The following is a 56,392-nucleotide window of genomic DNA, read 5'->3' on the forward strand; positions in this document are numbered from 1 at the left end:
GGGATGGCGGCGAGCTCGTCGGCGGTCTTGGGCGCGTCGACGAGGTCCAGCCCGATGGCCTCGACCTTGGTGGACGCGAGCAGCGGCAGCGCCGGGCCGAAATCTCCGTAGGGGCCGGTGACCAGCAGCCGCGGGCGCAGCGGGGCCTCGGACAGCTCGCGGTAGGCGTGGCCGAAGGCCTCGAGCTCACGTTCGGAACGCTCCAGGGTGAACCACGGCTCGTCGAGCTGCACGCAGGTGATGCCGGCGCGGGCGAGCTGCTCGAACAGCTGCTCGTAGGCGGCCAGCAGCGGCTCCAGCAGGTCCAGCTGGTGGAAGCCGTCGGACGCGTCGGGGCTCACGCGGCTCAGCAGCAGCAGCGACAGCGGCCCGAGGACGACGGGACGCAGCTCCACGTCGTGCTGCTTGGCCCGCTGCACCTCGTCGAGCAGCGCCTCCGAATTCAGCTCGAAGACGGTGTCCTGGTCCAGTTCCGGGGCGCGATAGTAGTAGTTGCTGCTGATGAACTTGGCCAGCTCCAGCGGCGGGTGGCCTTCCGCTCCGCGCGCCATCGCGAAGTAGAAGTCCAGCGGGTGCATCGACTCCTGAAGGTCGCGGAAGCGGGCCGGCACGGCGCCGAACAGCAGCGCGTTGTCCAGCACGTGGTCGTAGAAGGAGAAGGTGTTGCCGGGTACCTGGCTCAGCCCTGTGGCGGCGAGCTCGAGCCACGTGGACTCCTGGAGCTCGCGGCCCACGGCCAGCAACTCGTCGCGGCTGGAGCGGCGGTGCCAGTACGACTCCAGGGCGCGCTTGAGCTCTCGACGCGGCCCGATCCTCGGGTAGCCGAGGACGCTGGAACCGATTCCTGCCGGAACTGCGGTACTCATTGCGATGTCGACCTTTCCTGTCTGCCCGCACAGTCGCTGCACTGGTGCAGGCGGGCCGGGCGGCGTGCGCCCCGCGCTGCGCGGTGGGTCCATCCCGGCGGCCTGCCGGCAATCCTCATCGTGCCGAATGTACCGACCAGCCGCACCGGGTACCCGCTGTTTACGGTCTCGAAGATTCCCGTCCGACAACGACGTCGACGACGGGATGCGCCGAGGGGCGCGACCTTGCTCGGTCACGCCCCTCGACGACGGCTCTCACGCTGTGTCCCGTGCCCGACGGGGCCCGGTGGCCGACGGGCAACACGCCCCGCCGCACCGCGCACCCGTCCGGCTACTGCGCCGACGCCCCGTTCTCGGAGTACTGGTAGAACCCGTGGCCGGACTTCTTGCCCATGCGGCCGGCCTCGACCATCCGCAGCAGCAGCGGCGGCGCCGAGTACAGCGGCTCCTTGAACTCCTCGTACATCGAGTCGGCGATCGCCTTGACCGTGTCCAGCCCGATGAGGTCGCTCAGCTTGAGCGGGCCCATCGGGTGGGCGAGCCCCAGGGAGATCGTCTTGTCGACGTCCTCGACGGTGGCGAAGCCGGACTCGACCATGCGGATGGCCGACAGCAGGTAGGGCACCAGCAGCGCGTTGGCGATGAAGCCGGACCGGTCCGCGGAGCGCACCACCTCCTTGCCCAGCACTTCGTGGGCGAAGTGCTCGGCACGCGCCCCCACCTCCGCGCTCGTGGTCAGCGTGGTCACCAGCTCGACCAGCGGAAGCACGGGCACCGGGTTGAAGAAGTGCATCCCGACGACGCGGGAGGCGTTCTCCGTGGCCATCGCGAGCTTCATGATCGGGATGGACGAGGTGTTGGAGGCGAGCACCGCGCGCGGGTCGGTGACCACCGAGTCGAGTTCGGCGAAGACCGCGGTCTTGACCTTCTCGTCCTCGGTGACCGCCTCGACCACCAGCTGGCGGTCCGCGAAGTCACCGAGGTCCGAGGTGAACCGCAGCCGCCAGGCGGCCTGCTCACGCTCGCGGTCGGTGATCTTCCCGCTGCTGACGCCGCGATCGAGCGACCGCAGGATCCGCGCACGGCCGGCGGCGGCCAGCTCGCGGGAAGGCTCGCATACGAGGACGTCGACATGTGCACGTGCGCACACCTCGGCGATGCCCGCACCCATCTGTCCGGCGCCGATGACGCCGACCCTCTGGATCTTCTCGCTTGTCACGTCAGCTCCTCAAGTGTGAGTAGGTGTTGCCCAGCGTGATTGATTCTTCTTCAGGTCCTACGGGGAACCTACCCGTGGAACTGGGCCTGTTCGGTCGAACCTTTCAGTGCGGTGGTGGAACTGGTGGGGTCGACGGTGGTGGCGATGCGATCGAAGTAGCCGGCGCCGACCTCCCGCTGGTGCTTGACCGCGGTGAAGCCGCGTTCCTCGGCCGCCTTGAACTCGCGGTTCTGCAGCTCCACGAACGAGGTCATCTGGTTGCGGGCGTAGCCGTAGGCCAGATCGAACATCGAGTAGTTGAGCGCGTGGAAGCCGGCCAGGGTGATGAACTGGAACTTGAAGCCCATCGCGCCCAGCTCACGCTGGAACTTGGCGATGGTGGCGTCGTCCAGGTTGGCCGACCAGTTGAACGAGGGCGAGCAGTTGTAGGCCAGCAGCTGGTCCGGGTGCTCGGCCTTGACGCCCTCGGCGAACTTGCGGGCGTACTCGAGGTCCGGGGTGCCGGTCTCCATCCAGATGAGGTCGGCGTACGGGGCGTAGGCCTTGGCGCGCTCGATGCAGGGCTCGATGCCGTTCTTGACGTGGTAGAAGCCCTCGGCCGTGCGCTCGCCGGTGATGAACTGGCGGTCGCGCTCGTCCACGTCGGAGGTGATCAGCGTGGCGGCCTCGGCGTCCGTGCGGGCGACGATGACGCTGGGCACGTTCGCGACATCCGACGCCAGGCGGGCCGACGTCAGCGTGCGGATGTGCTGCTGGGTGGGGATGAGGACCTTGCCGCCCAGGTGGCCGCACTTCTTCTCGGAGGCCAGCTGGTCCTCCCAGTGCACGCCCGCCGCGCCGGCGCCGATCATGGCCTTCTGCAGCTCGTAGGCGTTGAGCGCGCCGCCGAAGCCGGCCTCCGCGTCGGCGACGATGGGCGCCAGCCAGTTCTCGATGGACGTGTCGCCCTCGACGCGGGCGACCTCGTCGGCGCGCAGCAGCGCGTTGTTGATGCGGCGCACCACGGTGGGGACCGAGTTCGCCGGGTAGAGGCTCTGGTCCGGGTAGGTGTGGCCCGACAGGTTCGCGTCACCGGCGACCTGCCAGCCGGACAGGTACACGGCCTTCAGGCCGGCGCGGATCTGCTGGACGGCCTGGTTGCCGGTCAGCGCGCCGAGCGCGTTGACGAAGTCCTCCTTGTGGATCAGATCCCACAGGATTTCGGAGCCGCGGCGGGCGAGCGTGTGCTCCTCGACGACGGTGCCCTGAAGCTCGGCGACCTGCTCAGCCGTGAAGTTGCGCGCGACACCCTTCCAGCGGGGGTTCTCATCCCAGTCCTTCTGGATCTCCGCGGCGGTACGTGCTTTTCCGACGTTCGACATCGAGGCTCCTGCTCTTCGAATCTTCACTGTTGTGCGTTTCCGTGCTCGGCCGCGCCGACGGTTCCGTCCGTGACGTCCCCGCTGTGGGCGGGGTGTCGCGTGGCGGCGCCACCGGCTGTCCGGGCCGACTCGGCGATGCCACCCCGGGTGCCCCGGGGAAGCGCGGAGTTCGCATTGAAGCTTGCAAATCCGCACCGGCACTGACCTGTACAACAACGACAATGGCACACCTCAAACCTGCAGGTCCAGAGCTCACAGTTGCCAATTTTCGCCAGCTTTCCCTCCGGCTTTGCAAATTTGGCGAAGTTCTTGCTTCCGCTCGGACGCGAAGACGTCAATAGTCATCTTCACCAAAAGTTACCGTCGGGTAAGCAGATTGAGGCCCTGGCCTGGGGCGAGCCCGCAGCGGTGACGAAACGCGCCGGACCGGCCGGCCGGTCCCGCTGAGCGGGCACCCGTGCGCGTCCGCTCGCCGGAGTGCTAGCGGAGCAGGGCTGCGATTGTGAGGGTCTTCACAAGGCTCGGCGGGATTTCCGGCGCCCGAGCGAGGGCCTGGCGGGGCCTGGCGGGGTTTGGCGGGGGTCCGGCGGGGGTCCGGCGGGGGTCCGGCGGGGGTCCGGCGGGTCGCCGGGTTCTGGCGGGTCGGCGCGCGCCGGTTGTCCGGGGTCCGGCCGCCGCCGCGCGCCGGTTCCCACGACACGCCGAGACAGCACGCGCGCGCCGAGGCGACACCCGCGCGGCGGGAGAACCGGCGCGCGCCACCGCGGCACCCCACACCACCGCGGCACCCCACACCACCGCAGCACCCCACACGCCACATCCGCCCCACCGCCACCGGTTCCGCCTCCCGGGGCGGGCACCGTCCACCGACTAGCCTGTCGCCATGACAGCGTCGTCCCGCACCTCGCCCGCCGGAGCAGGCTCCACCGCCGAAGGCCCGTCCGCCACACGCCGCTCCCTCGCCACACGCCGCTCCCTCGCCACACGCCGCTCCCTCGCCACACGCCGCAGCCGCCCCACCCCGCGCCGCACCCGGATCGCCGCGACGGCCGGCCTGTCCGTCGTCGCGGCCGCGGCGCTGTTGGCGGGGTGCTCGAGCGCCTCGGAGATGTCGTGCGGCGAGTACCTCGGCCAGAGCTCGAACGATCAGAAGTCGACCACGAAGGACCTGCTCGAGGACAACGGCAACGAGAACGCCCCGGGAATGCTGCTCGCGGCCGCCCAGGGGTCGCTGGCCGGCTACTGCTCCGTCGAGGGCGACGACGCGACCCTCGAGGACGCCATGGCCGCGTTCACCGACACCCTCGACTCGATCGGCGCGACGACGGTCGCCCCCACGACCGACGCCCCCACGACGGACGCCCCGGACACCGGCACCCCGACAACGGCCCCCGGGCAACCGCACGACTGAGCAACCCGGACCATAAACCCCGCCCCACCACCCGAAACACCGCCCCACCACGGCTTGCGAACTCTGCGAACCCGCTGTTGCGAGCCTTCACATGCGTCCGTAACCTGGGATGATGACCAAGACGTTCGTGGGTTCGCGGCTGCGGCAGCTCCGCACGGAGCGGGGTCTGTCCCAGGTGGCGCTGGCCAAGACCCTGGAGATCTCCCCCAGTTATCTGAACCAGATCGAGCACGACGTCCGTCCACTCACGGTCCCCGTCCTGCTCCGGATCACCGAGGTGTTCGGGGTCGACGCCACCTTCTTCTCGCCGCAGGATTCGACGCGCCTGATCGCGGAGATGCGCGAGGTGCTGCTGGACGAGCACACGGGCTCCGACGCCGGCCCCGCGCCCGACGCGTCGGAGCTGGCGCAGCTGGCCACCGCGCACCCGCAGGTGGCGCGCGCCCTGGTGTCCCTGCACCAGCGGTACCGGAACGCCACCGACCAGCTGGGCGCACTCACCGAGGGCCGCAGCGGTGACGCCAACGCCCCCGGGATCATCTCGATGCCGCACGAGGAGGTGCGCGACTACTTCTACCAGCGGCAGAACTACCTGGACGAGCTCGATGCCGCCGCCGAGGACATGACGCAGCGGCTGCGCCTGCACCGCGGCGACATCCTCCGCGAGATCGCCCAGCGGCTGGAGCACCAGCATGACGTGCACATCGTCAAGCGCATCGACCTGGGCGACAATCTGCTGCACCGGTACGACCCCGAGACCCGCACGATGGAGTTCGCCGCGCAGCTGCTTCCGGGCCAGCGCGCCTTCCGGATGGCCACCGAGCTGGCGTTCCTGGAGTTCGGCGACCTGCTGGAGCGGCTGGCGGACGAGGGCAACTTCTCCACCGCCGAGGCCCGTTCCCTGGGCGTCAAGGGCCTGGCCAACTATTTCGCCGCCGCCACCGTGCTGCCGTACCGCCAGTTCCACGATGCCGCCGAGGAATTCCGCTACGACATCGAGCGGCTGTCCACCTTCTTCTCCGCGGGGTTCGAGACGGTCTGCCACCGGCTTTCCACCATGCAGCGCCCCAACCTGCGCGGAGTCCCGTACTCGTTCGTGCGCGTGGATCGTGCGGGCAACATGTCCAAGCGGCAGTCGGCCACGGGCTTCCACTTCAACGCGTCGGGCGGCACCTGCCCGCTGTGGAGCGTGTACGAGACGTTCGCGGAGCCGGGCAAGATCGTCCGCCAGGTGGCGCAGATGCCCGACGGGCGCAACTACCTGTGGGTGGCGCGCACCGTCACCCGCAGGTCGTCGCGTTACGGGCAGCCGGGCAAGACGTTCGCCATCGGCCTGGGCTGCGAGCTGCGGCATGCGCATCGCACCGTCTACGGCGACGGGCTGGATCTGACCGGGGCGGCGGCCACGCCCATCGGCTCGGGCTGCCGGGTGTGCGAGCGCGACGAGTGCCCGCAGCGCGCGTTCCCGCAGATCGGCAAGCCGCTGGAGGTCGACGAGCACCGCAGCACCGTCTCGCCGTACAGGGCCCGGTGACGCCCCGCCTGCCGCAGGGTCGCCGCGCCGGAGGGGGCCGGACGCTGTGACGCTCGCCACGATGCCCCACTGCGCACGGCCGGGCCGGTACCTTACCCGAGAGTTCAATTCGTGCCGATGAGCACGCCGGAACGTATCGTGTAATTGGACACCGCCACGTCAGGAGCATTGCGCATGGCCTCACGACTCGTCCCGCCGCCGCCATCGCTTGCGGGGCGCAGGATCCTCATCACCGGCGCGGCGCGCGGCATCGGCGCCGCGCTGGCCGAGCGGTTCGCCTCGCGCGGGGCGCACGTCGCACTGGCGGGCCTCGAGCCGGACCTGCTGGCGGCCACCGCGGCCAAGGCCGGCGACGCGCCGTGGCGCGAGTGCAATGTGGCGCACCGCGAGCAGGTGGACGACGCGGTGGCCGGCCTGGCGGGTGAGCTGGGCGGCCTGGACGTCGTGATCGCGAACGCCGGCATCGCGGCGCAGCTGCCCATCATCGGCGGCGACCCGTCGGTGATGGAGCGCACCGTCGCGGTGAACCTGCTGGGCTCGTACTACACGCTGCGCGCCGCCGGCCCGCACATCGCACACCCGTCGGGCTACGCCCTGGCCGTCTCGTCGGCGGCCGCCGCCGCGCACCTGCCGCTGATGGGCGCGTACTCCGCGTCGAAGGCCGGCGTCGAGGCCCTGGGCAACACGCTGCGCTCCGAGCTGCTCGGCACCGGCGCCCGGGTGGGTGTCGCCTACTTCGCGGAGCTGGACACCGACATGACCTCCCGCGGCTTCAGCACCAAGGCCGCCGCCTCCATGAACGCCGCCGGCTCGTTCACCGGCGCCACGGCCCTGGGCCCCGCCATCGACCGGATCGAGCGTGGCGTGGCCCGGCGGTCGCGCCGTATCGTCGCCCCCTGGTGGGTGGCGGGCCTGCTGCCGGTGCGCATGGCCGTGCAGCCGGTGCTGGACCGGCGGTCGCAGAAGGGCCTGGCCCAGGCGTTGGAGATCGCCCGCGACGAGCGCCCAGACCTGACCACACCGCAACCGGAGTGACCGTGATGCCTGCACAATCCACCCGCAAGGACCTGTCGACCGCCGATGCCCCGCACCGGCCGCACGTCGTACCGGAGCCGCCGCGCATCGACCCGGGCGGCTTCCGCGAGCTCGGCATCGTCAATTGGGCGTTCTGCCGCACCGCGTCGCTGGTGACGGGGGTCCCGGACGCGCACATCTTCTCCACGCTGGGCCGTGCCCGCGGGCTGTTCCGCGGGTGGCTGCACTTCTCGGCGATGATGATGCCGTTCGGCAGGATCCGCCGGCGGGAGACCGAGCTGGTGATCCTGCGGGTGGCCCACCTGCGCGGCTGCGACTACGAGGTGGACCACCACCGCCGGCTGGGCGCGCGTGCGGGGATCGACGACGCCATGCTGCAGCGGATCTTCGAGGGCCCCGACGCCGAGGGCTGGCATCCCAACGAGCGCGCGCTGCTCCTCGCCGTCGACCAGCTGGTGCAGCAGCGCGACATCGACGACGACACCTGGGCCACCGTCTCGTCCTACTTCGACAAGCGCCAGCTGATCGAGCTGGTCATGCTGGTGGGCCAGTACGATTCGCTGGCCACGACCCTGGGCGTGCTGCGCGTGCAGCGCGACTTCGCGGGCTGACTGTGAGGCCGGCATGACCGCTCAGGTTGCGCCACGCACGACCCGGCGGCAGACGCCGCGCCCGACGCCATCCGCATGCCGCCCGTGACCGCGCCCGGCCCAGGCCTCTCCGACGCGGCGGGTGGACCGGTGGGCCCGTACGCGGGCGGCCCGCCCCCGGAGGCGCTCGTCGTCGACGTTCCGCCACTGGCGCGGGTGGGCGCCGCCGAGCTGGGCCGCGCGCTGGTCGTCGCGTTCGTGCTGGTGGTTTCCGTGGCGTGGGCGGTGGCGCAGTGGCCGTGGCGCCGGCTGCGGGGCGGCAACGCGACGCTGGCCGACGCCGCCTCGCTGGGCGTGGTGGGGGCGTTCATCACGCTGGGGCCCACCTTCGTCAAGCTCGGCCAGCTGATGGCCTCGTCGTCGGGGGTGTTCCCCGCCCCGCTGGCCGACGCGTGCCTGCGCTGCCTCGACGACGTGCCCCCGGTGCCCGCGTCGGCGGCGCGCCGCGTCATCGAAGAGGACCTGGGGCATCCGGTCGAGGACATGTTCGCCGAGTTCGACGACGTGCCGCTGTCGGCCGCGTCCGTGGCCCAGGTGCACGCGTGCACGCTGCGCGACGGCCGCAGGGCGGTGCTCAAGGTGCAGCGTCCGGGGATCCGCCACCGCATGCTGGTGGACCTGCACACCGCGTACGCCGGCGCGCACATGCTGGAGCGGCTGATCGAGTTCTTCCGGGTCGCCAACGCCACCGCCATCATCCGCGACCTGCACCAGGCGACGGTGAGCGAGCTCAACAGCGCGCTAGAGGCCACGCGTCAGGAACGGGTGCGCGCCAATCTGTGGGCGTTCGGCGACAACGCGGAGGTGACCGCGCCGGAGGTCTACTGGGAGCATTGCGGGCCGCGCGTGATCTGCATGGAACGGCTCTCCGGCGTGCCGCTGGACCAGTTCGAGCAGCTGCAGCGGACCGGCCGTGACACCACGCTGCTGATCCGCCGCGGCGTCAAGGCCTGGCTCGAGTCGATCGTGGTGCACGGCCCGTTCCACGGCGACGTGCACGCCGGCAATCTGTGGATGCTCGACGACGGGCGCATCGCCCTGCTGGACTTCGGCATCGTCGGCGAGCTGCCGGAGACGTGGCGGGCCATCCTGCGGGACATGTTCTACGCGACGGCCATCGACGGGGATTTCGCGCGGGTGGCCGTCGGCATCCGGGCGCTGGGCTACGCCTCCGACGCCTCCGCCTCCGACGGCGAGGTGGGGGTGCAGTTGCAGGCCGTGCTGGCGCCGGTGCTGGCCGGCGACCTGGCCGCGCTGCGGCTGTCCGACCTCATCATGGCGCTGATCGAGGTGGGAAGGCAGTGGGGCGCCGCCAGCCCGGAGGAGCTGGTGCTGTTCGGCAAGCAGCTCGGCTACTTCGAGCGGTACGCCGCGGTGCTCGCGCCCGGATGGGCCCTGGGCAGCGATCTCTACCTGTTCCGCAACATCTTTCCGGAGGCCGTGGCGCAGAAGGCGGCGGCCACCGGGGTGGCACTCCCGGAGTGACCCGCCCGAAACCCGGCGCGAACTCGCCATTGCAGATTTCCGGGCGGGTTCTGCGTTATTCTCTGACGAGCGGTCGTCCTGGCCGCGTGGGCCTTTCGCGTGGCCGTCGGCGCTCCGACCGCCGTCCGACGAGGAGCCGGGGTATCCAGTGCAGATGATGCGAAATGACGACGGCAGCGGCACGCGGCAGGAGATTCTGGGCGCCGCTGCCGAGATCATCGGCACCTACGGCTATTTCGCCGCCAGCGTGGACAGGATCATCACGTTGGCGCAGGTGGCGCCCGGGGAACTGTATTCCCAGTTCGATTCCAAGGACGCCCTGGCGCAGGAGATCATCGCCGTCCGGGACCAGCGCGCGGCGGAAGTCCGGCGGGCCGCCGCGTCCTCGGGCGCCCCCGCGCTGGAGACTCTCATCGACGAGTCGATGGCGTTGGCGGCCCTGCGCGATTCGGACGTGTTCTGCCTTGCGGGAGACCGCCTGCTGCGGGAGGTGGACGACACCTGGGACGTCGTCGCCGCATCCCGCACGCGGGACCGCGCCGAATTCGCCCTGCTCCTACGCGACGCCCGACGCGAGGGGCACCTGGCGGGCGGGTCCGAGGGACAACCGGACGCGGTGGACGCGGAGACGGGCGGGACGGGTACCGGTGGACGCGAGGGTCGCGCGCAGGCGCAGGAGGATGCGCTCGCGCAGGTGGTCCTCGCCGCCGTGATCGGCGCCGGGGTCAGCGCGCGGGCCGTGCGCGACGCCCGGGACGCGGTCACCGTCCTGGAAAGGCTGTGGCTGCTGCTGCTTCCGGGGCTCGTCCCGGAGCACCTGCGCCCCCGCTACATCGACGCCGTCGGCCGGTCGGCCCGGCTGCACCGCCGCCAGCAGCTCCCCTGACGTCCGCGGCGCGGTCAGGCCCGGAACCGCTCCATCGGCAGTTCCGGCTCGTCGCCCTGCCGGTCCCCGCCGCCGACGAGCAGCGCCCGCATCTCGTCCTCCGGCACCGGAGGATAGAGCAGGAATCCCTGCGCTCGATGGCATCCGAGCTCCAGCAGCATCGTCGCGGCGATGGAGGTCTCCACCCCCTCCGCCACGATCTCATGGCCGAACCCCGCCGCCAGCGAGATGATGGCCCGCACGATGGCCAGGTCGGCGGCGTTGCGTCCCAGGTTGCGCACGAACCCCTGGTCGATCTTGAGCACGTCCACGGGCAGGTGCTTGAGGTGCGAGAGCACGCTGGCGCCGGTGCCGAAGTCGTCGATGGCCAGGTGCACGCCCAGGGCCTGCAGCGACCGGAGCGTGTAGCGGATGGAGTCCAGGTCGCGCACCACCACGTGTTCGGTGATCTCCAGGCACAGCGCCGCCCCGGGCAGGCTGTATTCAGTGAGCACCGCCTCCACCGTGCCGACGATGCGGGTGGACACCAGCTGGGCCGGCGAGACGTTGACGCGCAGGACCACGTCGGCCGGCGCGCCGGCCGCGCGCCAACCGCTGAAGTCGCGGCATGCGCGGTGCAGCACCCAGTCCCCCAGCGCGCCCGCGAGATTCATCGACTCGGCGATGCCCACGAACTCGCCGGGCGGCAGCAGCCCGCGGCCGGGATGCTGCCAGCGCACCAGAGCCTCCACCGCCAGGATCCGGCCGGTGCGCAGGTCCGCCTCGGGCTGGTAGTGCAGCAGCAGCTCGTCGTGCGCGATGGCGGCCGGCAGGTGCATCTCAACGTCGGAGCGGAAGTCCGCCTCCGCGGACATCTCCGCGCTCAGGACCGTCACGGAGTCGCCGCCGGCCTGTTTTGCGGTGCGGGCCGCCGTGTCGGCCCTGCGCATCAGGCTCGTCGTGGTGGCCGTCCCCGGCGCGGCCAGCGCCACGCCCATGCTCACTGTGCGGATCACCTGCTCGCCGCCCACCGACACGTACTCGCGCACCGCCCGGCGGATGCGGGTGGCCTCCGCATAGGCGCCGGACGTGGTCATCGGCCTGCCGGGGAGGATCACGAACTCGTCGCCGCCCAGCCGTGCCACCAGGTCGCCGGCGGTGGCCTGCTCGCGCAGCCGCTCGGCGAAGACCCGGAGGAACTCGTCGCCCACCGCATGCCCCAGGTAGTCATTGATCGACTTGAACCGGTCGAGGTCCAGGAAGAGGATCGGGATGCACTCGTCCCGGTCCGACGACAGCCTCCTGTCGATCTCACGGAACAGCGCGCGCCGGTTGTACAGGCCGGTCAGCTCGTCGTGATCGGCGACGTGCCGCAGCCGCTCCTCGGCCTCGATGCGGGCGTGCAGCTGGGCGAACAGCGAGGCGATGGCCTGCAGCGCGCTGACCTCGAGCTCCCCCCACGACCGGTCGCCGAACTTGACGAAGCCCAGGGCCCCCGTCGTCACGTCGCCGGAGCGCAGGGGCACGGCCGCCACCGACGTCGCCGTGACGCTGCGGCTGACGCGGATGTGGCGCTGGTACTCGGAGGTTTCCGGCCCGGGGCGAATGAACGTCGGCTCGCTGAAGTCCTCCATGGCGGCGAAGACGGGGTCGGCGTCGGCGAAGTGGACGAGCTTGAGCGGGTCGGGCGCCTCGTCCGCGCTGCGCACGGGCCACTCGGCCACCAGTCTCGTGGCGCGGATGGCGTGGTCGTTGCGGCGCAGGAAGCTCGCGTCGACGGCGAAGTAGCCGGCGACGTCGCCGAGCACCTGCTCGCTGATCTCCCGGGCGGACGCGGCGTCGGCCCCCATCAGGGCGGTCGCCACGTGGGTGACCAGTGCGTCGAGACTGCGCCTCATCGGCCCGCTCCCGCCCGGCCGGCCCCCGCAGGAGCCGCCGCCGCGCACGGCGCGCGGCGGCGGCTGCGCACCCGCACCGGGGCCGCGTCGTGGGACAGCCGCAGCACCAGTGCCGGCGGGCGGTCGCCGGCCAGGCCGGCGATCCCGGCGAACTCCCGGTGCAGGCGGCGCAGCTCGTCGGCGTGGCGGCGGGACAGCAGCGCGTGGTCGTCCGGAGTTCGGTCGCCGGACGCCTGGGCGTAGAGGAACACCGGCGACATCGGGTGCACCGACAGGCCGCGCCGCTGGGCGCACACCCACACCGCCTCGGTGGCCGCTCCGCCGCGCACGTGGTCGCGCAGGGACCGTCCGGGGCAGGTGACCACGGCCAGCGCGGAGCCGGAAAGGACCCGGGTGCGGGTGTCCTCGCCCAGCGCCGCGCCGGCCGTCGCCGCTTCGCGTTCGTCCCGGTCCGCCAGTGCGGCCATCACGTCGGCGCGGCGGACCACCCCCAGCACGGCGAGGTCGGCGTCGGAGAGGCCCAGGGACCGCACGTCGATTCCGGTGGGCGGCGGGCCGTCGGGGCCCGGTTCGCACAGCTCGGAGATCATCTCGGCGTGCAATCGCGGGTCGAGGTACCGCACCCGGTCGGCGGCGGCGAGCACGCGCGCCGCGTCTTCGATCGCGCCGCGCCCGGTCAGCAGGCGCAGGCCGCCGCCCTCCCGGCGCGCGGCGGCGCGCAGGTCCGCCTCCACCCGCGGGTCCAGCGCGCGCGGCCGGCCGGTGTTGCGGTTGGTCTCGCGCCGCAGCACGCCCGGATAACTCGCGGCCAAATCGGGGTCGGCCTCGCCGCCGAAGCGCAGGCGCACGGCCGGCAGCGCCAGGTCCTCTCCCCCTGCGGAGGTGCCCCCGGTGGCCGCGCTCTCGGTGTATTCAGCCGGGCCCAGGATCCCGTGCGCCGCCGCCGCCGCGCGCGCGTTGTGCAGCGCGGCGCCCAGGGCCACCGCGCTGCCGCGCCGGTGCAGGTCCATGGTCACCGAGGCGGCCGGGTCCAGGCGCAGCGTCAGCCCGTCGCCGTGCAGCTCGATGGTCCACGGCTGGGCGTTGCCGCCGGAGGGCGCCCGCGCCGCCGCGAACGCCACCGCCGCCGCCGGATCCGCCTGCACCTCCGCGTCCGCCTCGGCCCCGCCGCCGGAGGGCGCCTCCCGCACGCCCGGCGGCTCCGGACCGTCGAGCCGCGGCCCCGGCAGGGCGATCCCGTCCAGGGCTTCGTCGATGTCGATGCGCACCCGGCCCGACGGCAGCGGCCGGCCGATTCCGATTCGGCGCACCGCCGCGGCCACCGCGGCCCCGCCCGCAGCGACGTCCCCCGCCAGCTGCGGCCAGGTGCCGATGGTGTGCCCCACCTCCAGCAGCGATGCCGCCCCCCGCGTGGACAGCAGCGCCGCGTCGAGGATGCGCAGCACGTGCGGCACCTTGTCGGCGTTGGACAGCCCGGCCAGCCGGGCGCCGTCGACCCCGCCGAGCACCCCGTGCAGCACGGGACGCCGCGGTTCGAGGTCGAAGCGCTCCACGTCCAGCAGGCCGCGGTCGCTCGTCGCCATCAGCACCGGGATGCGGCGGCTACGGGCGTGCTCGCGCAGCTGCACCTTCATCTCCAGCGCGTCGCATTCCTCCACCAGGAGGCCGACGCCGTCGAGCAATGCGTCGATACCGGCGGGCGTCGCCCCCTGCGGGTGCACGTGCACCGGCAGGTAGGGGTCGAGCTCGGCGATGCGGCGCGCGGCCACGACCGCCTTGTTGAGCCCCAGTTCCAGCACGCCGGCCGCCACCCTGTTGAGGTTGGAGACCTCCAGGTGGTCGAAGTCCGCCAGCACCAGCCGCCCGCACAGCCCCTCCAGCGCCAGCTGCTGCGCCACGGCGTACCCGGCGCTGGACCCGATCACCGCGATGGTCAGAGCGTTCAGCCGCTCCTGTTCCCCGGCGGTGATCTTGTGGCGGTTGCGGTCCAGGCGCAGGCGCCGGTAGCCGCGCGGGCCCAGCAGCGCCACCAGCGAGCGGCGCCACGGGTAGTGGACCCACCGCGGCGGCTCGGTCATCAGCCCGGCGTCCGGGGCGGGCAGGAGCGCCGCCAGCCCGGCGCGCTGCTGCGCCAGGGTGTCGAGCACCTCGACTGCCGGATCGGCACGCAGCGCGTCGATCCGCTCGTGGTCCGCGGGGTCGGCGGGATCGAGCACGTGCGCGCGTGCGTCGCCGGGCCCCGTCACGGCTGCACCGCCGGGGCGAGGGCCGCGGCGACCACGGCCGATTCTTCGGTGATCTTGAGCGCCTGCCCGCGCTCGGCGTTGCACAGCACGTCAGCCCGGTCCCACCACATGATCCGCGTCCGGTAGCGGGCGTCCGGGTAGGGCGTGGCCGGTACCGCGTCGGCGACGACCCCGCCCGACGAACTCCATCGGTCCAGCACGTATGCGGCGGAGGTGGCCATGACGAAGCGCACGTCCAGCAGCGCCATCGTGTGCACGGCCACGCGGGCCAGGGTGGTCGCCACGCGGCCGGATCCGCGCGCGGCCCACGCCGCCTTCATCTCCGCGACGCCGCCGGGAAGGCGCGCTGCGATCATCGCCCGCACCTCGTCCAGCCCGGGCTCGCCGGCCCATTCCTCCAGCGCGTGCGAGTCCTCGACGCGCCGGAACGGCCCCACCGCGCGCACTCCGCCGACCACCGCGCCGTCCGCGTCGACGGCGACGAAGAAGACGGCGGTGCTGCGGCCGTCGCGCATGCCGTCGAGCCCCAGCGCCTGCTCGACGCCGAAACGCCGGTACCCGTCCCGGGCCCCGCGCAGGTACTCGTGCCACAGCCCGGGCTCTGCGGACGGGGTGGCCGCGACGACGGTGCAGCCGCCGTCTGCGTCGCGATAGGACACCCGCGGCGGTCGTTCATCGCACGCGTAGCCCGGTCCGGCGGAGATCGCGTCGGCAGATGCGAGGAACTCCATGCGCCCATCCCTTCAGGACGTGTCGCGCACCGCGGCACTGCGGGAGATTCGCGGACGTCCGGCCACGGCCGGACGCCACGCCATCCATTGAATAACATTCCGCGCCGAATATCACCACCTGCGCAGAGTTCCCGCGTTTGCGATATTGTGATGTCCACAGTCTGCAGTGGTCGGGAGATGGGGGTCCGTGCACGATGACGGCTTCTGAGCAGGACCCTGTACCGGCCTCCGAACGGCCTCTGGAACCACCTTCCGAGCCGCCTTCTGAACGACCTTCGGAACGGCGCGGCCCACGGCCCACCTCCCCGCTCGGCTTCCTCGAATCGCTGCCCAGCGTGACGCTGCTGGACCGGCTGCACATCCCCATCGTCTCGGTGCACGACCACGGCGACATCGTCTACGCCAATCCTGCGGCGGAGGACATGCTGGGGTACGGGCGCAACTGGCTGACCAGCTGCAAATCCGGTTCCATCTTCCGCGACGTGGCGGCTACGGACACTCCCCCGCTGATGACCGAATACCTCCGCGAGCGTGCCGACACCATCATCGAGCTGGTCCACTGGGACGGCTCCACGGTGCGCGCCATCGTCAGCGGGCCCACCTTTCTGCGCAGCAGCGACCCGGTGGCGCTGGTGTCGCTGCAGAACGTCACCGAGCGCCTGTGGAATGGCGATCCCACCGTCTGACGGGGTACTGACGGCACACGCCGGTGGGCCGGCGCGCGCCGGTTAGGACGACACGCCGCGCGAGAAGGCGCGCCGAGTGACAGCCCGCGCGCGGCGACGGGCCCTGATCACAGGAGAAGCCGGCCCACGCCCCACCGCCGTGTTTTGCGGCAGCCCATATCGGCTACCCGTAATCCGTAGCATCGGAATTACGGCAGCTCGCCCGACTGCGACGAGCGACGTCCCGGACCGGCGCGCGCGACCGGCCAGGGTCGGCGGGCGAGGACTTCACGACCTTTGGGAGGACCGCCCGATGAGGAATGCGATGATCACCCGCCGCCAACGCACACAGCATGCGCACGGCCGCTACAGGCCGGCCGCAGTGGCCGCCGCCGTCCCGGTTGTGATGGGCCTTTCGGCGTGCAGCGCCGGGCAGATCACCCAGACCCAGCCGGAGTTCGGCGACGAGGTGGGCATCGGCCAGGACTCGGCCGCGCAGGGAATCACCAAGAGGATGGGCAACGACGCCATCACTCTAAGCAACGTGCAGCTGCTGCTCGCCACCGATGCCGCGCTGGACCGGCTGAACCCTTACCACCTGGTGTTCGATGCCGCCAACGCGAACCCCGCGACCGACTTCCGGTTGGAGCGGATCGAGATCGACGGCAAGCCGGTGGCCATCGGCGGCGGTTCCGCGTTGCTCTGCTCGGGAAGTTCGATTGCCACCCCCACCGCGCGCCAGATCGCGGACGCCGACACCGCCGGGGTGCCCGCGGCCGGCGTCACCGTGCAGCCGGTGAACGACACCTGCAGCGCTCCGGCGGGCACCGCGCTGGAATCCCTGTCTCGGATCCACATCGATCCGATCACCCTCCCGGGCAAGCCCCGCCCCGGCACCAGCGTCGACGCGACCTTCCAGTTCCAGGGGATGGCGCCGATGACGTTCCCCGTGCCGGTGACCGTGCCGGTGTACTGGGACCGGTCCGACGCGCGCTGATCGAAGACATCGACCGGGCGCGCCGACCGGCGGCCGTGCCGGGCCGTCGCACGCCGGGTGCCGAGGCGCCTGGCGCCGATCCCACCGCCAGAGGCACGCCGGCGATGTACATCTGATGCATGGCCAATCTCCGCGCGATCGCGTCGTCCACCGTCCCGGCACGCTTGCGCCGGAGCGTGGTCACCTCGGCGGTCAACAACAGCTCCGCATTCGGCTATTCGATCCTCATCACCGCGACGTTCGGGCTGCTCCAGAGCTCCGAGGGCAGCCCGCCGGCGGGCACGATCATGCTGTTCGCGGTCGGCGCCGTGCTGCCGTTCTCGATTCTCGAGGCGATCGCGTCGCGCGGGTTCCGCCGTTCCTCGAGGACCCAGAACGAGAAAGTCATCCTGCTCGGCACCGCGACCAACCTGATCTCCGTCGCCGCCGCGCTGGGAGCCGGCTATGGCACGGGCGTGCTGCTGCACGGGAACGTCGCGTGGCTGGTGGCGCCGTTCGTCGCCGGCCTGGTGTACATGCTGGTCGAGTCGGTGGAACTGGCGGTGGCAGAGGCGATCGAGAGCGCCGCGTTCGGCGAGGCCGACGCGGAGGGCGAGGCCGAACAGGACGGTCCGTAGCGGGGAGGACGGCGCGGCGAAGCGCCCGCCACCCGCCGACCAAGCAGCTTCTGCACGTTCGGCCGCATGGATGAGCAGTAATCGCTTGCTCGCCGGTGCGCGCCGCCGCGATGAGTCCCGCTTCCCGGCCGGGTCTGTCCAACGGGAGGCACGACCCGGTGACACGACGGAGTGGAGGCGGACATGGCCAGGTTCATATTGGTTCCCGGCGCCGGCGGGGCGGCCGAGGTGTTCTGGCGCGAGGTCGCGGCGGAGCTCGCCGCGCACGGTCACACCGCGATCCCCGTCGAGATCCCAGGGGACGATCCCGCGTTGGGGCTGCCGGAGTACGCGGCCATCGTCGACGAGGCGATCGGCGCGCAGCGGGACGTGGTGCTGGTGGCTCAGTCGCTGGGCGGCTTCACCGCTCCCATGGCCGGCGGGAACGGTTCTGTGGGCCGGATCGTGCTGCTCAACGCGATGATCCCGTTGCCGGGCGAGACCCCCGCGCAGTGGTCGGAGGCCACCGGATCGGGAGAGGCGCGCACGGCCGCGAACGCCGCCGCCGGCCGGTCCGACGATTTCGACCTGGTCGAGACCTTTCTGCACGACGTGCCGGAGCGGCTGCGCGCGGACCTGATCGCCGGGGACCGCGAGCCGGCCGCCACGCCGTTCGGGCAGCCGTGCACGTTCGACGCCTGGCCCCCGGTTCCGATCCACGTCATGGTGGGCGCCGACGACCGCCTGTTCCCCGCCGGGTTCCAGGTGCGTGTCGCCCGCGAACGCCTCAACGTCGAGGCCGACCTGGTCCCGGGCGGACACCTGGCCGCCAAGAGCCACCCGGAGGAGGTCGCCGGCCGGCTGATGGCGTACCTGCCGGTTCCGGAAGCGTGATCGGCGCTGATTCTTGCAGAGTGGCGTCGGGTCCCGCCCGCCGGAACGCACCGCGCGGCGTGTCTCGCGGCATCGCTGCCGGGTGACACGCCGCGCGGGCGCAGTGCTTGTTCCAGCTCCTCAGAGGTTGATCATCTGCCCGGAGATGCCGTGCGCGGCCTCCTTGATGACCTCGGAGAGGGTGGGGTGCGTGTGCACGTTGCGCGCGATCTCTTCCGCGGTGAGGTCCCACTTCTGCGCCAGTGTCAGCTCGGGCAGCAGCTCGGAGACGTCGGGCCCGATGAGGTGCCCGCCCAGCAGCTCGCCGTGCGTGGCGTCGGCGACGAGCTTGATGAAGCCGGTCGCGTCGCCCAGGCCGTGCGCCTTGCCGTTGGCCATGAACGGGAAGTTGACGACCTTGACGTCGTAGCCCTCGTCCTTGGCCTGCTGCTCGGTGAGCCCGAAGCTGGCCACCTGCGGCTGGCAGAACGTGGCGCGCGGCATCATGCGGTAGTCGCCCAGCGGCAGCGTCTCGTGACCGCCGATGACCTCGGCCGCCACCACGCCCATCGCCTCGGCCACGTGGGCGAGCATGAGCTTGGCGGTGACGTCGCCGATGGCGTAGACGCCCGGCACGTTGGTGCGCATGTACTCGTCGATCTCGATGGCGCCGCGGTCTGTGAGCGCCACGCCCGTGTTCTCCAGGCCGAAGCCCTCCACGTTGGGCCCGAAGCCGACGGACTGGAGGACCTTGTCGGTCACCAGCGTCTCGGTGTTGCCGGTCTTGTTGTCCTTGACCTCGACGGTGACCTGGTGCCCGCGGTCGCTGATGCTCTGCACGGCGGCGCCGGTCATGAGCTTGACGCCGAGCTTCTTGTAGGCCTTGGTGATCTCCTTGGAGACGGCCGGGTCCTCGTTGGGCAGGGCGCGGTCGAGGAACTCGACGATGGTGACGTTGACGCCGTAGTTGGCGTAGACGTAGCCGAACTCCATGCCGATGGCGCCGGCACCGACGATCACCAGCGACTCCGGCAGCTCACGCGTCATGATCTGCTTCTCGTAGGTGACGACGTTGTCGCTGAGCCGGGTGCCGGGCAGCAGCTTGGTGGCGGAGCCGGTGGCGAGGATGACGTTGTCCGCCGTGACGGTCTCGCTGCCGCCGTCCGTGAGCGCCACCTGGATGGTCTTGGCGTCGGTGAACGTGCCGCGCCCCTCGAACTCGGTGATCTTGTTCTTCTTCATCAGGAAGTGGACGCCCTTGGTGCGCCCGTCCGCCACCGTCCGGCTGCGGTCGAAGGCGGCCCCGAAGTCGAAGCTCACCTCGCCGCTGATGCCGAAGGTCTTGGCCTCCTTGTTGAACAGGTGCGCCAGCTCCGCGTTGCGGAGGAGCGCCTTGGAGGGGATGCAGCCGACGTTCAGGCACACACCACCCCAGTACTTCTCTTCGATGATGGCGGTGCTCAGCCCGAGCTGTGCCGCGCGGATCGCGGCGACATAGCCTCCGGGGCCTGCTCCGAGGACGACGACGTCAAAATGTGCAGCCACGTGAAACACCCTAGACGCTGGCAGTACGCGTGTCCTCGTGGTGTCGCGGTTACCGAAAGGTAGCCGTACCTGACAACGTGAGATGTCACTCACAACTCAATACCAATGAGTGGGACTTGTGTTGTGATTGCGCTCGCGCCGCTCTGTACTAGTGACGCCAATCACGTACGTGGTCAGTCGGGGCTGACCGCACACACGCACTCATCAAGGAGATAGACATGCCTGACGGACCTTTCTACGGCTCGATCACCGACGAGGCACTGCTCGGCAGCATCGGCGGCAAGAACGGCGGCTCCATCGCGACCCTCGGCGCACTTGCAGGGATCGCAGGCGGCGTCGCAGGCGCCATCGGACTGGCGCTCGCAATCGACGGTGCAATGAAGGCCTTCGCGCCGCATTAATCCCCGCGCGCAAGCGCGTATCGCCGCACTACCTCGCGGCGATATCACGAACCACGCTCAGCCTCACGTCTACTAGGAGTTCCCATGGATCCCATGCTCGCCGGCCAGCTCAAGGCCGTCTCCGGCATCGTCTCGGCAGCTGCCGGCATCCTCGGCGGCGCCGCCGCATCGCTCGGCCTGTTCATGCTCCTCAACAATGGAGTCGCGTCCAGCGACCCGACGGTCACGGTGCCAGGCGCGTAAATCCCCTCAACCCAGCCCCCCGGGGAAACCCCACTCCGGGCTGGCAGTCAGCGGACTTCGAGCCGCACAAGACCCCGCACCACCCCCGGTGCGGGGTCTTCGCATGTTCCCGGGCCTGAAAGTCCGGCATCCGCTCAGCCAACTGAGTGATCTCCACCACCCACACTCGCCAAAGTGAGTTAGGATTGGCTAACCTTCGCGGTGTTCGAAGTTCAGACAACGAGGAGGATCCGTGAGCACCACCCTGTCTACTGCATTCGAGACCATCAAGCAGCTCGTCAGCGTCATCGACACCGCGTCGACCCTGAGCGCAGACCTCGGCGTCACCACCCCGGACACGCAGGCACAGTAGACGGCCCCGCCTGTCGGCCGCGCACGCTCTGAAGCCCACTGCGCCTGGCACACGGCTGTGCCGTTGACCACAAATTGCGCATCTCCACAGCACCTGACCTGCATGTTCATAGTGGCATCCCAGGTTTAACCGCCCGGTAACCGGGCGTTCAGCATGCTGCACTTACCCTGACATTGCCACCGCGCCGGCACCGACGCTTCGCCGCCGGCGCACACGGCCGCGCCGCCATGATGCGGTCGGCAGTGGTGCCACCGGTGCAGCCCCCAGGGGCGGCTGCACACCACGACCAGGAGGAACCATGTTTCCCGATTTCATCGTCGACCAGATCAAGGCCGTCCAGGACGTCGTCGACGGCGCCGTCTCCGCCGGCGGCGGCATCAAGGGCTCCGTCGACCTCGCCGCCGCACTGCCGAAGGCCGTCCTGGGCTCCGCGACGCTGGCCGGCAGCCTCGGCTCCTGACCTGCCCGGCAGTCGCTTCACACTCCGCACGACCCACCCACTGATCTAGGAGACACAATGGGCAGCTTCGACACCTCCGTCGAACTCACCGGCAGCATCATGGTCGACCCGCTCGAGGACATCAGCAAGGCTCTCGGCGCCGCGCTGAACGTCGGCAAGGGCGTCTCGGGCTCGATGGACCTGGCCCTGGCGATCAACGCACTCCCCAAGGCCTTCCAGTAAGACTTCCCGCCCCGGCCACTACCGGGCTGCGGGACACGAAAAGGCGCGGCCCCGGCATCTCCAGAATGCCGGGGCCGCGCCGTCGTCCGTGGTGGACGCCCTTACTGGACCCCCATGCCCGCGGCCAGCATCGGCCAGGACTGGTGCAGGTCGTCCTGCCAGTAGCCCCACGAGTGGGTGCCGCCGACGGGGAAGTCGTAGTGGATGTTGTTCATGCCCAGCGAGTCGGTGCGCAGCTGCAGCATGTGGGTGCACGCGCTGGTGGCGGCCTCGATGGCGCCGCCGGTGATCATCTGCCCGGCCAGCTTGCCCATGTTGCCCGCGATGCGCGGGTCGTTCAGCTGGTCGTGCACGCCCGGCAGGCCGCTGCCCGAGGAGACGAAGATCGGGATGCGCGGCAGCTTGGCGGCGTTGACGTACGGGTCGTGCTTGACCCAGTCGGGGCCGCCGATGGGGCCCCACATGTTGGCCGAGTTGGCCCCGCCCGCCGCGGTCACGAGGTTGACGAAGCTGCTGCCCACCGGGTCGGACGTCATGGCGCAGCCGCTGTAGGCGCCGACGGCCGAGTACAGCTCCGGCGCCTGGATGGCCAGGTCCAGCACCGAGCTGCCCGCCATCGAAATGCCGGCCAGGCCGTTCTTGCCGCTGGCGTTGGGCAGGAAGGAGTCCATCACCGGGGGAAGCTCCTTGGTCAGGAACGTCTCCCACATGTTGATGCCGTTGTTGCCCAGGTTCTTGGCCAGCGCCGGATCAGGACGCTGCCAGTCGGTGTAGTAGCTGAACGCGCCTTCCTGCGGGATGACGACGTAGGTCTGCTTGTCCTTGAAGAACGAGTCGACGTCGCTCTGGTCGGTCCAGTTGGCCGAGTCCTCGCCGCCACCGGCGCCGTTGAGCAGGTACAGCACCGGGGTGGGGGCGTCCGTGTTCGCCGGCGAGAGCACCTTGAGCTCGATGTTGCGCTGCATCGAGGGCGAGTAGACCTCCAGCTGGTACTCCTGCGGGCCGACCTTGCTGCTGCGGTCCATGTCCACGTGGGCGGCGCCGTCGGCCGCGTTGGCGACAGCACCCCCCAGTGCGACGGGCATGACCCCCGCGATCAGCGCGGCCGCGGCCGAACCGACCACGAACCCCCTCAGACGGCTCGACTTGCTGCGACTCATGGAAAGACCTCGTTGATCGGAATTGCAATAGGCGGCTCGGGAGCCCCGTCCACGCGGCATCGACCGCGCGCGTCGCCGGTTACGAAGGAATTTCACCCTCTCCCCATGAGCACCATCGCAGGCTATCGCAGTCGTGTTACCGGGAGCACAAGTGTTGCCGAACAGTGACCACTCCAGCCTCAACCTCCGCTTCAACCACACGAGTTCCGCCCGTCGTCGGCATGCGCCCGAAGTCCGGGCGTCATGTGCACCGCGGGTCGCACAGGCCGCGGCCCGGTTCATGCCCCTGCTCGCCCGGAGAGGACTCCGCGAACAGCCCGCCGACGACGAGCGGGACGAACCGCACTACGCAGGCCTGCGGGGGTACCGGATTACCGGCGAATTGAGTTTCTCCGAGTTTGTTGGTTGTGTGTGTCCGCACAGCAATTTCAATCCGGCGCACCCGCAACCCCGGAGTCGCGTCGGCTTCACGAGAGGGAACCTTCATGGGATCCAGTGACTTCCTGCAGTCCGCCATCGGCCACGCCAGCTTCGGCAGCCTCGCCGATTGGCTCGCGGGGGCCAACGTCGGGTCGATCAACGGCGGCGGGATCAACGGGGGCTCGCTGAACATCGAGACCGTCAACTTGGGCAGCACCTTCGGGTCCTGATCGCGGCGCCGCCGCGCAGCGCAGTCTGCGCGCGGCGGACCACGAGCTTGCGACATGAATCGGCACCCCGGCTCTCGCCGGGGTGCCGATCTCCATTCCTCCGCCGCGGCGGCCCGGCGCCCGAGCGATGATTCTCGGCGCCCCGGACGGTCCACCACTTTGCGCACTATGCGCGATCCACGCGACCGTCTACACCGAGGCCACCATGACCCCCACGCTGACAAGCACGCTCCGCACCGGCAGCCCCCGGCCGCCGGGTCCCTTCGCCATCGAGGCGGTGGACCTGGTCAAGAGGTTCGGCGACTTCACCGCCGTCGACCACGTCGGCTTCACCGTGCCGCAGGGCACGGTACTGGGCTTGCTGGGGCCCAACGGCGCCGGCAAGACCACCACCGTCCGCATGATGACCACGCTGTCGCCGCCGACGAGCGGCACCGCCCGCGTCGCCGGCTACGACGTGCGCACCGAGCCGGAACTGGTGCGCCGCAACATGGGCCTGACCGGCCAGGCCGCCACCGTCGACGAGATCCTCACAGGCCGTGAGAATCTGCGCATGATCGGCGGGCTGTACGGGATCGGCCGCCGCGACCTGACGCGCCGCTCCCGGGAACTGCTCGCCCAGTTCTCCCTGGAGGAGGCCGGCGACAAGCAGGTCAAGTCGTACTCGGGCGGCATGCGACGCCGCCTGGACCTGGCGGTGTCGCTGCTGGCCGCTCCCCCGGTGCTGTTCCTCGACGAGCCCACCACCGGCCTGGACCCGCGCAGCCGTCAGGAACTGTGGGACATGCTGCGCGGCCTCGTCGACCAGGGCACCACGCTGCTGCTCACCACCCAGTACCTGGAGGAGGCGGACCAGCTGGCGGACAACATCGTCGTCATCGACAAGGGGCGGGTCATCGCCGAGGGCACCCCGGCGCAGCTCAAGGACCAGGCCGGCGCCGCCAGCCTGGTGCTCACCCTCACCGACGCCGACGACGTCCCGGCCGCCGAGGCGCTGCTCCGCGAGGCCGGCGGCGAGGTGTTCGTCGACCACACCGCGCGCAGGCTGACGAAGCCGGCAGACGGGCTCGACGACCTCACGCGCGTGGCCGAGCGGCTGGGTGCGCACAGCATCGCCGTCGACGACATCGGCCTGGCGCGGCCGAGCCTGGACGACGTATTCCTTTCCCTCACCGGCCATTCCGCCGAAGACGACACCCCACGGGAGACCTCATGACCACCGCAGCCCCGGACCGCACCACCGCCGGGCCGGTCGCCACCGCGCCGACCGGGCTGTGGCAGCAGTCGTGGATCATGGTCCGCCGCAACCTGATCCACACCAAACGCATGCCGGAGATGCTCTCCGACGTCACGATCCAGCCGGTCATGTTCGTGGTGCTGTTCGCGTTCGTGTTCGGCGCGTCGATCACCAACACCGGCGGCCCGTCCTACAAGGAGTTCCTGCTGCCCGGCATCATGGGGCAGACGATCGTGTTCACCGCGTTCATCGTCGCCACCGGCATCACGGCGGACCTGGACAAGGGCATCATCGACCGGTTCCGTTCGCTGCCGATCCGCCGCTCGTCGGTGCTCATCGGGCGCAGCATCGCGAGCCTGCTGCACTCGTCGATCGGCATCGTCGTCATGGCCCTGACCGGCCTGGCCATCGGCTGGCGCATCCGCAACTCGGCCGCCGAGGCGCTGCTGGCGTTCGCGCTGGTGCTGCTGTTCGGCTTCGGCATGATCTGGCTGGGCATCCTCATCGGCTCGTGGCTGCGCTCGGTCGAGGCCGTGAACGGGTTCATGTTCGCCACGCTGTTCCCCATCACGTTCCTGTCCAACGCGTTCGTGCCCACGGAGCCGATGCCCACCTGGCTGCGCACCATCGCCGAGTGGAACCCCGTCTCGTCGCTGGTGCAGTCGCTGCGGGTGCTGTGGGGCAACGGCCCGGCGGCGGGGCCCGACGACGCGCTGCCGCTGCAGTACCCGGTGATCACGACCCTGATCTGGACGGTGGTGCTCACGATGACGTTCGCGCCGTTCGCGCTGCGGGCCTACGCCAAGCGCACCGCGGACTGAGCGACGCGGGCCGGCCCGCACTGGCCGCGGTCAGGCCGTGACGGCCAGCTTCCGCGTCAAGAAGGCTGTCGCGTGCGCCACCGCGGCGCCGTGCCACTGCTTGCCCTCGAAGAGGTCGAAGTGGTCGCACGGGTAGTGGCGGACCTCGGCCCGCGCGGAGAAGGCCGCATTGCCGGCCGCGTGCGCCGGGGCGCTGCGGTCGAAGTCGGCGATCTGGACCAGCACCGGCGCCTTCACGTCCGCGGCGGCGGCGACGGCCTTGCGTGACCCCAGTTCCAGGCCGACGTCCGCGTGCACTTCGTTGCGCCACGTCGGCCCGGCGATGGCCAGATAGTCCTCATACGCCCCGGGCATGGTGAGCGCACCGGGCCTGCCCGGCGGGGCGACGACGGGCATCGTGACCTCGGCGCCGAATCGGCCGGCGAGCCGCCCGCGGATCCCCCGTCCCGTCGCGCGCAGCAGCTGAGCGGGGGTGTGACCGGTCATCGCGAGGCGGGCGGCGGCGAGCCCGTCCACCATGGGTACCACACCCACCACTGCGGCGATGTCCTCGCGCTCGGCGGCCACCCGCAGCACGTGACCGCCGGCCAGCGAGACGCCCCACAGCGCGATCCGGCCCGGGTCCACCCCGGGCAGCCGCGCCGCGGCATCGACGGCGGCGTGGAAGTCCGCCACCTGGTCGACCAGCCGTACCCGCTGGCGGGGCGTGCCGTCGCTCTCGCCGAACCCCCGGTAGTCGAACGCCAGGACGTCGAGCCCGGCCGCGGCGAACGCCCGGGCGAACGGCTCCAGCCCGGAGTCCTTCGTGCCGGCGAGCCCATGTCCCATCACGACGGCCGGACGCCCCGCCCCGGTGGCCAGCGCATCGCTGGTCGCCTCGAAGAACCAGGCCGAGCACCGGACGCCCGCCGAGGTGAACCGCACCGTCGCGGGCGCGGCCGGCGCCGCAGCGGGCGCGCTCGTCGCGGCTTCGTGTTCCAGGTCGAGTGTGTCCATCAGTTTCCTCCGTAGATGGAGCGCACCCACACCGAGGTGAGCGCGTCGATGTGCAGTTCCCGGGCGGGTCCGCCGCCGAGCGCGTACCTCTCGATCGCCCGGTCGTTGAGCTCGAGCAGGACCCCCGCGAGCGCGGCGGCGTCGGCCCCGCCTGGAGCCGCGCCACTGGCGCGTTCGGCGACGATCATCGCCGCCACCTCCTCGGCGAAGCCGACCCGGCCGCGGTCCCAGTCGTCGCGCACCGTGGCGCTGGTGGCCCGCGCCTCGAGGAGCGCCCGGTAGGTGTGCGGCAGCTGGTCGACCGAGTCGAAGAGCCGGCTGATCACCGTGCGGATCCGGCCGGGGGCGGGCTCGGACACGTCCAGCAGGTGGTCGGTGGCGACGGCGACCTCCTCGTACATCCCCCGCACCAGCGCGAACACGGCCATCGCCTTGTTCTCGAAGTAGAAGTAGAACGCGGACCGGGAGACGCCGGCACGCTCGGCCACCTGGCCGATCTTGATGTCCGCCAGCGACGTGCCGTCGCGGAGCATCTCGTCGAGCACCGTGAGCAGCGCGTCGCGGCTGGCGTCGCCGCGGTTGGGCCCGCGCCGGTCCAGTCGGGTCATGACGCGGTACCGGCCAGCGCGCGCCGCCTGCCCCGGGGGATCTCGCGGGTGCGCATGTCGTGTTCGTAGATGAAGTAGTCCAGCTGCTGGGTGTGCCGCGGACGCTGCACCATGTGCGCGGTGTACATCTGCTCGTCGGCGGTGATCACCCGCTCCATCTCCTCCGCATCCGGCAGCGCGTAATGGCCGGCCAGGTAGGCGGCCACCATCCGGGTCTGGCATTCGACGAACGGGAAGAGCGTCGGCGTGGACTGCGCGAACCCGACGAAGGCGAGGTCGTCGAACCCGGGCTTGAAGATGCGCTTGTAGAGCCGGATGTGGTTGTCCGGGGCGCTGATGACGTCGGGGGCGATGAACGGGAAGGTGATGTTGTAGCCGGTGGCGTAGATGATCACGTCGAAGTCCTGCGCGGTGCCGTCCTCGAAGTGCACGGTGTCGCCGTCGAGCAGCGTGACATCAGGCTTCGCGGTGAGGTCGCCCGACCCGAGCCGCAGGGGCAGCTCCACGGACTGCGTGGGGTGGGCCTCGCCGAACAGGTGGTTCGGCGTCGGCAGCCCGTAGCTCTCCGGGCGGCCCGCGATGAGCGGCTGCCCCAGCTGGGAGAGCTTGCGCTGCCACTTGAGCGGCAGGTAGGGCGTGGTCTTGTAGAGCTCGTCGGCGGGACGCCCCGCGAGGTACTTCGGCACCACCCACGCGCTGGAACGCGTGGACAGGACCACCTCGTTCTGCAGCGCCTTGGACGACAGCTCGACGGTGATGTCCGCGGCGCTGTTCCCCAGGCCGACGACGAGGATCCGTTTGCCCTCGAAGAGCATCGGCGTCTTGGGGTCGATGTAGTCGTGCGAGTGCAGCTCCGTGCCGGTGAACTCGCCGGGGAAGTCCGGCCGGCGCGGGTCCCAGTGGTGCCCGTTGGCCACCACGAGGAACTCGAACTGGCGGGTCGAACCGTCCTGGAGGTCCAGCGACCAGCCGCCGTCCGCCCGCCTGCGGGCGTCGACGACGCCGTTCTCGAACTCGATGTTGCGCTTGAGGTCGAACGCCTCGGCGTAGCGCTCCAGGTACTCCTTGATCTGCGTGTGATGCGGAAAGTCCGGGAACTCCTCCGGCATCGGGAAGTCGCGGAACGACAGCCGGTTCTTGGACGTGTCGATATGCAGCGAGCGGTATGCACTGCTGTGCCCGTTGGGATTGCCGAACGCCCAATTGCCGCCGATCCGGTCCGAGGACTCGAAGCACGTGTACGGCACGCCGTAGTCCTCGAGCATTTTCGCGGTGGTGAGGCCGCTGATGCCGGCGCCGATGATCGCCGTGACGGGTGCGCCCATGTCGCATTGCCCTTCCCAGTTGCGGTGGTGACAACCATCACATTAGGCATTAGCCTGACACGTGTCAACAACTTTCGACAGCTGTCAGGAGCATGGGATGAGCAACCCCAAGGTCACCGTCGTCATCGGTGCGGCATCCGGAATCGGTGCCGCCACCGCCGAGGTCCTGAAGGATGCGGGCCACGTCGTCGTGCGCGCCGACCTGCAGGCGGGCGACGGGGTCTCGCCGGTGGACGTCACCGATGAGGCGAGTGTGGAGGCGCTGTTCGACGCGGTGGTCGCGGAGCACGGCGCGTTCACCGGTGCGGTCAACTGCGCCGGGGTGAGCACTATGTCCCCGGTGGTCGACCACGATGCCGCCGAGTTCCGGCGCACCGTGGACGTGTGCCTCAACGGAACGTTCCTGGTGCTCAAGCACGCGGGGAAGCGGGTCGCGGACGGGGGCTCGCTGGTCTCGCTGTCCTCGCTGAACGCCCGCCAGCCCGGCGCCGGCCTGGCCGCCTACTGCTCCGCGAAGGCGGGGATCGTGATGCTCACGGAGGTCACCGCGCTGGAACTCGCGCCGCGGCGCATCCGCGTCAACGCCGTCTCCCCCGGCCTGGTGGTCACGCCGCTCACCACCCCGGCGATGCAGATCCCCGGCGTGCGCGACGACTACGTGGAGAACACACCCCTTGGCCGCAGCGGGGAACCATCCGAGATCGGGGCGGCCATCCGGTACCTGCTCTCCGACGACGCGGCGTGGGTCACCGGCGAGAACCTCGACATCAACGGGGGCGCACACCTGCTGCGCTACCCCGACCTGCCCAAGCACGTGATGGCCGCGTTCGGGTGATTCGGGCGGGGGGACGTCCGTGGCGACACCACGCCACGGTCGCCTGAGACGACGGAAGGGGCCCACCCTTGCGGGCGGGCCCCTTCCGGGCTAAAGCTCAGCTCACTTGATCAGATCAAGGCTGCCGGTGGTGAAGGCACCCACGAACTCCTGGATGACCATGCCGAACTGCTCGAAGATGTCGTTGATCGAACCCATGGTGAAGCTCCTCTAAAGTCGTCTTGCACGGACCAAGTGGGGCCGCCCGCCGGAAGCCGGCTGAGCCCGACCGCCCACTCACACGGTTCATCGCGCCCCCCGGCGGCACCGTTACACCCCGAATCCACTTGATACCGAATGAGACTCACGCCACAACATGGACGGCCGATCACAAGTCCGAGAGATCTGAAACACACCCAGGCCACCACACTGGCCACGGACAACGGAAGGGGCCCACCCTCACGGGCGGGCCCCTTCCGGGCTACAGCTCAGATCACTTGATCAGCTCGAGCAGGCCCTCGGAGATCGCGCCGACGAACTGCTGGAAGACGTCGCCGAACTGCTCGAAGATCGCGTCGATCGAACCCATGATGGAACTCCTTTAAGTCGTGTTGTAGAACCCTGCAGGACCGCCCGCCGGAAACCGGTCAGGCACCTCGGCCCTCACACTTGGATCATCGCACCCACGACGGCGGTCGTTACGGCCCCAAACCCCTTGCTCCGTAATGAGACTCAGAACACAAATTGGACGCATGGCCACAAGCCCATGAGTTGCGAAATACGCCTGGACCCCGCCGCCGGCGACAACACGAACGACGGAAGGGGCCCACCCTTGCGGGCGGGCCCCTTCCGGGCTAAAGCTCAGCTCACTTGATCAGATCAAGGCTGCCGGTGGTGAAGGCACCCACGAACTCCTGGATGACCATGCCGAACTGCTCGAAGATGTCGTTGATCGAACCCATGGTGAAGCTCCTCTAAAGTCGTCTTGCACGGACCAAGTGGGGCCGCCCGCCGGAAGCCGGCTGAGCCCGACCGCCCACTCACACGGTTCATCGCGCCCCCCGACGGCACCGTTACACCCCGAATCCACTTGATACCGAATGAGACTCACGCCACAACATGGACACATGATCACAAGTGCGAGAAATCTGAAACACACCCAGGCCACCACACTGGCCACGGACAACGGAAGGGGCCCACCCTCACGGGCGGGCCCCTTCCGGGCTACAGCTCAGATCACTTGATCAGCTCGAGCAGGCCCTCGGAGATCGCGCCGACGAACTGCTGGAAGACGTCGCCGAACTGCTCGAAGATCGCGTCGATCGAACCCATGATGGAACTCCTTTAAGTCGTGTTGTAGAACCCTGCAGGACCGCCCGCCGGAAACCGGTCAGGCACCTCGGCCCTCACACTTGGATCATCGCACCCACGACGGCGGTCGTTACGGCCCCAAACCCCTTGCTCCGTAATGAGACTCAGAACACAAATTGGACGCATGGCCACAAGCCCATGAGTTGCGAAATACGCCTGGACCCCGCCGCCGGCGACAACACGAACGACGGAAGGGGCCCACCCTTGCGGGCGGGCCCCTTCCGGGCTAAAGCTCAGCTCACTTGATCAGATCAAGGCTGCCGGTGGTGAAGGCACCCACGAACTCCTGGATGACCATGCCGAACTGCTCGAAGATGTCGTTGATCGAACCCATGGTGAAGCTCCTCTAAAGTCGTCTTGCACGGACCAAGTGGGGCCGCCCGCCGGAAGCCGGCTGAGCCCGACCGCCCACTCACACGGTTCATCGCGCCCCCCGACGGCACCGTTACACCCCGAATCCACTTGATACCGAATGAGACTCACAACACAGCATGGACACATGATCACAAGTGCGAGAAATCTGAAACACGGCACCACCCCCACCTGCAACAGACGGCGGAAGGGGCCCACCCTCACGGGCGGGCCCCTTCCGGGCTACAGCTCAGATCAGCCGATGATCTCGAGGCTGCCGGCGGTCACGGCGCCGACGAGCTCCTGGATGACGGTGCCGAACTGCTCGAAGATGTCGTTGACGGAACCCATGATGATTCTCCTTCGTCGATGTCACGCGTTTCCATGGATGACCTTGCGGAGTAAGCCATTCGGCCGACCCGGCGCAAGGCCGCTGCTGCGTGAACGACACCGACATTAGACCGCTCCCGCCGGAGGTGCAATTCCAATCGGGTGAGCTGGCCCGTTTTCAGATTCACCCGTTCGACTCGGACAAGCGACCGGAAACCCCCAGGCCAGCGCCCGATCTGCGAAAAGTAACGATTTGGTCACGGGGCGTCGATCTGTTTTCAATCCGGAAGAGTGTCACTCCTCACAGGCATTGAGTGGTCACCCTCACAACCCTTCTATGGCGCCCCTCACCGCCGTGCCGTGTCGGCCCACGAGGGCTCCATGGGCGTAGCTTTTTCGCGCGCCCGCACACGCCGGCGCGCGAGGGACCGTGCCGGCCCGGTTCACGCGGCTGAGACAATGGCCCCATGGACACTCCCGCGAGCACCCCCACGCACGCGCCCGAGCCCGCCGACCCCCATCTCTGGCTGGAGGACGTCGACGGCGAGAAGCAACTGGCGTGGGTCCGCGAACGCAACGCGGAGACCACGGCCCGCTTCACGGAATCGCAAGGGTTCGTCAAAACCCGTGACCGCCTGCGCGAGATCCTCGATACCGACTCCCGCATCGCGTACCCGCGTCGCCGCGGCGAGTACCTCTACAACTTCTGGCGGGATGCGCAGCACGTCCGCGGCATCTGGCGCCGCACCACCCTCGAGTCCTACCGCTCCGACGATCCCGAGTGGGACGCCATCATCGACCTCGACGCACTCGCCGACACTGAGGGCGAGAACTGGGTGTGGGCCGGCACTTCCGTACTGCGGGTATGGGATCCGGCGGACCCTGACGCCCGTCCGGATCACCCCCGCGCCCTCGTCTCCCTCTCACGAGGCGGCGCCGACGCGGTGGTAGTGCGCGAGTTCGACATGGCCGCACGCGAGTTCATCGCCCCCGAACGGGGCGGGTTCACGCTGGCGGAGGCCAAGTCCGAGCTCTCCTGGATCGACGCCGACACGGTCTACGTCGGCACCGACTCCGGCGAGGAATCGCTCACCGACTCCGGCTACCCGCGCACCGCCCGGCTGTGGCGCCGCGGCACGGCCGTCGAGGACGCCGAGGTGGTCTTCGAAGGCACGAAGCAGGACGTCGCCGTCTCCGTGTTCTACGACGACACTCCCGGCTACGAGCGCCACCTGGCCGAGCGGGCGCTCGATTTCTACACCACCGAGCGCTACCTGCTCTCCCCCGGCGCCGCGCCGGAGCAGCTGGACGTGCCCGGCGACTCCGAGGTGTCGCTGCACCGCCGGTGGCTGTTCGTCTTCCTGCGCTCCGCCTGGACCGCCGGCGGCACCGAGTACGCCCCGGGCACCCTGCTGCGCGGCGAGCTGGACGCCTACCGCCGGGGCGACCGGACGATGACGGTGCTGTTCGAGCCGGAGGCGCATCGCAGCCTGGAGAACTTCACCGTCACCCGAAACCACCTGTTGCTCACGGTACTCGAGGACGTGCGCACCCGGCTCGCGGTGCTGGATCTCGAGCAGCCGGACCCGGCCGCGGCCCGCGCCATCGGCGGCGTCCCTACCGAATCCACGGTCAGCGTCATCGGCACCGACGCGGACTTCACCGACGAGGTCTTCGTGGTGTCCACCGGCTTCCTGCAGCCGGCGACGCTCTTCCATGGGCAGGTCGACACCGGCGTGGCGCCGCTCAAATCGGCACCCGCGTTCTTCGACGCCGACGGGCTCGACGTCCACCAGCACTTCGCCGTCTCCGACGACGGCACCCGCATCCCCTACTTCGTCGTCGCCCCGCGCGCGGAACCCGGTGCGGCACCCGCCCCCGCGCCGACCCTGCTATACGGCTACGGCGGCTTCGAGAACTCGCTGACGCCCGGCTACTCGGGGCTCACCGGCGCCGGGTGGCTCGAGCGCGGCGGGGTGTATGTGGTCGCGAACATCCGTGGCGGCGGCGAGTACGGGCCCCAGTGGCACACCCAGGCGGTGAAGGCGGGCCGGCACCTGGTGTACGAGGACTTCGCGGCCGTCGCCCGTGACCTGGTGGAGCGTGGCATCACCACGCCCGAACTACTGGGCGCCCAGGGCGGCAGCAACGGAGGGCTGCTGATGGGCGTCATGCTCACCGCGTACCCGGAGCTGTTCGGCGCGCTGGTGTGCCAGGTGCCGCTGCTGGACATGCGGCGCTATCACCGGCTGCTGGCGGGCGCGTCGTGGATGGCCGAGTACGGCGACCCCGACGACCCGGCCGAGTGGAAGTTCATCTCCGAGTACTCGCCGTACCAGAACACCGACCCGGCGGCCGACTACCCGCCGGTGCTGCTGACCACCTCCACCCGCGACGACCGCGTGCACCCAGGTCACGCCCGCAAGATGGCGGCGACGCTGACCGAACAGGGGCACCCGGTCTGGTATTACGAGAACATCGAGGGCGGCCACGGCGGCGCGGCGGACAACTCCCAGCACGCGTTCAAGGCCGCGCTGGCCTACGAGTTCCTATGGGCCACGCTGCGCGGGGATGCCGCCACCGACGGGGAGAGCGCCGGATAGCCGCGGGGCGCCGCCGGGCCGTCAGTCGAGGTCGTCCCAGGACGCGGCCTCGCGGCGCTCCTCCTCGCGCTCGCGGGCGAGCCTGTCGCGCTTCACCCGGCGGGCCACCCACAGCACGGCCCCGCCGCCGCACGCCGCCCCGACCACCGCGCCGAGCAGCGTGCTGTAGTCGGTACCGACGTCGCTGTTCCACATCAGCCGGTAGAACACGCCGATGACGCCCACGGCATAGACCGTCGTCACCACGATCACCCGCGGCGTCGTCCAGCTGGTCAGCAACCGCACGTCCACGCCGCGACGCTTGGCGTACCCCTGCACCGCGCCGCCCACGACCACCCAGCAGATGAGCAGCCCCAGGGCGATCCAGGCGCCCACCCGGCCAGCCGCCCACGGCAACACTGCCGCAGCCGCGAGCAGGCACAGCTGATAGGCCTGGAATCCGACCGCCGACGCCTCGTTCCACACGTCGCGCTGGTATTCGTCGTCGTAGAACTCGTCGTCGAGGTCGCCGACCTGCCGCAGCCCCGCGTCCAGCCGGCTCAGTAGCGATGTCATCTCCGGGCCTCCTCGTGCAGCGGAAACAGCTCCTCCACCGTCGCCCCGAGGGCGGCGGCGATGCGCAAGGCCAGGTAGACGCTCGGCGAGTAGTTGCCGCCCTCGATCGAAACGATCGACTGCCTGCTCACGCCGACCTGCGCGCCCAGCTGCGCCTGGGTCAGTGCCAGCCGCCTCCGGTGCTCGCGCACGCGATTGCTCCGCTCGGCCTCCGACACACGACAAGTCAAGGATACTTGTCATCGATTGTCAAGGATGCTTGTCTTTGACTCCGCTCCGCCGCCGACCCGAGCACCGTTTGCGCAGCGCACCGCGGGATTCCGTGCTCGGATCGCCCAACCGGCACTCGGATCGCCCAACCGGCGCTCAGACCAACGGAAGCCGCCCGGGCTCACCCAGGGCCGACTCAAGTCGGCCCTGGGTGAGCCCGGGCGGCGTCAGGCCGTGCTACCGCTTGCCCGCTACTCCCCCCGGACGCTCACCGCCCGACAGCCTTTCCGACTCCTCGTCGTCGGGAGCGCCCGTCGACGCCTCATCGACTTCCGCCCTCGCAGACTCTGCCCCCACGAGGTCGTGGTCGTCGCCGCTGTCAATGCTGTCGGCGCTGTGAGTGCCGTCGGCATTGTCGGCGTCTTTCTCGCGACGACGCCGACGATCAATGCGCCACCCCAACACCAACCCCACAACAACCACCACAGCAAAGATCACCGCCGCATTCGACACCGAACCGGCGAAACCACTCACACTCTCTTGCAACTGCTGATCCGTATCGACCCCCACGATCCCACCAAGATTCGCCGTACCATCGGTCACCAGGAACAACACGCCGATCGCGATGAACAACAACCCCGACACCAACGACATCGTGTGCGTATGCAACGGACCGATCTTGATACCACGCCCCCGCAACCACCGCCGGTCACCAAGCTTGAACCGATCCCACAACAACGCCAACACGAACATCGGCACCGTCATCCCCAACGCGAACACCGCCCCGATCACACCCCCGTAAACCGGATTCGACCCGATCAACGCCAGCGACAACACCGCCCCGATCAACGGCCCCGCACAAAACCCGGCCAACGCATACACGGTCCCCAGCAGATACACCGACACATTCCCGGAAATCTTGATCGACGCACTCGCCCGCTGCGCCGGCCCGAACGAGAACCCCTTCCCCACGATGATCACCACACCGAACACGATCAACACGATCCCGCCCACCAGCGTCGCCGTCCCCCGATACCGCGTCACCAACGAACTGAACGCACCCACCCCGGCACCCAACGGCACCATCACCGTCGCCAACCCCAGATAAAACAACGCCGAACGCGCCGCAAGCTTGCCCACCCCATCGAAGGCATAAGCGAAAAACGACGGCAACAACAACGCCGAACACGGACTGAGCAGCAACAACATGCCCCCCAGCAACGCGCCCAGCAGCCCGATCTCCGAACTCATGCGCCCCCCTCCCCGCCGAGCAGAGCATCGATCACCTGATTGAACACCGACGCCGGCTGCGCCCCCAGCATCGGATTGCCGTTGATCGAGAACGCCGGCGTCGCCGGAATCCCCAACTGCTGGGCCTGCGCCACATCCGCCCCGATCGCCGCATCGAACTCAGTGCTCTGCATCTGCGCGGTGAACCGATCCATATCCGGCACCCCCGCATCCTCGGCGAACCCGCGCAACTTATCGACATCCATCCCCGGATGCCCACCCTCGGGCGCCGCCGCATACAACGCCCGGTTGAACTCCCAGAACCGGCCCTGCGCCGCCGCGGCACGCCCCGCCCGGGCAGCGAGCATCGACTCATCCCCATAGATCGGCATATCACGCCACTCGATCCGCAACTGCCCCGACTCGACGTACTCGGCGACCAGACCCGGCTCCACATCACGGCTGAACTTCGCGCAGAACGGGCACCGGTAATCGGCGAACTCGACCAGCACCACCGGAGCATCGACCGCGCCGAGCGCCAACGGATCCCCCTCCTCGCGGGTCGCCAGCTCACCGAGCGGCCCCAACTCGCCCGGCGTGACCCCCTGCCCGCCCGACGCGGCCGCAGACGACTGCCCGCCCCCGCCATCATCATTACCGGTGAAAACAATGACCCCGAGCGTCACGGCCACGACGGCCAGCACCGCCATCGCCGCGATCTCCAGGCGCCGCCGGGTGCTACCGACGCCACGCGGCGTGCCGCCGGATTCCGGACTGGTACTCATCTGTGCTCCGTGTCCTCGAAAGTTGCGCATGGGCCGGCCCACCCGCGGAACACGCCACCACGCGCCCCACGGGCAGACCCACCCCAACTACTATGCCAGATAGTAGTAGATGGCTACCATGCCGGATAGGACACACACGTCACGCTCGACACCGGCGATCAGCACCGACACCGGCACCGGCACCGACGTAACCCCCACAGGAAGGAGCCCGGAATGCGCGTCGCACCAGGCCAGCCCGCGGCCACAGACACCCGCCCGCGCACACGGTTCCACTGGGCACGCGCCGCCGTGGCCGCAGTGGCCACCGCGGTGATCGTCGGCGTGCCCACCGACATCATCGCCAACCCCTGGTTCTCCCGCGAGATCCCCGTGCGATGGTGGGAATACCCCGTCCTCGCCGCCACCTGCCTGCTCACCGCGGCATGGTTCGCCATCCGCATGACCCGCCCCCAGGACACCACCGGCAAATCCGGCGCCTACGGCGGCGCCGCCCTCGCCCTGTTCGCCGTCGGCTGCCCCGTATGCAACAAACTCGTACTCCTCGCCGTCGGCACCTCCGGCGCACTCGGACTCTGGGCACCCATCCAGCCCTACCTCGCCGTGGTATCCCTCGCACTACTCGGCGCCGCCGTCGCCTACCGATGGCGACGACGCGACTGCGGCACCACCTGCCAAACCCCATGACCCGCTCCGCGCTGCGGGCCCGCCCGAGCGTGGAAGCCCCCGCCGGGGACGGCCCTCCGCCCCACCGCGTCGCCTGGACGGCGCGCGGCCGGGTGCGAGCCAGAAGGAGCACACAGACTGGTGACGATCACAACGCGCACAGCCGCGCCATCGCCGGCCCCGCCTTCCCACCCGCGCGCGGCCGCGATCGCCAGATCAGTCGCGGCCCTCGGCGCAGGCGGCCTCTTCTATCTGAGCTTCCCGCCCCGGTCATTGTGGATTCTCGCGCCGATCGGATTCGCGGTGCTGACGCTTGTGCTGCGGGGCAGGCGAGTTCGGGCCGGGTTCGGCTACGGGTTCCTCGCGGGGGTGGGCCTGTTCGTTCCGCTGCTGCCGTGGGTCGGTGCCTACGTCGGCCCCGTCCCCTGGCTGGCGCTCGCAGCAGCACAGGCCCTGGCGGTGGGACTGTTCGGCGCGCTGGCAGTGCTGGTGGCGCGGTTGCCGCTTGCGCCATTGTGGGTGGCGTGCGCATGGGTCGCCACCGAAGCCATACGTGCACGGGTCCCCTTCGGCGGGTTCCCGTGGGGCCGCTTGGCCTTCGGCCAGGCGGACGGCCCGCTGCTGGCCCTGGCACGCATCGGCGGAGCACCCGGGCTGTCTTTCGCCGTCGCGCTTTCGGGTGCGGCCGTGGCGGGCCTTCTCACGAGCCTCGCCCGGCGACGATTCCGTCGCGGCCTCCTTTTCGGCGCGTGCGCGCTGACGCCCGTCGCGGCGGCGGTGGCGCTGCCCGACACCGGATCCACGCCACGGCAGAACGCGACGGTCGCTGTCGTCCAGGGCAACGTGCCGCGACTGGGATTGGACTTCAACGCCCAGCGCCGCGCGGTGCTCGACAATCATGTGGCCCAAACGGAGAAGCTCGCCGCGGATGTCGCCGCGGGTGCGTCGCCGCAACCCGAGATGGTCATCTGGCCGGAGAATGCGTCGGACATCGATCCGCTGCGCAATCGTGATGCCGCCGCGGCCATCGATCGTGCCGCGCGGAGCATCGGCGTCCCGATACTCGTCGGCGCGGTGCTGGTGAACGACGATGGGACCACGCGAAACACCTCCATCGTCTGGGACCCCCGCACCGGGCCCGGGCAGTCGCACGACAAGCGGCAACTCGTCCCCTTCGGCGAATACCTGCCGATGAGGTCGGCGGTCACGGCCCTCGTCCCCTCGGCCGACGAGGCAGGCCATTTCGTCGCCGGCGACGGTGACGGAACCGTGACGCTCAACGGCTTCCCCCTCTCGGTCGCAACATGCTACGAAGTAGCCTTCGACGACCTGGTGGCCGAATCCATCCGCGCCGGAACCAGCCTGATCACGGTGCCCACCAACAACGCGACCTTCGGCGACACGGACATGACCTACCAGCAACTCGCGATGTCGCGGGTGCGCGCGGTCGAGCATGATCGCAGCGTGGCCGTCGCGGCGACCAGCGGCGTAAGCGCCATCATCACCCCGGACGGCACCATCCAGAGCCAGACCGAGATTTTCACGGCAGACGCACTCGTCGAGCGGGTCCCGCTGCGGGAGAACATCACACCCGCCACACGCGCGGGCGCCGCGCCCGAACTGGCGGCGTCGATCACCGGGGTGGCCGCGGCGTTCGGCGCTGCCAGGCTGCGGCGGCGGCGCGCAGAGCGGCCGGACCAGGCTATCTACTAAGAAGGATAGTAATTGAGGTCGAGTTCGTATATCATTTCGTTACTTTGACAGGGTGCCTGGCACCGCGCATCGTCGAGTAAGGATTTCACCGTGGACCGACGTCAGAAGCCGATCCCCCCGATGCCCAGCCGCGAACGCTCCTCCGCGTGCTCGGGCTCCACGCACCCCCCATCCGAAGCAATCCGCCGTCGGCCGAACGCGGAATCGGGCCGACGGAGAAGAACCTTCGCCGCCGTCGCCGCCGGTGCCGCCCTCGTCGCCGGGTTTCAGGCGGCCGCTCCCGCAATGGCCCAGGCCGACACGGGATCCGCCCAGCAGCTCGGCGCCGTCGTGGACGGCGTCAACCTGCTCGGTGATGTGATCTCGTCGACTGCCGGATCGGCCGGATCGCTGCTCAATCAGGGAGGCGCCAGCGCGGCCATACCGGCCTACGGCGCCGTGACATCGGGATTCGGCCCCCGATGGGGAACCGCCCACGAGGGACTCGACATCGCCGGCAACGTGGGGGCCCCGGTATTCGCCGCAGCCGACGGCACCGTGGCCGACGCCGGCCCCGCCTCCGGCTTCGGTCTCTGGGTGCGATTGCTCCACGACGACGGCAGCTCGACCGTCTACGGCCACGTCAACGAGACCCTTGTCGAGCAAGGCGAGCACGTCGAAGCCGGCCAACAGATCGCCACCGTGGGCAATCGCGGCGACTCCACGGGGCCGCACCTGCATTTCGAGGTGCGAAACGCGGCCGGAACAGCGGTGAACCCGGCCAGCTGGCTCGCCACACGGGGCGCCTACCTCTTGCCGAACAGACTGGGCTCGCTGTTCTGAAGTCCGCCCGACAACCCATCGCCGCGCAGTGTCGGCACCATGCGGACGCGGGTCACGTCGCTCGGTAGAGCGGATACTTCCGCCGCCGCGCGGCGTGGCCGTCGGCCTCGTTCATGCCCGGACTGGGCGTGCCGAGCACGACGACCTGCCGCACTGGGGCCTGACGGGGCCTAGAAGAAGTCGGGCGCCAGCTTGGTGATGATGGTGTAGAACAGCTCCACCAGGGGCACGCTCCAGTCGCCCGAGCCCTCGGTGGACAGGGTCGTGGAAAAGCTCTTCGAATCGCCCACTGCGGTCTCCTCTCACGGCGCCGACTGTGCGGCGGGATCAACACTAGCGCCCCATGACACAACAGGAGCCCCACACGTTACATCCGTGCGGGACTCCTGTGCGTTACTGGCGCGGATCAGCTGCCGGTGGCGAGCTTCTGGAGCATCTGGCCGACCGTCTCGAGCATGCCGCCGAGCTCGGCGATCTGCGAGGAGCCGAGCTCACCGGTGCTGCCGCCGGAACCGCCGCTGAGCGAAGAGAGCGAGCCGTCCGCGGGAGTGCGCTTGAAAGACATGGTGTCTCCTACTGAGTTGATCGTGCAGGGGGCGGAATGCCCTCCAACGCCCCCTCCGGGCGCCGCCGTCCATCTAACCCGAATGTTGCGCCCATCACAAGACCATTTCGACACCGATTCCATCGCCGCTGGTCAGGCGTCCACAACCACACCTACCAGGGTAAACACCCACGCCCCACCCGCACCATCAGGAAGTTCAATGCAATGAGAAGCGCCGGTGCCGGCGACCTTGTGAGGTCGCCGGCACCGGCGCTTGCAGCGAATCAGCCTGCCTCAGCAAACCTGCCGAGGGTCGCCGCTACACGTGTCAGTTCCGCGGAGGAACCTGCAGGGCAGCAGCCATTCCGGGCCACGAATCGTGCAGGTCGTCCTGCCAGTAACCCCACGAGTGCGTGCCGGCGGGCTTGAAGTTGTAGGTGATGTTGGTCATGCCCATGGCATTGGTGCGGTTGGCCAGGTCGTGCGTGCACATGTTGACCGCAGCCTCGAGCACGCCGCCGACGACCACCTGGTTGGCCAGCGCGAACTGGTTGCCCTCGAGCTCCGGGTTGGCCAGCGTGTCATGCGGGCCGGGCAGGCCGCTGCCGGTGGCCACGTAGACGTAGTCGATGCCCTTGAGCTTCTCCGCGTTCACCGCGGCATCGTTGGCGACCCAGTCCGGTCCGCCCTTGGGGCCCCACATGTCCTCGACGTCGATGCCGCCGCGGATGCCGGTGACGACCTCCACGTACTGCTGGCCGGGGAAGGTGGAGGTGGCCGCGCAGCCGCTGTAGCCGCCGACTGCGCTGTACAGGTTGCCGCCCGGGGTGCCGCCGTTGGCCTCGGAGCCGTTGTCATCGGCCCACTCGGCCAGCGAGAGCACCGAGCTGCCGGACATCGACAGGCCGGAGATGCCGTTCTTGCCGTTGGTGTCGAACACCTGGTTCATGATCGACGGCAGTTCCTCGGTGAAGAAGGTCGTCCACTTGTTGTAGCCGTGGAGCTCCTCGACGGGCTGCTGCCAGTCCGTGTAGTAGGAGAACATGCCCTCGAGCGGGGTGACCACGTAGACGTTCTCGTCCTTGAGGAAGGACTGGATGTCGGTGCGGGCGCTCCAGTTGGCCGCGTCCTCACCGCCGCCCGCGCCGTTGAGCAGGTACAGCACCGGCGAGGCCACGTCCGCGTCCGCCGGCAGCATCACGTGCATCGGGATGGTGCGCTGCATCGACGCCGAGTAGACGTCGAGGATGATGTTCCGATCCGACTGCCAGTCCTGGAAGGACGAGTTGTTGATGATCAGCGGGTCGCTGACGCGGTTCTTCGTGTCCGTCTTGGGGGCGGTCACGCCGTCCGGCGCCAGGTTCATCGCGCGGGCACGCACCAGGTGGGAGGCCTGGATGTCCTCGTTCCACTTGTTGGGCGTGTTGTACTCCGGGACCGTCTTGTCCTCGGAGACGAACGCGTTGTTCTGGATCTTGTTGATCAGAGCGGACAGCCGCGGGTACGACTCCGGGTCGTTCTGCATGTCGGTGGAACTGTTCTCCCAGTTCACCTCCGCCTGGGCGACGGCCGGCACAAGCGCCATCGACGACAGTGCCAACACAGAGGCCGCGACCACGGCCCGGGTCCCCCGCCGGACCACGCCGGCCTTACCTTGTGGGCTCATCCGCTCCATCAACTCCTCACTGAGACCCGAAGCGTCCACGGGTCGATGCATCACGATTTTGCCCGACTCCGCCCGATCCCCCGACCGGGAGGCGGTCCGCCGCAGCATGCGCGGCGATTCACCGCACTTCACCAGGACCATCGTCAAGCAACGCCGTAAGGTTACCCGGTGGTTGCTCCGGAGGGTATCCCCTTTCCTGCAACGGCCGGAATTACGGCCGCGCCGGATGTCATCCGAACGGTCGCATCGTACGTTCTGCGCCCGGCGCGAAGGGTCGTCGCCGCCCGCACCACCGCCGGTCATGCGCCTGAAGCGGAACCGGCCGTGCCGACCCTGATAACGCCGTCCGCCCCCGCAGCGATACACCGGACACGAACAAGTCGGGGTATCGGATGCCCCTGAGCAAGGAGGAAAACGATGGGATCACTTCAGGGAGCGTTCAACTACGTCGCGGGATCCGTGGGCGACCTGGGCAACATGTTCGTCGGCAGCGTCAACGACGCCTTCAACTTCGTCAGCGGGAGCCTCGCCGACCTGTTCAGCTGAGCTGACCTGATCGACAGCACCGCTCGACGACGGCGGGCCGGCATCACGATGGCCGGCCCGCCGTCGTCGTTCACCGCCGTCCGCCACCGTGCCGCCCGGTGAGGGATCCGGCTATCCCTGAACGGTGACGACGATGCTCTGCCAGCCGGTGGCACCGCCGGGGATCGGCGGCGTGCGCTCGGGGGTCTGCACCACGCCGTCCTTGTCGGTGGCCCGGACCTGCAGCGTCGCGCTCCCCGCATCCGCGGCGGTGACGTCCCAGTCCCAGAACCACTGCCTCCACGTGTCGACCGAATACTCCCGGGCCAGCGTGGCCCGGTTCCACGGGCCACTCTGGCCCACCCGCACCTCCACGGCGGCGATGCCGCGGTGCTGCGCCCACGCGGTGCCCGCCACCCGAACCCGGCCCGGCGTGACCGTCGCGAACGCGCTCGGGACGTCGATGCGCGAGGCCGTCTTGATCGGCGCCTCGGCACCCCAGCCGCGCCGCGTCCAGTAGGCCTGCGCCCGGTCGAACCGCGTGAACTCCCAGTCCACCACCCACTTGGTTGCGGAGACGAACCCGTACAACCCCGGCACCACCTGGCGCACCGGATACCCGTGCTCCAGCGGCAACGGCTCCCCGTTCATGGCGACGGCGAGCATCGCGTCGCGCCCGTCGGTCAGCGCGGACACCGGCGTGCCCACGGTGAACCCGTCGACGCTGGTGGACAGCAGCATGTCCGCGTCCGGATCCACGTCCAGCTCCGCGATCAGATCGCCGATGGGATAGCCGATCCACGTGGCGTTGCCGGCCAGGCTCCCGCCCACCTCGTTGGACACGCACGTCAGGGTGATGATCCGCTCGATGGGAGTGCGCCGGGTGAGCGCGTCCCAGTCGAGCGTGCGCTCGCGACCCACCATGCCGTGGATGCGCAGTTGCCACTCCTCGGTGCTCAGCGCGGGCACCTGCAGCGCCGTGTCGATCCGGTAGAAGCGTGGATTGGGGGTGACGAACGACGTCGAACCCGGGACGTCGAGGTCCGTGCCGGGCGCGATCGGCGCGGCACGGTCGGTGACGAACGGGATGCGGAAGCGGGCGCGCTCGGCGATCACGTCGCGCAGGTGGGCGCCCAGCGCGCGCCCCCCGGCCCACGCGGCGGCGGCGACAGCGGCGGCGCCGCCCGAAACGGCGAAGAACCTGCGGCGCGAGAACCCCTGCCGCTCCCCCGCCCCCTGCGGCCGAGCCTGTTCCCCGTCCGACGCACCCGCCCGGGCCCGATCCGCCCGGGCGGCCGGAAGCGTCCGCTGCATCAGCCGCAGCGCGACGATCCCCGCTGCCACCCCGATGACGGTCGGCGCCGCCCACGCCGCGGTGGCCGTGGGCCGCTCCAGCGCCGCGTACACACCCACGGCGCCAGCGGCGAGCAGCATCGCCGAGCCCACCGGCCGACGCTGCCGCTCCGCCAGCCCGGAGACGGCCGCGAGCACCGCGATCACGATGGCGATGCCCGCGAACAGCGCGGGCTTGTCGTTGGTGGAGAAGGTGTCGATGGCGAACTCGCGCGCCCACTCCGGCGCCCGGTCCACGGTCGTCGCCCCCACGGCGAAGAACGGCGACGAGTTCGGCGCGACGGCCACGCTCACCAGTTCGCCCACGCCGAGCACGATCCCCGCCGACACGATCCCTGTGGCGGCGCGGGCGGCGAGCAGCCCGGCCCGGGGCAGGCGCGTCGGCACCGGGTCCGGGGGCGGCGTCGAATCCGGAGTCGTCGTCATGGCCAGGGATTCGGAGCGGCCGCCGCGACGGATGGGGCCGTGCGATCAATGCTGCGCCGACCGCGACGCCGAGCGGCGCGTCGCCGAATCTCTCTCCGCCACCACCCATCCGCCACAGCCGCGGCGGCGAATGCCTCTCGACAGTCGCTCCACCGCTCCGGCACGGGCGCCGGACGCAGACCGAAGGGAACAGCAATGCGCACTTCCACTCGAACAAGGCTCGGCGGCATCGTGGCCCTCACCGCGGCCGCGACCATCGGGCTCACCGCCTGCTCGTCCGACGGCGGCGACTCCGCGGCATCCGGATCCGGCACGTCCAGCACGGCGATGGCATCGGAGAACGAGGCCTCCGGCGGCATGACCTCCGGCAGTATGGCCGAGCCGGCCGCCAACCTGGTGGGCCCGGGCTGCGCGATGTATGCCGAGCAGAACCCGTCCGGGCCGGGCTCGGTCGCGGGCATGGCGAAGGACCCGGTGGCCACGGCCGCCTCAAACAATCCGATGCTCACCACGCTCACCAAGGCAGTGTCCGGCCAGGTCAACCCGGACGTCAACCTGGTGGACACGCTCAACAGCGGGCAGTTCACGGTGTTCGCCCCCACCGACGAGGCCTTCGGGAAGATCGACCCCGAGACCATGTCGATGCTGCAGACCGACGCCGACGCGCTGTCGAAGATCCTGACCTACCACGTGGTGCCCGGCCAGCTGAGCCCCGACGAGATCGCCGGCCAGCACAAGACCGTCGAAGGCGCCGACGTGACGGTCACCGGCAGCGGCGACGACCTCAAGGTCGACGACGCGTCGGTGGTGTGCGGCGGAGTCCAGACCGCCAACGCCACCGTCTACCTCGTCGACAGCGTGCTCATGCCCCCGCAGAGCTGATAGACGGTTACCACAGCCAGAGCGCCATCGATCCCGGCCCGCTCGTCTTCGCAGACGGCGGGCCGGGATTTTCGCTGGGGCGGCTGGGACGGAGCGGCCGTGGTGGGGCGAACCGATGCGGATGACCCGGCCCCCGCGCGCCGCTTACCGCGCCGCGCGCCGGATGTCCTCCGGCGCGCGCGTTCACCCGGCGTGTCGTGACAATCGGCGCGCGGCACCGCTGGCGGGAAGCTCCCGGCACCGCCGGCTGGAAACCTGCCCGGCACCGCTGGCGGGAAGCGCGCGGGGCGGCCGGCTGGAAACCTGCCCGGCACCGCTGGCGGGAAGCGCGCGGGGCGGCCGGCTGGAAACCTGCCCGGCACCGCTGACGGGAAGCGCCCGGCACCGCCGGCTGGAAACCTGCGGGGCGGCAGGCTCGAAACCCGCCAGGCGGCGGGCTCGATGCCTGCGGGCCGGCACGCCGGCTACCCGAGGACTTCCGTCAGGTCAGGCCCACGGTGGCGAGGACGTTCGTCGGCTGCGGGGAACCGCCGGGCGGCTCGAGGCTGATCCCGAACTGCGTGGAGGTGTCGATGTCTTCGACGACCGCCTGCGTGGACGGCGTGACCTCGGCCGATTCCATCACGCCCACCGAGGTCGGCGAGTGATCCGGTCCCAGCAGCCACAGCTGGTAGACCGTGTCCGGGTCGGGAGCTGCGACACCGTCCATGAGCAGCACCGCGGCGTTCGCTTCCCGCGAGTACACCACCGTGGCGGTGCCGCCCGCGACGTCGACCGCGCTGGTGCGCACGTCCGACGCCGCGAAAACCTGGGCCGCGGGCGGCGGCGCCTCGGGGCCGCCGGCGATCCGGTCACCGATCACGACGCCGCCGAACACCAGGATCGCCGCCGCGGCGGCCGATCCCAGGCCACGGGTCCAGCGCCTGCGCCGCCGGAGCCGCGCCTCGTCCAGGGACACGGGTTCAGGCGGAACGGGCCCGGCCGATGCGGGGCTTGACGAAGCGGGGCCGGACGATGCAGGACCCGGAGCGTCCGGATCGGACGATGCGGGCCCAGCAGCATCCGAATCGGACTCCGGGCGCCGCGCCGCATCCGGGTCCGCGTCGATCCGCGCCATGATGCCGGCGAGCAGGTCGGCGGGCGGCTGTTGTTCGGTGGATTTCGCGTAGTCGGCCAGCGCCTCGCGGTGCTCGCGGACGCGCCGGCGGAACTCGTCGCGCACCGTCGGGTCCGCGTCCGCCACCACCGCGTCGATGGCACCGCGCTCCGCGTCGTCGACCGCGTCGAGGGCGTAGACGGCGGCCAGGTCCAGCAGCTCGTCGTCGCCGTGCGGGCCGGTGATCGGCATCTGATCAGTCATGGGCCCGCCCCCCGTGATCTCGGCTCTGCCCGCCGAGGCAGTCGCGCAGCCGCGCCAGTCCGTCGCGCATCCGGGACTTGATGGTGGGCAGTGCCACCTGCAGCCGCTCGGCGACCTGCCGGTAGGTCAGCCCGCCGTAGTAGGCGAGGTCCACGCTGGAACGCTGAACGGCGGTGAGAGTCTCCAGACAGTCCGAAACCGCCCGCTGCTCGTCGTTGCGGACGACGGCCTCGGCGACGTCGTCGTAGCCGGCCGCCGTGTCGGCTGCGCCGTAGACGTTGTCACGGTCCGAGCTCGCCTGCTCGCTGCGCACCCTGTCGATGGCCCGCCGATGCGCCAGCGTGATCAGCCAGGACATGGCGGACCCCCGGGCCGGGTCGAACGAGGACGCCGTGCGCCATACCTGCAGGTAGACCTCCTGGACGGTCTCCTCGGCGTAGCCCGGATCGCGCAGCACCCGCAGCGCCATGCCGTAGACCCGCGCACTGGTGACGCGGTAGAAGTCGGCGAAGGCTTCCCGATCACCGCCGGAGAGCCGGCCCAGCAGCGCGGCCGGGTCGGAGGTATCGCCTGCGCGCTGCCATGCGCTCACGCCGTCGGACTCCACACAGGCCGGAATGCTACCGGAGCGGGTCACTCGGCCGTCCGAAGATCGCCGCGGCGTCTCTCGCGCTGTCAGTATTCGCGTCGTCATCGCGCACCCGCCCCGTCACCGGACCGGTCCGCCACGCGTCTGCGCAGCCCCCGCCCGGCATCCCTCGAACGCCGTGTCCACCTGCGCATTCGCGAACCTGATCATGCAGAGGATTCGTCGCCGGCCCCCGGATCGGATGGGTGATCCGGCGCACCACGCCGTATCCGGTCACGCCGGCGGACGTCCAGCCGTCAGGCCGCCACCGCGCCGCGCACGTAGCGCCAGAGAGCGTTCCGGTCGGCCACGGAATAGCGTGTACGCCACAGGTAGTGCTCGGCACGCGGCGCCCGGTCGTGCCAGAAGCGCGCGTCGGGAAGTTCCCGGTCGGTCGCCACGAGCCACGTGATGGTGTCGGCGCCCTCGTCGGGGCTGCGGAGCAGCCCGCCCGCCAGCCGGTGGAATCCCGGCAGTGATGCCGCCACGCCGGGGGTCTCGACCCAGCCGGGGTGCATCGCCGCCACCGTGACGTCCGCGCCCGAAAGTTGTTCGGCGAGGTTCGGCAGCAGCGCGACCTGCATGCGTTTGGTCCGCGCGTAGGCGGTGGCGCCGCGGTAGCTCCCGCCGAGGTACTCGGGGTCCTCGGCGTGCAGCGGCTGGGTGTACATGCCGCCGGACGAGACGAACACGACCCGCGGCCGGTGCGCCCGTGCCAGCAGGGGCAGCAGCTCCTCCGTCAGCAGGACGGGGCCCAGGACGTGCGTGGCCAGCGTGATCTCGTGCCCCTGCGCCGATTCGGCCCGCGATTCCGGCAGCACCCCGGCGTTGTGCACCAGGGCGTCCAGCTTCGGAAGCGACGACCGTAGCCTCGCCGCGGCGGACCGCACGTCGTCGAGGTCCGACACATCGCAGCGCTCGACGCGGATGCGGGCCCGCGGATGGCCACGGAGGATCTCGTCGCGCGCGGCCGCGCCTCGACCTGTGTTCCGCACGAGCATGACCACCTCGGCGCCCAGCCCGGCGAGCTGTGCCGCGGCGGCCTTGCCGATGCCCGAGTTCGCGCCGGTCACGACGACGGTGGCGCCCGAGAGCGCGCGGCCTGCAGCGTCGCCTTCTGCGAACGCGTCGCCGCCCCGCAGCCGCGACCGCACCGCGTACCCCACGCGCGAATAGCCGGGGACGACCATGCGGTCGAGCGCCGAATCGACGATCGAGCGCACCGCGTCTCCGGCGCCGCTCACGCTTCGACCACGTCCCTCATCCGCTCCAGGGTGCGGCGCATGTCGTTGCGGATGCGCCGTCCCCGCAGCGCGCCCAAGAGGATCCAGTAGGGACGTGCCCACAGCGCGGAGGTGAAATCGAACGTCTCCGTCACGTCCACCCCGGCGCCGTCCGCCCGCGACGCCAGGCGGTACCCCCAGCGGGTGATGGGGTTGTCGGCGGATCCGACGCCGAAGGTGAACTCGCGCTGCGGTTCGCACACCAGCACCGTGCAGGGGGTCCAGTAGGTGGGGCCGACTTCGTTGCGGCGCACGTGGCCGCGGAACCGGGCGCCCACGGCGGGCCCGGTCGCGCCGCCGCGCCATTCCGCCTCGAACGTCTCCGGTGAGAACTCGCCGATGCGCGTCACGTCGCTGACGAGCTCCCAGACCGCCTCGAGTGGAGCCTGCATGGTGACCGTCTTCTCTTCGTGCATGTCGCGAAACTACCCGCTTTCCCCGTCCGGGCCGCCGCATCGGGCGGCCGCCGTGTGCTCGCCCGGCCGGTCGAGCACGATCTGCTGCACATCCAGGTATCCGGAGCGGAACCCGGCCTCCGAATAGCACAGGTAGAAGTGCCACATCCGCCGGAACGTCCGGTCGAAGCCCAGCGCGGCGATCCGCCGGCTGTGCGTCTGGCTGCGCCGGTCCCACAGGCGCAGCGTGTGCGCGTAATGCGGGCCGAACGACATCGACTCCCGCACACGCAGGCCCGTATTCCGGCGGGCCACCGACTCGATGGCCTGGGCGGACGGCAGGAACCCGCCGGGGAAGATGTACTTCTGGATCCAGGTGTAGGTGTCCCGGGTGCGCAGCATCCTGTCGTGCGGCATGGTGATGGCCTGCAGCGCGAAGCGGCCGCCGGGGGCCAGCAGCCCGTCCACCGCGCGGAAGTAGCCGGTCCAGTACTCGTGCCCGACGGCTTCGATCATCTCCACCGAGACGATCGCGTCGTACCGCCCGTCGACCGCGCGGTAGTCGCAGAGGTCGATCCGGACCCGGTCGGCGTAGCCGGCGGCCCGCACCCGGCTGGACGCCTCGGCCTGCTGCTCCTCCGAGAGCGTCACCGAGCGGACCGACGCGCCCCGCGCCGCCGCCCTGATGCACAGTTCCCCCCAGCCGGTGCCGATCTCCAGCAGCCGGGTGCCCGGCCCCACGCCGGCCGCGTCGAGCAGCCGGTCGATCTTCACCCGTTGCGCCGCCGCGAGGTCGATCCATCCCGGCGGCGGATCCGGCACCGGCGGCGCCGTCACCGTCGCCGGTGCCGCCGTCGCCGATGCCGGTGCCGCCGTCGCGGGTGCCGCCGTCGCGTGCGTCCCCGCCTCCCCAGAAGCGCTCCCGGGCTCCCCCGGCGCGCCGAACAGACCGCTCGAGTACGTCATCGTCCCGTCGAGGAACAGGGCGAAGAAGTCGTTGGACAGGTCGTAGTGCTGCGCGACGTTGCGGCGCGCGTTCTCCGCCGTGTTGCGCTCGCGCTGCGGCCGGGCGCGCACGTAGAGCCGGCGCAGGCCCTGCAGCCGCGGGGGAACGAGGTCGGTCATCCGCGTGGCCAGCCGGGTGAGCACCGCGTCGAGGTCCGGCGACGCCCAGTCCCCTGCCATGTACGCCTCGCCGAAACCGATCAGCCCGTCGGCGCCCACCCGCCGCGCGAACGCCGTGGGATCGTGCAGGATCATCCGCGGGGCGGGCGGAAGCTCGGGCGACGGCTCGGCGGCGTCGCCGATCACCGTGCCGTCGGGCAGCTCGATGCGGATGGGGGTGCCCTGCGCGGCGAGCCGCCTGGCGATTCGGCGGAACAGCAGCGATACCACCGGTGCCGCCACGCGCGCCCGCAGGGAGCGCGGCGCCTGCGGCACGGTCACGGTGCCGCCGTCCGCCGTTTCGGCCGTCACGCCGCATCGGCAGCCCTGCTCCGAAGCAGCGGACAGCGCATGGCGGGCCGGTTCCGCTGCCGCCGCATGCCGCCGGGCGTCCGACACCGCGTGCCGTGGATGCGCCGGGCGCGGCCGGAGGGGCAGGCCCCGTGCCCAGAGCCGGATCCCTTCCGCACGGATGCTCGCGGACACCGCGAGCGGCGCCCAGGGCGCCCGCAGCTGGGCACGCAGGATGTTCGCGGGGGTGGCGGGCAGGCGGTCGCCGGTCACGAGCGCGACGAACGGGTCGCGCCCCTCCCGGTGGAGCGTCACGTTGAGGGCGAGGCGCTCCTCCGGCTCGGGCAGTGCCATGCCGTAGCGGCCGCCGGTGTCGTTGAACGGGGAGACGTAGAACGCCTTGTCCGCCGATGCCCGGCCCCGCCTATCGGTCTCGACGAGGTAGCTGTGGCGCTGGCCGTAGGTGTTGTGCACCTCGGCGATCACGCACACCACCCGCCCGTCCGGATCGTGGCACCAGTAGACGGTGAGCGGGTTGAACTCGTAGCCGAGCACGCGGGCGTTCATCATCGCGGTGACCCTGCCCCCGCGCAGGTCCACACCGCGGCGGGCAAGGAAGGCGTCTACGCGGGCGCGCAGCCCGGCGCCGGGAGCGCCGTCCAGGTGATCCTCGCCGCGGAATCGGGCCAGCGGCGCCAGCATCCCCGGCAGGCGCGGCAGGTCGTCGAGGTCGACGAACCAGCAGTAGCTGGTGTGCTCCATCCGGCGGCGGACCGGCTCGGTGCGCACGTGGGTGATGCGCGTGAGATACAACGCGGGCGCCGCCACAGCCTGCGCGTTCACGGATTCGCTCATGCCGGGGATTCGGTACGGCCGCCGTCGCGGATGGGTGACGGGGGTCCGCGCCGCCGCTTCCGGATCATCGGTCGTACCGCGGCCGGAGCCGGATGCGATCCGGCCGGAACCCGTGTTCCACGCCCCACAGCACCGCCTGCGAGCGGCTGGTGACCCCGATCCGCCGATAACACGAGCGGATGTAGGTCTTGACGGAGTTGATCGACAGACTGGACCTGCCGGCGATCTCCTCGTTGCTGAACCCCTGCGTGATCAGTGCCAGCACCTCGGCCTCGCGCTGGGTGAGGCCTTCCTCCCGGCCTGGCCAGTCGCCGCCCACCGGCCGGGCGCCCGGCTCGCCCGGATGGACCTGCTGACGGCCTTGGTGGACATCCACCAGCCCGGCGACGAGCTTACTCGCCGGCAGGCTCTTGGAGATGTAGCCGGCGGCCCCGTTGGCCAGGGCCGCGGTGACCAGCCTGTCGTCCACGTTCCACGAGTAGACGACCAGCTTGTCCACCAACGGGTGCGAGGCGAGCTCGCGCGCGTCGCCGCGGTCCGCCTGCGTCGCGGCGAACGAGTCGTACAGCGCGATGTCCACCCGGTCGCCCACAGTGGTGTTCGCGTCGAGCTCGACGACCCGTGCCACGTCGTCGTACGACCGCAGCATCGTCGCCAAACCGCGGACGACGATCTCGTAGTCGTTCACGAGGGCAAGGCGTATCGGGGTCATTCGCGCACCACCTCCTCTGCGCGCGCGGCGATCGACTGCAGTGCGAGGGCACGTGTCCGGCCCGACGGTGCGGCGCCGCACCGTCCGGCCGGACACGGGTCAGTCGTCGCCGACGATCCTCGCGGCGGCCTCATCCGCCTTGTCCTTGAGCTTCTCGACGCCCTTCTTCACTTGCGAGGACGCCTGGTCGGACCGCCCCTCCTCCTGCAGCTCCTCGTCATCGGCGGCGGCGCCCGCGGCCTCCTTGGCCCTGCCCTTGAGCTCCTCGGCCTTGTTGCTGAACTTGTCGCTCGCGCTCATCCCGTTCCTCCTCGGTCTCGTCGACGACTCCGCGCTGGCGGCCTCCGCAATGGCGGCCCCGCGCGCAGCGCCCTCTGTATGCCCACTCGGCGCGAAAGTATGCGTGCCGGAGCGGACCTTGCGGAAGCGATCTTCACCCCTAGGGGTGAAGCGGCATCGCCGGAATCCGGGGAGACTGGCTCTACCGGGCGGAAGATGCCGGGACTCATGCCCATTCGGACGGAGCGACGCGGTGGTGCCAAACCTGCAGACAAGCCCCTTGATCGATGCGTGCACGACGGAGCCCGGGGACGCGCAGCACACCCTGAATATCGCCTGCCGCCGGTGCACCAACGCGCCCGCGCCACGTCACATCGTTTCCGCCGCAGGCGACATCGATGCGCGTAGCCATGACGACTTCGTCGCCGCACTGGACGCGATCCGATCCGCACGCCCGAGCGGAATCGTGCTGGACCTGACCGGAGTCGACTTCATCGGATCCGAGGGGCTGGCCGCGCTGGCGGAGTTCGCGGCCACGGCCGAAAGTGCGGGCGCCCGGTGGGCGCTGTGCGCGCACACGCCCGTCGCGCGCCTTCTCCACGTACTGGACCTCGACGGGGCCATCGTCGTCCACGGCACCATCGAGGAAGCCGCCGCGGCGATCGGCGCGCCTGCCGCGACGACTGCACCGCCGGCGGACCCATTCCGCGCCTGCGCCGACCACGGGTTCTCGTAAGCCCTCTCGCGTGCAGAGCATGGACAGGATCGCGGAGTCGGGAGTAGCGTTCCCTGCCTGACCCGAGAGGAACCGACCATGGTCAAGCGAGCGCATGAAGTCCGTGCAGTACGTGCCGTCATAGCCAGGACGGCCGCGATCGGCGCCGCGGTCGGCGCCGTCGCGCTCTTCGGCGCGGTCGGCCAGGCGTCCGCCGAGGTCGCTCCCGGCACCTACACGTCCACCACGTTGTCGTCCGGACTCATACTCCTGCAACGCGATGCGCACGTGGAGGGCAACGAACTGGTGCTCATCGGGCGCTACCCGATCCATCCGACGCCCACCGGCGGCTACGTGGACGTCTTCCCCGGCCACCGCATCGTGATGAACAGCGACGGGCACGGCGGTTACTCGGGGCCGGCGTATCTGGGAAGCCTCGTCATCGGCTCCATCACCCTGACGCCGCACGGCTGACCGGCGCCGACGGGAGCCGGTGGACACCGTGCGCCGCAGGATCGGTCATGAATCCTGCAGCCGGGCGGATTCACCGGGCGCCGCCGGTGAATCGTCATGCGCACCGGCCCCGCCGCGGCCGAGCTTCGACGGCCACCAGACACGGTCGCCGATCTGCAGCGTCAGCGCCGGGACCAGGGCCGAGCGCACGATGATCGTGTCCAACAGCACGCCGAACGCCACCAGGAAGGCCACCTGGGCGAGGAAGATCAGCGGGATCACCGCGAGCGCGCCGAAGGTGGCCGCCAGCACGATCCCCGCCGACGTGATCACGCCGCCCGTCACGGCGAGCCCGCGGCGCACGCCCTCGCGGGTGCCGTGCCGCGCGGACTCCTCGCGCACCCGCGTCATCAGGAAGATGTTGTAGTCCACTCCCAGGGCGACGAGGAACACGAACGCGAACAGCGGCACCGTGGGATCCGCGCCGGGGAAGTGGAACACGTGGTTGAACACCAGCGCGCCCACCCCGAGTGTCGCGGCATACGAGAGCACGACGGTGGCCAGCAGCAGCACCGGCGCGACGACGGCCCGCAGCAGCAGCATCAGCACCGCGAGCACCACCACGAGCACCGCGGGGATGACGACGTTGCGGTCGCGCGCGGCGGTGTCCTGGGTGTCGAGCTGCGTCGCGGTGGTCCCGCCCACCACGGCGTCCGCCCCCGGGATCGCGTGCACCGCATCGCGGATGCCGCGGACGGCCGACTCGGCGGCGCCCGAGTCCGCGGCCGATTGCAGCGTGGCCTGGATCTGGACGCGGCCGTCGACCACCTTGGGCGGGCCGCCGGGCGCCCCGGATTGCGTCACCGGCGAGACGCCGGGCGCCACCCCGGGCACCTCCCGCACCTGGTCCACCACCTGGGCGGCGGCGTCCTGGCGCGCGAAGATCAGCACCGGCGATCCCGAGCCGCCCGGGAAGTGCTCGCTGAGCACCGACTGCCCGTCGACGGAATCGACCTCGGTGAGGAAGAAATCGGACTGCGGGATGCCGCTGGCCTTCAGCTGCGGGGTGAACGCCGCGCACACCGCGAGCACCAGCGCGGAGACCACCCACACCGCGGTGTGGTGCGCGTCCACCTTGCGCGCGATGGTCCACCACAGGCCCGTGCGTTCGCTCCCGGAGGCGTCCTCCGCGTCGCGCACGCTGCGGCCGGTGATCGCGGGGCGCAGCGGCCAGAATGCCGCGCGCCCGGTGAGGGCGAGCACCGCGGGCAGGAAGGTCATCGACGCGGCGAACGCGGCCGCGATGCCGATGGCGGCGATGGGCCCCAGGCTCCGGTTGGAATTGAGTTCGGAGAGCATCAGGCACAGCACGCCCAGGATCACCGTGCCCGCCGACGCGGCGACGGGCGCCAGCACGCCCCGCCAGGCCCGGAGCACCGCGGGGACCCGACGGCCGTCGAGGTGCAGCTCTTCGCGGAAACGCGACACCAGCAGCAGCGCATAGTCGGTGGCGGCGCCGAACACCAGGATGAACAGGATGCCCTGGCTCTGCCCGTTGAGCGTGACCACGTCCGACGTCGCCAGCAGGTAGACCACCGCGCCCGCACCCGCGAGCGCGAACACGGCGGACAACAGCACGAAGATCGGCAGCAGCGGGCTGCGGTAGACGATGACGAGGATGACGAACACGACCGCCCCCGCCACGCCCAGGAGCAGACCGTCGATGCCGGAGAACGCCACGCCCAGGTCCGCCGCCTGGCCGGCGGGGCCGCTGACGAGCACGCGCAGACCGTCCGGCGCGGTGGTGGAGATGTGGGTGCGCAGCGCGTCGACGGAATCAGCGGTGTCCGCCGCGTCCACGGGCAGCACCATCTCGATGGCCTGGCCGTCGTCCGAGGTGATCGGCGGCGAGCCCCGTTGCGCCACCGCCCCGGGGCCCGTCGCCCATTCCGACAGCGAGCGCAGGTATTCGGCGTCCGCGCCGGCCACCGGCTGATCGTCGGCCCGGTCGGCCACCAGCACGGCGGGCACGGTGTCGGAATCGGCGAACTGCTTCTGCAACTCCGCCGCCCGCGTGGACTCGGCCGACCCGGGCAGGTAGGAGGTCTGCGAGTTGGACTGGACGCTGGCGAGCTGCCCGATCAGCGGCCCGCCGACGCCGCCGATCACCAGCCAGGCGAGGATCGCGACGGCAGGCAGCAGCCAGCGCAGAACGTGCGGTCCGTTGCGCGCTTCCCGATTCACGGTGCAGTCTCCCGTCGCTCCACCGGCGCCGCCGGCGACGACGACAGCCACTACGAACAGTACGTGCACGCACCGCGCCGCCGCGCCGGGTTGCGGCCTACCGCCGTGCCGCACTCGCAGCCCGGGTGCGCGGGCGATCCCAGCTGCCGCCGATCCGCTCGGCGGCGCGCAGCCCGGAGAGCGCGCCGTCCTCGTGGAAGCCCCAACCGTGGTACGCGCCGGCGAATGCGACGGTGTCCGTGTCGAGTTCCGGCAGCCGCGCCTGGGCCGCGACGGACGCGGGCGTGTAGATCGGATGCTCGTAGGTCATCCGATCGATCACGGAGGCGGGGTCGACGCGGTCCGCCCCGCCGAGGGTGACGAGGAAGCGCCGGTCGGTGACCAGCTCGTCGAGCCGCATCAACCGGGACAGGTCGTAGGTGACGACGACGCCGTCCGCGCCCGTGCTCTCCGCCGGGGTCAGCTGGTTCCACGACGCCCGTGCGCGGCGGGCCCGCGGCAACACGGACTCGTCGGTGTGCAGCAACGCCTCGTTGACCGAGTACGGCATGGCCCCCAGCACCTCGCGCTCGAACTCCGTCGGCGTGTCGAGCAGGCCCAGCGCCTGCCGGGGATGCACGGCGATCACCGCGGCGTCGAACAGGTCCTCGGAGACGGCGGCCCCCCGGCCCTGCAGGTGGGCCAGCCGCACTCCCCCGCCCAGGAACCGCGTCACCCG

53 protein-coding genes and 1 pseudogene (2 of these 54 running past the window's edge) are annotated in these 56,392 nt (G+C 70.4%); 26 read left to right on the plus strand and 28 right to left on the minus strand.

From position 1 onward, the window contains the following. The 3 genes from metE to aceA all read right to left on the minus strand — a co-directional run. Window positions 1-866 carry the beginning of a 5-methyltetrahydropteroyltriglutamate--homocysteine S-methyltransferase gene (gene metE, locus FO059_RS14400; protein ID WP_143909687.1) on the minus strand. The gene continues 1,453 nt to the left of window position 1, outside the view, so the window shows 866 of its 2,319 coding nt (coding positions 1-866); its start codon is at window positions 864-866; its stop codon lies off the left edge, out of view. A gap of 331 nt (window positions 867-1,197) precedes the next feature. Beyond that, window positions 1,198-2,085, minus strand: coding sequence for a 3-hydroxybutyryl-CoA dehydrogenase (locus FO059_RS14405; RefSeq protein WP_143909688.1), 888 nt, complete (start codon window positions 2,083-2,085; stop codon window positions 1,198-1,200). Window positions 2,086-2,153: 68 nt separating this feature from the next. Further along, the gene (aceA, locus tag FO059_RS14410) at window positions 2,154-3,446 is read right to left on the minus strand and encodes an isocitrate lyase (protein ID WP_143909689.1); all 1,293 of its coding nucleotides are present in this window, start codon (window positions 3,444-3,446) and stop codon (window positions 2,154-2,156) included. 883 nt (window positions 3,447-4,329) lie between these two features. On the opposite strand from aceA, the gene FO059_RS18915 reads away from it, so the two are divergent. From FO059_RS18915 to FO059_RS14435, 6 genes are all read left to right on the plus strand, one after another. Beyond that, window positions 4,330-4,857, plus strand: coding sequence for a hypothetical protein (locus FO059_RS18915; RefSeq protein WP_168226564.1), 528 nt, complete (start codon window positions 4,330-4,332; stop codon window positions 4,855-4,857). Between the two features lie 112 nt (window positions 4,858-4,969). Beyond that, entirely contained in the window at window positions 4,970-6,391 is a 1,422-nt protein-coding gene (gene ramB, locus FO059_RS14415; protein WP_143909690.1) for an acetate metabolism transcriptional regulator RamB, read from the plus strand. A gap of 174 nt (window positions 6,392-6,565) precedes the next feature. Next, a complete protein-coding gene (locus FO059_RS14420; RefSeq protein ID WP_143909691.1) occupies window positions 6,566-7,426 on the plus strand; it encodes an SDR family NAD(P)-dependent oxidoreductase in 861 nt (286 codons plus the stop codon). 5 nt (window positions 7,427-7,431) lie between these two features. Then, on the plus strand, window positions 7,432-8,037 hold the full coding sequence (locus FO059_RS14425; RefSeq protein WP_143909692.1) for a carboxymuconolactone decarboxylase family protein: 606 nt from the start codon (window positions 7,432-7,434) through the stop codon (window positions 8,035-8,037). Between the two features lie 84 nt (window positions 8,038-8,121). Further along, window positions 8,122-9,561 (plus strand): ABC1 kinase family protein, encoded by a 1,440-nt coding sequence (locus tag FO059_RS14430; RefSeq protein WP_233267116.1) that lies wholly within the window; start codon window positions 8,122-8,124, stop codon window positions 9,559-9,561. Between the two features lie 154 nt (window positions 9,562-9,715). Continuing rightward, a complete protein-coding gene (locus FO059_RS14435; protein WP_143909694.1) occupies window positions 9,716-10,447 on the plus strand; it encodes a TetR/AcrR family transcriptional regulator in 732 nt (243 codons plus the stop codon). A 14-nt stretch (window positions 10,448-10,461) separates the two neighbouring features. Here FO059_RS14435 and FO059_RS14440 read toward each other — a convergent pair whose 3' ends face one another. From FO059_RS14440 to FO059_RS14450, 3 genes are read right to left on the minus strand one after another with little or no spacing between them, the layout of a single operon-like run. Then, on the minus strand, window positions 10,462-12,324 hold the full coding sequence (locus FO059_RS14440; RefSeq protein WP_143909695.1) for a putative bifunctional diguanylate cyclase/phosphodiesterase: 1,863 nt from the start codon (window positions 12,322-12,324) through the stop codon (window positions 10,462-10,464). Further along, window positions 12,321-14,570: an Rv1355c family protein gene (locus FO059_RS14445; protein ID WP_143909696.1), complete on the minus strand. Its 2,250-nt coding sequence runs from the start codon at window positions 14,568-14,570 to the stop codon at window positions 12,321-12,323. Before FO059_RS14445 ends, FO059_RS14440 begins: the two co-directional genes overlap by 4 nt. Next, a complete protein-coding gene (locus FO059_RS14450; RefSeq protein WP_233267115.1) occupies window positions 14,567-15,301 on the minus strand; it encodes a hypothetical protein in 735 nt (244 codons plus the stop codon). Before FO059_RS14450 ends, FO059_RS14445 begins: the two co-directional genes overlap by 4 nt. Before the next feature lie 335 nt (window positions 15,302-15,636). Between FO059_RS14450 and FO059_RS14455 the strand changes: the two genes are divergently transcribed. From FO059_RS14455 to FO059_RS14470, 4 genes are all read left to right on the plus strand, one after another. Next, on the plus strand, window positions 15,637-15,987 hold the full coding sequence (locus tag FO059_RS14455; RefSeq protein ID WP_158726851.1) for a PAS domain S-box protein: 351 nt from the start codon (window positions 15,637-15,639) through the stop codon (window positions 15,985-15,987). A gap of 292 nt (window positions 15,988-16,279) precedes the next feature. Beyond that, on the plus strand, window positions 16,280-16,963 hold the full coding sequence (locus FO059_RS14460; RefSeq protein WP_143909698.1) for a hypothetical protein: 684 nt from the start codon (window positions 16,280-16,282) through the stop codon (window positions 16,961-16,963). Between the two features lie 119 nt (window positions 16,964-17,082). Then, entirely contained in the window at window positions 17,083-17,580 is a 498-nt protein-coding gene (locus tag FO059_RS14465) for a hypothetical protein (protein ID WP_143909699.1), read from the plus strand. Window positions 17,581-17,763: 183 nt separating this feature from the next. Then, window positions 17,764-18,453 carry an alpha/beta hydrolase gene (locus FO059_RS14470; protein ID WP_143909700.1) on the plus strand — a complete coding sequence of 230 codons (690 nt, stop codon included), beginning with the start codon at window positions 17,764-17,766 and terminating at the stop codon, window positions 18,451-18,453. Window positions 18,454-18,573: 120 nt separating this feature from the next. Here the strand turns inward: FO059_RS14470 and lpdA are convergent, their stop codons facing one another. Next, window positions 18,574-19,977, minus strand: a complete 1,404-nt coding sequence (lpdA, locus tag FO059_RS14475) for a dihydrolipoyl dehydrogenase (RefSeq protein WP_143909701.1) — start codon at window positions 19,975-19,977, stop codon at window positions 18,574-18,576. Between the two features lie 218 nt (window positions 19,978-20,195). On the opposite strand from lpdA, the gene FO059_RS14480 reads away from it, so the two are divergent. The 4 genes from FO059_RS14480 (at window position 20,196) to FO059_RS18435 (ending at window position 21,655) form a co-directional block, all read left to right on the plus strand. Further along, a complete protein-coding gene (locus tag FO059_RS14480; RefSeq protein ID WP_143909702.1) occupies window positions 20,196-20,378 on the plus strand; it encodes a hypothetical protein in 183 nt (60 codons plus the stop codon). Window positions 20,379-20,462: 84 nt separating this feature from the next. Next, window positions 20,463-20,621, plus strand: a complete 159-nt coding sequence (locus FO059_RS18425) for a hypothetical protein (protein ID WP_158726850.1) — start codon at window positions 20,463-20,465, stop codon at window positions 20,619-20,621. A gap of 650 nt (window positions 20,622-21,271) precedes the next feature. Next, window positions 21,272-21,433, plus strand: coding sequence for a hypothetical protein (locus tag FO059_RS18430; protein ID WP_158726849.1), 162 nt, complete (start codon window positions 21,272-21,274; stop codon window positions 21,431-21,433). Window positions 21,434-21,490: 57 nt separating this feature from the next. After that, window positions 21,491-21,655, plus strand: coding sequence for a hypothetical protein (locus FO059_RS18435; protein ID WP_158726848.1), 165 nt, complete (start codon window positions 21,491-21,493; stop codon window positions 21,653-21,655). A 101-nt stretch (window positions 21,656-21,756) separates the two neighbouring features. Here the strand turns inward: FO059_RS18435 and FO059_RS14485 are convergent, their stop codons facing one another. Further along, window positions 21,757-22,815: an alpha/beta hydrolase gene (locus FO059_RS14485; RefSeq protein ID WP_143909703.1), complete on the minus strand. Its 1,059-nt coding sequence runs from the start codon at window positions 22,813-22,815 to the stop codon at window positions 21,757-21,759. Between the two features lie 485 nt (window positions 22,816-23,300). Between FO059_RS14485 and FO059_RS18440 the strand changes: the two genes are divergently transcribed. The 3 genes from FO059_RS18440 to FO059_RS14495 all read left to right on the plus strand — a co-directional run bounded on the left by FO059_RS18440 (window position 23,301) and on the right by FO059_RS14495 (window position 25,523). Further along, window positions 23,301-23,465 (plus strand): hypothetical protein, encoded by a 165-nt coding sequence (locus FO059_RS18440; RefSeq protein WP_158726847.1) that lies wholly within the window; start codon window positions 23,301-23,303, stop codon window positions 23,463-23,465. Window positions 23,466-23,670: 205 nt separating this feature from the next. Next, the gene (locus FO059_RS14490) at window positions 23,671-24,681 is read left to right on the plus strand and encodes an ATP-binding cassette domain-containing protein (protein ID WP_143909704.1); all 1,011 of its coding nucleotides are present in this window, start codon (window positions 23,671-23,673) and stop codon (window positions 24,679-24,681) included. Next, window positions 24,678-25,523: an ABC transporter permease gene (locus FO059_RS14495; RefSeq protein WP_143909705.1), complete on the plus strand. Its 846-nt coding sequence runs from the start codon at window positions 24,678-24,680 to the stop codon at window positions 25,521-25,523. The genes FO059_RS14490 and FO059_RS14495 overlap by 4 nt, the downstream gene beginning before the upstream one ends. A gap of 30 nt (window positions 25,524-25,553) precedes the next feature. On the opposite strand, the gene FO059_RS14500 is transcribed toward FO059_RS14495, so the two are convergent. The 3 genes from FO059_RS14500 to FO059_RS14510 are packed head-to-tail and all read right to left on the minus strand — an operon-like array spanning window position 25,554 to window position 28,452. Further along, entirely contained in the window at window positions 25,554-26,519 is a 966-nt protein-coding gene (locus FO059_RS14500) for an alpha/beta hydrolase (RefSeq protein ID WP_143909706.1), read from the minus strand. After that, window positions 26,519-27,127: a TetR/AcrR family transcriptional regulator gene (locus FO059_RS14505; RefSeq protein WP_143909707.1), complete on the minus strand. Its 609-nt coding sequence runs from the start codon at window positions 27,125-27,127 to the stop codon at window positions 26,519-26,521. The genes FO059_RS14500 and FO059_RS14505 overlap by 1 nt, the downstream gene beginning before the upstream one ends. Next, entirely contained in the window at window positions 27,124-28,452 is a 1,329-nt protein-coding gene (locus FO059_RS14510; protein ID WP_143909708.1) for a flavin-containing monooxygenase, read from the minus strand. Before FO059_RS14510 ends, FO059_RS14505 begins: the two co-directional genes overlap by 4 nt. A 97-nt stretch (window positions 28,453-28,549) precedes the next feature. Between FO059_RS14510 and FO059_RS14515 the strand changes: the two genes are divergently transcribed. Both FO059_RS14515 and FO059_RS14520 read left to right on the plus strand, forming a co-directional pair. Next, window positions 28,550-29,287, plus strand: a complete 738-nt coding sequence (locus FO059_RS14515; protein WP_143909709.1) for an SDR family NAD(P)-dependent oxidoreductase — start codon at window positions 28,550-28,552, stop codon at window positions 29,285-29,287. A gap of 2,498 nt (window positions 29,288-31,785) precedes the next feature. Next, the gene (locus tag FO059_RS14520) at window positions 31,786-33,921 is read left to right on the plus strand and encodes a prolyl oligopeptidase family serine peptidase (protein WP_143909710.1); all 2,136 of its coding nucleotides are present in this window, start codon (window positions 31,786-31,788) and stop codon (window positions 33,919-33,921) included. Window positions 33,922-33,942: 21 nt separating this feature from the next. Here the strand turns inward: FO059_RS14520 and FO059_RS14525 are convergent, their stop codons facing one another. From FO059_RS14525 to FO059_RS14540, 4 genes are all read right to left on the minus strand, one after another. After that, window positions 33,943-34,476, minus strand: coding sequence for a DUF2029 domain-containing protein (locus tag FO059_RS14525; RefSeq protein WP_143909711.1), 534 nt, complete (start codon window positions 34,474-34,476; stop codon window positions 33,943-33,945). Continuing rightward, the gene (locus FO059_RS14530; protein ID WP_233267114.1) at window positions 34,473-34,667 is read right to left on the minus strand and encodes a helix-turn-helix transcriptional regulator; all 195 of its coding nucleotides are present in this window, start codon (window positions 34,665-34,667) and stop codon (window positions 34,473-34,475) included. The genes FO059_RS14525 and FO059_RS14530 overlap by 4 nt, the downstream gene beginning before the upstream one ends. A gap of 256 nt (window positions 34,668-34,923) precedes the next feature. Then, window positions 34,924-35,937, minus strand: coding sequence for a cytochrome c biogenesis CcdA family protein (locus FO059_RS14535; RefSeq protein WP_143909713.1), 1,014 nt, complete (start codon window positions 35,935-35,937; stop codon window positions 34,924-34,926). Beyond that, window positions 35,934-36,626 (minus strand): DsbA family protein, encoded by a 693-nt coding sequence (locus FO059_RS14540; protein ID WP_143906637.1) that lies wholly within the window; start codon window positions 36,624-36,626, stop codon window positions 35,934-35,936. Before FO059_RS14540 ends, FO059_RS14535 begins: the two co-directional genes overlap by 4 nt. Before the next feature lie 288 nt (window positions 36,627-36,914). Between FO059_RS14540 and FO059_RS14545 the strand changes: the two genes are divergently transcribed. The 3 genes from FO059_RS14545 to FO059_RS18815 all read left to right on the plus strand — a co-directional run bounded on the left by FO059_RS14545 (window position 36,915) and on the right by FO059_RS18815 (window position 39,899). After that, the gene (locus FO059_RS14545; RefSeq protein WP_233267130.1) at window positions 36,915-37,385 is read left to right on the plus strand and encodes a hypothetical protein; all 471 of its coding nucleotides are present in this window, start codon (window positions 36,915-36,917) and stop codon (window positions 37,383-37,385) included. A 120-nt stretch (window positions 37,386-37,505) separates the two neighbouring features. Then, window positions 37,506-39,077, plus strand: a complete 1,572-nt coding sequence (gene lnt / locus FO059_RS14550; protein WP_372497866.1) for an apolipoprotein N-acyltransferase — start codon at window positions 37,506-37,508, stop codon at window positions 39,075-39,077. A gap of 285 nt (window positions 39,078-39,362) precedes the next feature. Beyond that, a complete protein-coding gene (locus FO059_RS18815) occupies window positions 39,363-39,899 on the plus strand; it encodes a M23 family metallopeptidase (RefSeq protein WP_143909714.1) in 537 nt (178 codons plus the stop codon). A gap of 406 nt (window positions 39,900-40,305) precedes the next feature. Here the strand turns inward: FO059_RS18815 and FO059_RS18445 are convergent, their stop codons facing one another. Both FO059_RS18445 and FO059_RS14560 read right to left on the minus strand, forming a co-directional pair. Beyond that, the gene (locus FO059_RS18445; protein ID WP_158726336.1) at window positions 40,306-40,464 is read right to left on the minus strand and encodes a hypothetical protein; all 159 of its coding nucleotides are present in this window, start codon (window positions 40,462-40,464) and stop codon (window positions 40,306-40,308) included. A 307-nt stretch (window positions 40,465-40,771) separates the two neighbouring features. After that, entirely contained in the window at window positions 40,772-42,109 is a 1,338-nt protein-coding gene (locus FO059_RS14560; protein WP_233266633.1) for an alpha/beta hydrolase, read from the minus strand. A gap of 417 nt (window positions 42,110-42,526) precedes the next feature. Here FO059_RS14560 and FO059_RS18920 point away from each other — a divergent pair, with 417 nt between their 5' ends. Then, window positions 42,527-42,655: a hypothetical protein gene (locus FO059_RS18920; RefSeq protein WP_268892808.1), complete on the plus strand. Its 129-nt coding sequence runs from the start codon at window positions 42,527-42,529 to the stop codon at window positions 42,653-42,655. 111 nt (window positions 42,656-42,766) lie between these two features. Here FO059_RS18920 and FO059_RS14565 read toward each other — a convergent pair whose 3' ends face one another. Continuing rightward, window positions 42,767-44,413 carry a molybdopterin-dependent oxidoreductase gene (locus FO059_RS14565; protein WP_143909715.1) on the minus strand — a complete coding sequence of 549 codons (1,647 nt, stop codon included), beginning with the start codon at window positions 44,411-44,413 and terminating at the stop codon, window positions 42,767-42,769. Window positions 44,414-44,608: 195 nt separating this feature from the next. Here FO059_RS14565 and FO059_RS14570 point away from each other — a divergent pair, with 195 nt between their 5' ends. After that, window positions 44,609-45,295 carry a fasciclin domain-containing protein gene (locus tag FO059_RS14570; RefSeq protein ID WP_143909716.1) on the plus strand — a complete coding sequence of 229 codons (687 nt, stop codon included), beginning with the start codon at window positions 44,609-44,611 and terminating at the stop codon, window positions 45,293-45,295. Window positions 45,296-45,776: 481 nt separating this feature from the next. Here the strand turns inward: FO059_RS14570 and FO059_RS14575 are convergent, their stop codons facing one another. The 8 genes and pseudogenes from FO059_RS14575 to FO059_RS14605 form a co-directional block, all read right to left on the minus strand. After that, window positions 45,777-46,655, minus strand: a complete 879-nt coding sequence (locus tag FO059_RS14575) for an anti-sigma factor (RefSeq protein WP_143909717.1) — start codon at window positions 46,653-46,655, stop codon at window positions 45,777-45,779. Continuing rightward, entirely contained in the window at window positions 46,648-47,247 is a 600-nt protein-coding gene (locus FO059_RS14580; protein WP_233266634.1) for a sigma-70 family RNA polymerase sigma factor, read from the minus strand. Before FO059_RS14580 ends, FO059_RS14575 begins: the two co-directional genes overlap by 8 nt. A gap of 293 nt (window positions 47,248-47,540) precedes the next feature. Further along, window positions 47,541-48,473 carry an SDR family NAD(P)-dependent oxidoreductase gene (locus tag FO059_RS14585; RefSeq protein WP_143910793.1) on the minus strand — a complete coding sequence of 311 codons (933 nt, stop codon included), beginning with the start codon at window positions 48,471-48,473 and terminating at the stop codon, window positions 47,541-47,543. Window positions 48,474-48,523: 50 nt separating this feature from the next. After that, window positions 48,524-48,982 carry an SRPBCC family protein gene (locus FO059_RS14590; RefSeq protein WP_143909719.1) on the minus strand — a complete coding sequence of 153 codons (459 nt, stop codon included), beginning with the start codon at window positions 48,980-48,982 and terminating at the stop codon, window positions 48,524-48,526. A 9-nt stretch (window positions 48,983-48,991) separates the two neighbouring features. Beyond that, complete coding sequence (locus FO059_RS18450; protein WP_372497864.1) at window positions 48,992-50,287, minus strand: class I SAM-dependent methyltransferase; 1,296 nt, start codon at window positions 50,285-50,287, stop codon at window positions 48,992-48,994. Window positions 50,288-50,551: 264 nt separating this feature from the next. Continuing rightward, window positions 50,552-51,271 (minus strand): annotated as a pseudogene (locus tag FO059_RS18455) (DUF1365 domain-containing protein); the annotation flags it as partial. Window positions 51,272-51,335: 64 nt separating this feature from the next. Further along, entirely contained in the window at window positions 51,336-51,983 is a 648-nt protein-coding gene (locus tag FO059_RS14600) for a helix-turn-helix transcriptional regulator (RefSeq protein ID WP_143909721.1), read from the minus strand. Between the two features lie 99 nt (window positions 51,984-52,082). Further along, the gene (locus FO059_RS14605) at window positions 52,083-52,283 is read right to left on the minus strand and encodes a CsbD family protein (RefSeq protein WP_143909722.1); all 201 of its coding nucleotides are present in this window, start codon (window positions 52,281-52,283) and stop codon (window positions 52,083-52,085) included. Window positions 52,284-52,518: 235 nt separating this feature from the next. Between FO059_RS14605 and FO059_RS14610 the strand changes: the two genes are divergently transcribed. Next, the gene (locus FO059_RS14610) at window positions 52,519-52,998 is read left to right on the plus strand and encodes an STAS domain-containing protein (RefSeq protein WP_158726337.1); all 480 of its coding nucleotides are present in this window, start codon (window positions 52,519-52,521) and stop codon (window positions 52,996-52,998) included. 78 nt (window positions 52,999-53,076) lie between these two features. Next, entirely contained in the window at window positions 53,077-53,451 is a 375-nt protein-coding gene (locus tag FO059_RS14615) for a hypothetical protein (protein WP_143909724.1), read from the plus strand. 45 nt (window positions 53,452-53,496) lie between these two features. Here FO059_RS14615 and FO059_RS14620 read toward each other — a convergent pair whose 3' ends face one another. Beyond that, window positions 53,497-55,674 carry an MMPL family transporter gene (locus FO059_RS14620; protein ID WP_233266636.1) on the minus strand — a complete coding sequence of 726 codons (2,178 nt, stop codon included), beginning with the start codon at window positions 55,672-55,674 and terminating at the stop codon, window positions 53,497-53,499. 97 nt (window positions 55,675-55,771) lie between these two features. Beyond that, window positions 55,772-56,392: the final stretch of an NAD(P)/FAD-dependent oxidoreductase gene (locus FO059_RS14625; protein WP_143910795.1), read on the minus strand. 744 nt of this gene lie beyond the right edge of the window; only the last 621 of its 1,365 coding nucleotides appear in the window; its start codon lies off the right edge, out of view; it ends in the stop codon at window positions 55,772-55,774.

This window comes from Tomitella fengzijianii, assembly GCF_007559025.1.
In the GTDB taxonomy this organism is placed as follows: Bacteria; Actinomycetota; Actinomycetes; order Mycobacteriales; family Mycobacteriaceae; genus Tomitella; species Tomitella fengzijianii.

What these genes read in the sequence shown, in the direction of transcription:
- ramB (WP_143909690.1), top strand. Translation starts at nt 4,970, where the DNA reads ATGACCAAGACGTTCGTGGGTTCGCGGCTGCGGCAGCTCCGCACGGAG.
- FO059_RS14440 (WP_143909695.1), bottom strand. Translation starts at nt 12,324, where the DNA reads ATGAGGCGCAGTCTCGACGCACTGGTCACCCACGTGGCGACCGCCCTG.
- FO059_RS18815 (WP_143909714.1), top strand. Translation starts at nt 39,363, where the DNA reads ATGGCCCAGGCCGACACGGGATCCGCCCAGCAGCTCGGCGCCGTCGTG.
- FO059_RS14575 (WP_143909717.1), bottom strand. Translation starts at nt 46,655, where the DNA reads ATGACTGATCAGATGCCGATCACCGGCCCGCACGGCGACGACGAGCTG.
- FO059_RS14605 (WP_143909722.1), bottom strand. Translation starts at nt 52,283, where the DNA reads ATGAGCGCGAGCGACAAGTTCAGCAACAAGGCCGAGGAGCTCAAGGGC.
- FO059_RS14515 (WP_143909709.1), top strand. Translation starts at nt 28,550, where the DNA reads ATGAGCAACCCCAAGGTCACCGTCGTCATCGGTGCGGCATCCGGAATC.
- FO059_RS18425 (WP_158726850.1), top strand. Translation starts at nt 20,463, where the DNA reads ATGGATCCCATGCTCGCCGGCCAGCTCAAGGCCGTCTCCGGCATCGTC.
- FO059_RS14480 (WP_143909702.1), top strand. Translation starts at nt 20,196, where the DNA reads ATGCCTGACGGACCTTTCTACGGCTCGATCACCGACGAGGCACTGCTC.
- FO059_RS14505 (WP_143909707.1), bottom strand. Translation starts at nt 27,127, where the DNA reads ATGACCCGACTGGACCGGCGCGGGCCCAACCGCGGCGACGCCAGCCGC.
- FO059_RS14565 (WP_143909715.1), bottom strand. Translation starts at nt 44,413, where the DNA reads ATGACGACGACTCCGGATTCGACGCCGCCCCCGGACCCGGTGCCGACG.
- FO059_RS14585 (WP_143910793.1), bottom strand. Translation starts at nt 48,473, where the DNA reads ATGGTCGTCCCCGGCTATTCGCGCGTGGGGTACGCGGTGCGGTCGCGG.
- FO059_RS14465 (WP_143909699.1), top strand. Translation starts at nt 17,083, where the DNA reads ATGGCCAATCTCCGCGCGATCGCGTCGTCCACCGTCCCGGCACGCTTG.
- FO059_RS14460 (WP_143909698.1), top strand. Translation starts at nt 16,280, where the DNA reads ATGAGGAATGCGATGATCACCCGCCGCCAACGCACACAGCATGCGCAC.
- FO059_RS18445 (WP_158726336.1), bottom strand. Translation starts at nt 40,464, where the DNA reads ATGTCTTTCAAGCGCACTCCCGCGGACGGCTCGCTCTCTTCGCTCAGC.
- FO059_RS14535 (WP_143909713.1), bottom strand. Translation starts at nt 35,937, where the DNA reads ATGAGTTCGGAGATCGGGCTGCTGGGCGCGTTGCTGGGGGGCATGTTG.
- FO059_RS14495 (WP_143909705.1), top strand. Translation starts at nt 24,678, where the DNA reads ATGACCACCGCAGCCCCGGACCGCACCACCGCCGGGCCGGTCGCCACC.
- FO059_RS18435 (WP_158726848.1), top strand. Translation starts at nt 21,491, where the DNA reads ATGGGCAGCTTCGACACCTCCGTCGAACTCACCGGCAGCATCATGGTC.
- FO059_RS14470 (WP_143909700.1), top strand. Translation starts at nt 17,764, where the DNA reads ATGGCCAGGTTCATATTGGTTCCCGGCGCCGGCGGGGCGGCCGAGGTG.
- FO059_RS14435 (WP_143909694.1), top strand. Translation starts at nt 9,716, where the DNA reads ATGATGCGAAATGACGACGGCAGCGGCACGCGGCAGGAGATTCTGGGC.
- FO059_RS14420 (WP_143909691.1), top strand. Translation starts at nt 6,566, where the DNA reads ATGGCCTCACGACTCGTCCCGCCGCCGCCATCGCTTGCGGGGCGCAGG.
- FO059_RS14615 (WP_143909724.1), top strand. Translation starts at nt 53,077, where the DNA reads ATGGTCAAGCGAGCGCATGAAGTCCGTGCAGTACGTGCCGTCATAGCC.
- FO059_RS14450 (WP_233267115.1), bottom strand. Translation starts at nt 15,301, where the DNA reads ATGGAGTTCCTCGCATCTGCCGACGCGATCTCCGCCGGACCGGGCTAC.
- aceA (WP_143909689.1), bottom strand. Translation starts at nt 3,446, where the DNA reads ATGTCGAACGTCGGAAAAGCACGTACCGCCGCGGAGATCCAGAAGGAC.
- FO059_RS14425 (WP_143909692.1), top strand. Translation starts at nt 7,432, where the DNA reads ATGCCTGCACAATCCACCCGCAAGGACCTGTCGACCGCCGATGCCCCG.
- FO059_RS18915 (WP_168226564.1), top strand. Translation starts at nt 4,330, where the DNA reads ATGACAGCGTCGTCCCGCACCTCGCCCGCCGGAGCAGGCTCCACCGCC.
- FO059_RS18920 (WP_268892808.1), top strand. Translation starts at nt 42,527, where the DNA reads ATGGGATCACTTCAGGGAGCGTTCAACTACGTCGCGGGATCCGTGGGC.
- FO059_RS14590 (WP_143909719.1), bottom strand. Translation starts at nt 48,982, where the DNA reads ATGCACGAAGAGAAGACGGTCACCATGCAGGCTCCACTCGAGGCGGTC.
- FO059_RS14545 (WP_233267130.1), top strand. Translation starts at nt 36,915, where the DNA reads ATGCGCGTCGCACCAGGCCAGCCCGCGGCCACAGACACCCGCCCGCGC.
- FO059_RS14540 (WP_143906637.1), bottom strand. Translation starts at nt 36,626, where the DNA reads ATGGCGGTGCTGGCCGTCGTGGCCGTGACGCTCGGGGTCATTGTTTTC.
- FO059_RS14570 (WP_143909716.1), top strand. Translation starts at nt 44,609, where the DNA reads ATGCGCACTTCCACTCGAACAAGGCTCGGCGGCATCGTGGCCCTCACC.
- FO059_RS14520 (WP_143909710.1), top strand. Translation starts at nt 31,786, where the DNA reads ATGGACACTCCCGCGAGCACCCCCACGCACGCGCCCGAGCCCGCCGAC.
- FO059_RS14510 (WP_143909708.1), bottom strand. Translation starts at nt 28,452, where the DNA reads ATGGGCGCACCCGTCACGGCGATCATCGGCGCCGGCATCAGCGGCCTC.
- FO059_RS14600 (WP_143909721.1), bottom strand. Translation starts at nt 51,983, where the DNA reads ATGACCCCGATACGCCTTGCCCTCGTGAACGACTACGAGATCGTCGTC.
- FO059_RS18440 (WP_158726847.1), top strand. Translation starts at nt 23,301, where the DNA reads ATGGGATCCAGTGACTTCCTGCAGTCCGCCATCGGCCACGCCAGCTTC.
- FO059_RS14560 (WP_233266633.1), bottom strand. Translation starts at nt 42,109, where the DNA reads ATGAGCCCACAAGGTAAGGCCGGCGTGGTCCGGCGGGGGACCCGGGCC.
- FO059_RS14500 (WP_143909706.1), bottom strand. Translation starts at nt 26,519, where the DNA reads ATGGACACACTCGACCTGGAACACGAAGCCGCGACGAGCGCGCCCGCT.
- FO059_RS18430 (WP_158726849.1), top strand. Translation starts at nt 21,272, where the DNA reads ATGTTTCCCGATTTCATCGTCGACCAGATCAAGGCCGTCCAGGACGTC.
- FO059_RS14485 (WP_143909703.1), bottom strand. Translation starts at nt 22,815, where the DNA reads ATGAGTCGCAGCAAGTCGAGCCGTCTGAGGGGGTTCGTGGTCGGTTCG.
- FO059_RS14490 (WP_143909704.1), top strand. Translation starts at nt 23,671, where the DNA reads ATGACCCCCACGCTGACAAGCACGCTCCGCACCGGCAGCCCCCGGCCG.
- FO059_RS14525 (WP_143909711.1), bottom strand. Translation starts at nt 34,476, where the DNA reads ATGACATCGCTACTGAGCCGGCTGGACGCGGGGCTGCGGCAGGTCGGC.